This is a genomic window from Clostridium sp. AF15-41 (assembly GCF_003604095.1).
GTDB lineage: Bacteria > Bacillota > Clostridia > Lachnospirales > Lachnospiraceae > Coprococcus.
In genome coordinates, this window is the sequence record NZ_QTMQ01000004.1 from 1 (window position 1) to 57,671 (window position 57,671).

Sequence of the window (57,671 nt, forward strand, 5' to 3'; positions counted from 1 at the left end):
TTTATATTCAGTTGTAACACATGTATTGTAATCCTACATTTGTCTTATAAACCAATTAATCTTTCTCTTATTTATTTTCATCTTAATACATATAATTATAATAATACATACAAGCGAAAGCACTCCTTGAATCATTAATATTTTCCTATTTTGATTCAAAAAATACCAGCCCATATTTCCTTTAAATAACCCCCCACTAATAGCACAAGAGATTGTATCAAGATAATTAATACAAATAAGTGATTCTGTATATATCAAAATTTTATTCTTTATCCGACCTTCATAAATCCATAAAACATATACTAATATTCCAACAATAAGAATTAATTGCGCATCTCTATGCTTTAATATACTAGTAGCAAAACAAATAAGAATTATTTCTATTGTTCCTATACAAAATCTTTTTCTACTAATCACTTTTCCATTCAAGAAACATTGGAATATAAGAAAATATTTTAAGTATTCAATTATATTTATAACTATATTTTCTACCATTTTTATTCCCATTTCATTTTTCTATTACAATAATTATAGTAACTGTCTCGGCATTTCTTTTGATTTACTTTTGGAATCTTTAACTCTTTTCCATTTTTCAGCACTATATCCTGATTTATACGTTGCACATAATCTAAATTAATTATATAACGCTTACTAATTCTGATAAAATTATTACCCAACTCATCTTCCCATTCTTTTAATGACTTACGAATCAATTTCCTTTCTGTAACAAAAGATCCATTTATCTTTTCATCTATCACATATTCTAAATTTGAATATACATGTTCAGCTTCAATCAAAATAATTTTTCTTTTCTGTATAAACAGAACTTTCTGATCATATTTTACACGGATTGTTTCATCTGCTTTTGTTTCTTGTTCAAAAAGCTTCAATTTATCAACTAGCTTATTTTTATCATTCAAGAAACTAACTTTATCAACAAATCCTATCACATATCTTCCAAATGCTTCCTGCACAAGCTCATCATGGCTTGTCAGATAAATAATGCTGCTTCCATACCTGTATCGTTCTAACTCTTTTCTAAGCCACAAGCCGTCCCTACCCGGCATTTCTATGTCTAATATAAAGAGATCAATATCCCCATCTATCTTATCAAGATTTTTCAACAAACTCTCCGCCGACCGGAATCCATATAATTTGACATCCGGAGATAAGTACTCTCTGCATATCGATCCTACATCTTCAATTACTTTCCTTTCATCATCACAAATGACGATATTCATCTTTTGCCCCTTTCCCTTCATACTTAAGTTATATAAAATAATAAATTGTTTTCTGGCTTTTTACAATAATAACTTTGTTATTCGACATTCTTAGACAAAAATAGTCAAAAAAATAGCTCAGGAGTTCCTGAACTATTTTTCCAGTTGATGCATCCATCAACTGCCGCAGTCTATATTGTTTTTTATACTTAGCTATATCTCTTAGATATATCTTTTTATTATAGAATATCCCTTTCCGGCAAATATCTTGCGCACCCCTTTATTCTATAAAAACATATATCTATATGTACTTATCTAATCCACAACGATACAGCAGCTTTTTCCGAACAAATACTTACACAATATACTTTATTTTCCCCAGCCTAAAAATCTCTTGATCCAATCAATAAAATCAAGTCCATACAACATGAATTTCCCCTTTCCCTTTAGGCGCCATCAGTTGTTTGTTTCGTACGATGGTTTCAGTTTAAAGGGATAAAGTGGTATTTTCTATTTATTTGTTCTGAACTGTCGTTTTTTGTTCTGTAGCAAAAAAATCATGTATAAACAATGACTATATTTTGTTATTTTATCTTCTTTAGTAAAAATGTGTCTTGGATCATTTCTTACTGCAGCCTTGTACTGTGTATCTCCCGTATTTATCGGAAGTTCTGTTGCTCCTGCGTAAAGATTCGATATTCCTGTTTTTATCTCACTTGAGAATTTTGTCAATTTGGTTCGCTATGTCTACTACTCTCATAGCACGGCTGTTCTACTTGATTATGTTAAGAAAGTAAACGATAAAGAATCATCATTATAAAAAGGAAAATAACATTTGCAACTGTAAATTCCAGAAAATATCTGCCACGGAACGAGCGGTCTTCTCTCGCAACATATTTGAAACTGATCAGACTTGCCATTGATGCTATCAAAGTACCAAGTCCTCCGAGATTTGTTCCGATCACCAGCTCCCGGATATGGTCTGTAAATCCGGATAACAGAATCGCAGCCGGAACATTACTCATTACCTGACTTGCAATTACCGAAGTGACCACCTCCCGTCCGGTCAATATATCCGAAAGCAGTTGACTGAATGCCGGGATACGTCCAAGATTACCGATGAATATAAATAACGCAATAAAAATACATAACAGAGAATAATCAACCTGTGTCAGGATTTTCCGGTCACGCAGAAGCAAATATAAAAATACTAACGCGAAAGGCACACCATACGGAAGAATATGTGAAACCGCAAGCAGACTTATGACAAACAGAATAATATATGCTGTAAATTTTTCAATCCATTCCGCATCCTTTTTCTCCCATTTTGAACCGGAAGCACCCAACGGACCTTTCTGTCTTTTCGTTGAAGCTTTATCTTCAGCAGAGTCTAAGCCTTTATTCTGTTTTATTTCTGTCTTCTCATCATGACTTAACTTTCTTTTTCGAACCATGGATGCCAGACCGATCCATGCCATTAACAAAGCAAATGCACAGACTGTATATGGTAGCATGATCTTTAAAAACTCCGCAATACCTATACCTGCTTTTCCATACAGATACAGATTCTGAGGATTACCAAGAGGTGTCAACATACTGCCAAGATTCGCCGCGATCGTCTGCATGACAATTACTTTTAGCATCCATTTGCCATCGACATCCGGATTCCGTTTCTTCATTAATATAATTGTAAACGGCACAAATGTAATAAGTGATACATCATTTGTTATAAACATCGACATAAAGAAACACAGGCATATAAGGATCACCGTTACTCCCCCGATCCCATGCACCTTTGCTAACAGCCGTTCCGCTAATTTATCAAACACACCAATATTCCTCAAACCGGTAACGATACTCATAAGGCAAAACAGGATTGCCAGTGTTCGGAAATCAATATATGAAATATATTCTCTGTCAGGGGTCACAAAAAATACTGATATCACTGCCAGTACGACCGCGATCGATAAAACGGTTTCCTTCTTTATAAAATATAAAATCTTTTTCATTCTTCTAATCCTCTTAACACATATTTTCTGCTTGCATTATTGTACTGCATTCACTTCCGCCCCACAACCTGTAATTCTGCAATTTATGATCAAGTCTTCCTTATATTTTAGATGCTTTTTTACCGGAAATATTTTATACTCTACATATAAATATTTACAAAAGCGTTCCTGTATTGGTAGTATCAACAGGTTGAAGCTCATAATCTACACAAGCTGTACAAATATTAATAAGGGAGGGCATGCATATGAATCTCAAAGACAAAACACTCTGGCAGAGAAATGCTGCTGCGATCGGCGGCATGGTTTTATTTGCCGCCGGAATCAACTTCTTTATCGTCCCCGCCAGTCTGTATAACGGCGGTGTCCTTGGTATCAGCCAGATCATACGAACCTTACTGATCCAAGTATTTCCATCGCTTGCATCAGGAACCGATATCGCAGGTATTATCAACTTTATCTTAAATATACCTTTATTTATCATGGCATATATCTCAATCGGCAAAAGTTTCTTCAGCCGGACACTGGTCTGCCTGATCAGTCAGACGATATTCTTAAGTATATTTCCAATTCCGGCTACACCTCTGGTCAATGACAGCCTGACTGCCAGCATTATGGGTGGACTTCTCGCCGGTACAGGCATCGGTATCTCCTTACGCTCCGGCGGCTCCAGTGGCGGTATGGATATCGTCGGTATGTTCTTTACCAAGAAATACAAAAATTTCAGCGTGGGAAAGGTATCTTTGACAGTCAATGCTGTTGTCTACGGCATCTGTGCAATCCTTTTTGGTATCCCGACAGCCGTATACAGCATTATCTATTCCGCTGTCAGTACTCTGATGACTGACAAAGCACATACGCAGAACATCAATACCGAAGTTGTGATCTATACAAAAGAAGAACCGGAAGCCATCCTTGATTACATCGTAAACGAATTTCACCGGGATGCAACCTGGTGGGAGGCGCGTGGTGGTTATACCGAAGAAACAACTTATATGATCGTTACGATCCTTTCCAAATATGAATGTGTTCATCTCCGCCGCGGACTGAAAAACATCGATGAACACGCCTTTGTTGTCGTAAAAGAAGGTATGCATATTGGCGGAAAATACGAAAAGCATTTATAAAACCTGCATAAAACCTGTAATTTTCAGCATTTTTTTGCATATATAAATTGCATTTTTCAAAACACAATGGTATATTTATTCAGAAAAGAATGAAAGGAAGTAATGAAAATGAAACTTAAAAAATTTTTAGCAATTACTATGTCTGCAGCCCTGGCTATGACTGCATTAACAGCATGCGGAAGCAAAACTGACGACAGCAAATCTTCTGATAAGAAGACTGCTAAGGTTATCGAGATTGACCTCACAGATGAGGAATACGCTTTCGGCGTTGACAAAACACAGCCTGACTTATTAAAAGAGGTTAATACATTTATCGCAGATATGAATTCAGATGGCACATTTGAAGAGATCTGCAACCACTACTTCGGTGATGGCGAGCCTGTTGCTGTTGAATCAGCTACATTAGACTCAAGCAAGGATCAGTTAGTTGTAGCAACAAACGCTGCATTCGAACCATTTGAGTATACAAAGGGTGAGAACTACTACGGAATCGATATGGAGATCGCTAAGGCACTTGCTGACAAACTCGGTAAGGAGCTGGTTATCCAGAACATGGATTTCGATGCTGTATGTCTCTCCGTTGGTCAGCAGAAATGTGATATCGCTATGGCCGGTCTTACAATCAAGCCGGATCGTGAAGAATATGTAGCTTTCTCAGATTCTTACTACAAGGCTTCCCAGAAGTTGATCGTTCCATCAGACAACACAGAATTTGACGAATGTAAGACTGCCGATGATGTAAATGCAATCCTTAACGCTAAGGATTCAAGCAGCAAGATTGGTTTCCAGACAGGTACAACCGGACAGTTCTACTGCGAAGGTGATGATGACTGGGGATTCGCTGGTCTTAAGATGACATCTACCGGTTATAAGAACGGTTCACTTGCAGTTCAGGATTTATTAAACGGAAATTTAAATTATGTTATCATCGATTCAGCTCCTGCTGCTGCCATTACAAAATCATTAAATGCTATGCAGTAAAAATATGCTATAAGAATCACGCGTTTCTCGCGTGAAGAAAATATATGGTAACAGGTAATTGTAAATTGCTAAAACAGTTCTGCTGATTCAGTGTATCTATATTTTACAATTACCTGTTATCTGATAGATATTGAAAGGATATTTCATGGGAGACATTTCAAGTAAAATACAAAAGTTCATAGAAATATTCATTGATAACAGAGGATATGTAAAGGTTGTTGAAGGTCTGAAGAATACCGTTATCATCGCCATAACCGGTCTGATCATCGGTATTTTGATCGGAACCATCATTGCAACTGTCCGCGTCATTCCAAAATATAAACGGCTGCCACGAGTTTTAGATGCAATCTGCAGCGTCTATGTCGGATTCTTCCGTGGAACTCCTATGGTCGTGCAGTTACTGCTGTTTTACTATGTTCTGCTCCCTATCGTAGGAGGTCATATGAGCGGTGTACAGGTATCAATGCTTGTATTTGGTCTAAACAGTGGTGCTTATATTTCCGAAATCATGCGAAGCGGTATCCTTTCTGTGGATCCCGGACAGATGGAAGGCGGACGTGCCATGGGCCTTAGCTTTGCGACGACCATGCGTAAGATTGTGATTCCTCAGGCAGTTAAAAACATCCTTCCTACTCTGGGAAATGAATTTATATCTTTGATCAAGGAAACATCTGTTGTAAGCTTTGTTGGTGCTACTGACTTATATGTAGCATTTAACTATATTGGTAGTAACAGCTACGAATTCATGATCCCATATCTGGTTATGGCACTGATCTACATTGTGATGGTGCTTCTGATCAGCCTTGGTATCAAACTTATGGAAAGGAGCCTGAGAAAGAGTGATAGACGTCATTAATCTTGAAAAACACTTTGGTGACAATGAAGTTTTACGAGGCATCAATGTCACAATCGATAAAGGCGATATAATGGTTGTAATCGGTCCTTCAGGTTCTGGTAAGAGTACATTTCTTCGCTGTTTAAATTGTATGGAAGACCCAACAGGCGGTCAGATCATCTTCAATGGTGTCGATATTGCAGACCCAAAGGTTGATATCAACATCCACCGTCGTCATATGGGAATGGTATTCCAACATTTTAATCTGTATAACAACAAAACCGTTATTCAGAATATCATGCTTGCTCCTGTACTGGTGCGTTGTCAGGATCTGAAAAAAGCGAAGCGTCATAATCGTATGCTTCCGCTTACGAACCTGTTCCGCAAAGAGAAGCAGGAGAAAATAGAGATTACAACAAGTAAATCTCAGATCGTTGCCGAGGCAAGAGCAAAGGCAGAAGAACTTCTGAAACGGATCGGTCTGGAAGATAAAGCAGATGTATATCCTTCTACCTTATCCGGTGGTCAGAAACAGCGAGTTGCCATCATCCGTGCTCTTGCTATGAATCCGGATGTGATCCTATTCGATGAACCGACTTCTGCTCTTGATCCTGAAATGGTTGGAGAAGTTCTCGACCTGATGAAGGATCTTGCAAAAGAGGGAATGACCATGATCGTGGTTACTCATGAAATGGGATTTGCAAAGGAGGTTGCCAATAAAGTCCTCTTCATCGATGAGGGACAGATTCTTGAAACCGGCACGCCGGAAGAATTCTTTGGCAATCCGAAGAATCCTCGACTGAAGGATTTCCTTTCGAAAGTATTATAGACCGGCTTGGCATTATAAATAAAAGATGATAGATACTCTTTGTTACGCAAAACGCTCTCGCTCTATTTTCACGTAACGGTACTAAGCTCCCGCTTATGCGGATCGCTAAGAACCGACGTTCAAATAGGTTTGCTTCACAAAAATATCTATCATCTTTTATTTATATCCACTTTAATGGCTTTAACTTCATATATTAATATGTACAAACCTACACCAGCGCGAATAACTGAGAACTTAGCGAGGCTTCCGCCGAGGTTAGTTCGAAGTTACACAGCGTGGGCAGGCTTACTTCATAATAGTAATACCCTCTTCCATTTTTGTTTCCACTTCTCAATAGTAAATACATTTCATTATCGCTAAAGACCGACGTGAATAACTGAATGTTAACAAAAAATAATACAGGGAGCGTATATACATTGTGAAGCAAACCTTTCTACACGTCGGTACTTAACGATTCACCGTCAGGTGAAGAGTTTAGAACCGCTACGTGTAGAATAGAACGCGAGTGTTTTGCGGAACAATGTTATATATGACCCCTGTATTATTTTTTGTTAACACTATTTCTTTAATGCTTCCTCCAGGGTATGCCAGCCAAGGACTGCGCATTTTACACGGGCAGGCATATGGGAGATATCTTTTAAGGCGGAGGCCTCTTCCAGTTCATCGATCTCTTCATCGGTCGCTTCGCCCTGTATCATCTTTAAGAAAAGTTTTCCAAGCTTCAACGCTTCTTCCTCGGTCTTTCCGACGATCATGCCAAGCATGATATCAGCGGACGCCTGTGAGATCGCACAACCGTCTCCGACAAATGCTCCGTCTTCGATGATTCCGTTTTCTACTTTTAATTTCAACCAGATATCATCCCCACAGTTCGGGTTTACACCTTCCAGTACGATGTTCGCATCCGGAAGATCATGTTTGAATTCCGGACGGATATTGTGTTCCGTCAGAATCTCATTATAAAAACTTCTATTCTCCATATCCCATTCTCCTTCTGACATTTGCAACACTCTCTACAAATGCATCGACTTCTTCTATCGTATTGTAGAACATAAAGCTGGCTCTTGTTGTATTATACACCTTCAGATAAGTAAGTAATGGCTGTGCGCAATGGTGCCCTGCACGAACATCGATACCATCTGCTGCCATGATCTCACTGACATCATGTGGATGTACATTGTCGATCGTAAATGCCACAATACCGGTATGGTTTGCAGGATCTTCTGAGCCGATCACATGAACATGCGGAATCTTTGCAAGTCCTTCCATCGCATGTCGGGTCAGTTCCAGTTCTCTCTGCTCGATCGTCTCAAATCCAATCTTATTAATATATGAAATTGCGGCTGCAAGTCCGGCTGCACCGGCTGCATTTACAGTTCCTGCCTCGAACTTATGCGGAAGCTCAGCCCATACCGCTCCTTCTGTCGTTACAGACTGGATCATCTCGCCACCTGTCATAAATGGCGGCATCTCTTCCAGTAATGCTTCTTTTCCATATAACACGCCGATACCCATCGGTCCCATCAGCTTATGACCGGAAAATGCAAGAAAATCCGCATCCAGATCTTTGACATCAATCGGCATATGCGGTGCGCTCTGTGCCGCATCTACTACAAGGACCGCGCCGACTGCATGTGCAAGCTTTGCGATCTTCTTGATCGGATTCACACAACCGAGAACATTGGATACCTGTCCGATCGCTACAAGCTTTGTCTTCTCATTGATTCCTGCTGCAAGTGTCTCATCTGTCAAAATACCGTCCTTCTCACAGTTCAGATACCGGACCGTTGCACCTGTCATTCTCGCTGCCATCTGCCATGGGAGAATGTTGCTGTGATGTTCCATGATGCTGACTGCGATCTCATCTCCTTCTTTCAGATGACTGCATGCATAGCTGTATGCAACAAGGTTCAGACTCTCTGTTGTATTTCTTGTAAAGATGATTTCTTTTTCCGAATCTGCATGAATAAAATCACGCACAACTTTTCTGGCATCTTCATATGCTTCTGTTGCTGCAAGGCTCAGCGGATAGAAGCCACGAAGCGGATTTGCATTGCTTTCTTCATAAAAACGCTTCTCTGCTTCAATTACAACTGCCGGCTTCTGTGCTGTAGCTGCATTGTCTATATAAATGGTTTTATTTGTCTGTAATAACGGAAAATCCTCTTTATAATTCTTTTCTATCATCTGCCATTACCTCCGCAAGCTGTGCTTCTACCAGCTTCTGTGTCTGCTCATCTCCTATGTGGCGATATAACATCTCGAATTTGCCGTGGGTCATGATATCCTCCGCAGTCTCCTTGTCGATGCCCCTTGATTCAAAATAAAATAATGTCTCCTCATCCAGTTCACCTATCGTTGCACCGTGAGAACCTTCTACATCCTCCTCTGCACAGAGAATGATCGGGATTGTCTTATTGATCACATCATCACCAAGCAGGAGTACATTTTCTGTCTCTGCACCTGTGGATTCGGATGCACCGTTCTTGAAATCGATCGTTCCACGAAATACTTTCTCTGCTGCATCCTTTAAGGTTCCATCTACCTGGATCTCACAATTCGTCTTCTTACCGAAGTGATTTATGATCAGGTTCACATCAATCTTCTGTGTCTTCTGTCCAAGGTAGCCGATCTCGACCTGTGTATCTGCTCCTGTACCCTTAAGATCTGTACGGATTCCGTTATAGAGATCACCTTTTCCGATAAAGATCTGAAGGATATCGAACTTTGCATTTTCATCGCAGACACAACCGATATCATTTAACAGAGTCTGTTCTTCATCCTGCATAAATACCTGTACCAGACGAACACGGCTGTCTTTCTTTGCCTGTATCATCGTACGGTATGCCAGTGAACCTGCCTGCGCACTTTTCTTTGTAAATGTCTCAATTATGGTTGTATCCGTACCTTCTTCTGCCGTCAGATAACATGCACCTGCCGCAGACGCTGCTGTCGTTCCATCAACAGCCAGACGGATCGTTGCCTTTGCGTCTTTGTCCGAAGCAGTCAGAACTGTTTTTTCTGTCTGCGCATCTGCAAAGATCGAATCTGCCTCTCTGCCTGCTCCACTCTCAACTGTGGCAAATTCTGCTGCATCCCCGGATATCAGGCTGTTTGTCTCTTTATCCTCAAATGCTTCCTCTACCGTCACCTTACATGGTGCTATATCAGGATTCCATGAAACCTTTGTATCATTCATATGAAGCCAGTACCATGTCTTGGATGGAAGTTTATTAATATTGATCGTATTCTTGTCCATTGCTCATTTCCTCCTAACCTATACTGCCCTTCATTTCCAGACGGATCAGATTGTTCATTTCCAAAGCGTATTCCAGTGGAAGCTCCTTTGATACGTTGTCCGCAAATCCACTGACGATACAAGCTCTGGCATCTTCCTCGCTCATACCACGGGACATCAGATAGAATACTGCATCATCACTGATACTGCCGATCTGTGCCTCATGTCCGACATTTGCCTTTCTGGTACGGATATCCATCGCCGGGATCGTATCAGATCTTGAGATGGAATCCAGCATCAGCGACTGACAGGATACTGCTGCCTTGGCATTCTCTGCTTCCTTTGCTACTACAACGGAAGAACGGAAAGTACTGATACCTCCATCCTTTGAAATAGATCTTGTATTAATGTAAGAACTGGTATCCGGTGCGCTGTGAACGACCTTTGCTCCGGTATCCAGATTCTGTCCTTTTCCGGCAAATGTGATACCGGTAAATTCCATCTTCGCCCCCTTTCCCTTCAGTATACTCATCGGATACAGGTAGGATACATGAGATCCGAAGGAACCGGAAACCCATTCGATCGTTCCGCCCTCTTCTACAACTGCACGTTTTGTATTCAGGTTATACATATTCTTTGACCAGTTCTCGATCGTAGAATAACGAAGCTTTGCATTCTTACCGACAAATAATTCCACGCATCCGGCATGGAGATTTGCCACGTTATATTTTGGTGCAGAACAACCTTCGATGAAATGAAGATCCGCGCCCTCATCCACTATGATAAGGGTATGTTCAAACTGTCCGGCTCCCGGTGCATTCAGACGAAAATAAGACTGCAACGGAATCTCTACGGATACTCCCTTTGGCACATATACAAAGGAACCGCCTGACCATACAGCACCATGAAGAGCTGCGAACTTATGGTCATTGGGACGAACCAGCTTCATAAAATGCTTTCTTACCATATCTGCATATTCGCCATTTAATGCACTCTCCATATCGGTATATACAACACCCTTTTCAGCTACCTCCTGACGGACATTGTGGTATACCAGCTCGGAATCATACTGTGCTCCGACACCTGCAAGAGATTTTCTCTCTGCCTGTGGGATACCCAGTCGTTCAAATGTATTCTTGATATCTTCCGGCACATCAGACCATTTTGCTTTCATATTTGTATTTGGTCTGACATAGGTTACGATGTTGTCCATATTCAGACCTTCAATCGATGGTCCCCAATCCGGTACTTCCATATTATTATAGATCTGCAGGGATTCCAGACGGAAGGTCTGCATCCATGCCGGATCATGTTTCTCTTTCGAAAGCTGCTCAACGATCTCTGGCGTCAGTCCTGCCTTGATCTTATAAGCATCTTTTTCATCATCTTTGAAGTCATATATATTTCTGTCTATGTCTTCTACATATGTTTTTTCTTTCATATCTATCGGATGCTCCTTTCAAAGACTACTGATTCTGCTCTGTCTTCTCATATTTTGCAAATCCATTCCGGTTGATCTCCTCTACCAGAGATGCATCACCGGTCTGTATAATCTTACCTTCTACCATAACGTGTGTATGATCAACAGATAAGGACTCCAGAATCTTCGTGCTATGGGTAATGATCAGAAGACTGCCCTTGCAATTCTTCTGGTATTCTTCGATACCGGCAGATACTGTTCTTACAGCATCAACGTCCAGACCGGAATCTGTCTCATCAAGGATTGCAAGTGAAGGCTTCAGCATCAGGAGCTGTAAGATCTCTGCCTTCTTTTTCTCACCACCGGAAAATCCGACATTCAGATCACGCTCTGCATAGGATGGATCCATCTGAAGGATCTCCATTGTACGCTCCAGCTCTTTCTTGAAATCATATAAACGCTGTCTTTTTCCTGTCTTCTGCTCCAATGCATTTCTGATAAATGAACTTAAAGTCACACCCGGAACCTCTAATGGATTCTGGAAGGACAGGAAGATTCCTGCTTTCGCCCGCTCATTAACAGGAGCCTCTGTAATATTTTTACCCTGAAACCAGATTTCTCCGCTCTTTATGGTGTATCTTGGATTTCCCATGAGTGCATAGCCAAGTGTTGATTTACCTGTTCCGTTTGGTCCCATGAGAACGTGCGTCTCACCTTTTCCGATTGACAGATCTATACCATGAAGGATCTGCTTCTCCTCTACATCTACATACAAATTCTTTACATTTAATAACTGTTTCTCTGACATATTCGTGCCTCCTGTATATTCATCTATTCTTTCACTGTTTGTCCGGCTTTTCCTGCCACATCGGCAAGTGTCATATTATCAAAATAATTATTGATCAGATCGGCAAGTCCTTGCCAGATCGGTAATGTATAACATAATTCCGACCGGTCACACGGTACTGAATCATCCTTCAGGCAGGATACCGGTGCAAGGGTCCCTTCGGTCAGCTTGAGGATCTCTCCCACACTGTATTCCTCCGGTTCTCTGGTCAGACGATAGCCACCTCCATGTCCGCTTGCCGCTTCGATCAGATGTGCTTTTGACAGCATCCGGGTGATACTTTCCAGATATTTCTGTGACAGCTCTTCGTGTTGTGATATTTCTTTTAATGGTATAAAACTGCCATCATGATTTACCGCCAGATAAACCATAACGCGTAATGCATACCGTCCTTTTGACGAGATGACCATAGTATTTCTCCCTCTTTCCAAATTATGCTACAAAGATAATATTCCTATTCACCTACCATGTCAATAGGTGAATAATATTTTTGTTGCTTTTTCGACTGTAAACCTTTAAACTGGAACAGTATGGCACGTATAGATAATTGCGTAAGCATTAGTTACTAATATGCATAAATCTGAATTATGCAATCATCTATATAATAAAGAAATAGATAGGGTTAGTTTATGAGTAATAAAAATACGAAAAGTTTTGGAAGCAGATGGGGGTTCATTCTGGCTTCTGTTGGTTCTGCCGTTGGTATGGCAAATGTCTGGGGATTTCCAAATAAATTAGGAAGTAATGGTGGCGGCGCATTTCTGCTGATCTACCTGCTTTTTATCTTTATATTCAGCTATGTGGCACTTCCGACCGAATTTGCAATCGGACGAAGAGCCGGAACAGGAACACTTGGTGCTTATAAATATGCATGGGAAACAAGAGGTAAAAAAGCCGGTACTGCAGGTGGACTGCTTGGCTGGCTTCCACTTGCAGGCTCCTTATGTATCGCGATCGGTTATGCGATCATCGTTTCGTATATTTTAAAAGCCTTCCTTGATTCTCTGATTGGAACTTTAATGCATGAAGATACAGCAGCCTGGTTTAATTCATTTTCATCCAAACCGTTCTCCGTGATCCCGCTTCACATTATCGTGGTAGCCGGAACGCTTCTGACTCTGTTCTTCGGTGCACATAGTATAGAAAAGACAAATAAGATCATGATGCCGTTATTCTTCATCATTTTTCTGATCCTTGCAGTCCGTGTTGCTATGCTTCCGGGCGCAGCAGAAGGATATAAATTCATGTTCACACCGGACTGGTCAAAGCTTGCTGATCCTATGATCTGGATCTGGGCAATGGGACAGGCATTCTTCTCCCTGTCAGTTACGGGAAGCGGCATGATCGTCTATGGCGCTTATCTGTCAAAGGATGAAGATGTTGTCGGAGTTGCCAGACATACTGCGATCTTTGATACGATTGCTGCCGTTGTCGCAGCACTGGTCATTATCCCGGCATGTTTCTCTTATGGCGTTGATGTCGGAGCAGGTCCAAGCCTTCTCTTTGTTACCCTGCCGACCATCTTACAGAACATTCCGCTCGGACGGTTATTTGCAATTATCCTGTATATAGCAATGATCTTCGCCGGTGTAAGCTCCCTTCAGAATATGTTTGAGGCGGTTGCCGAATCACTCTTACACCAGTTTCCGAAGCTCAGCCGTACCGCAGTCCTGATCATCATCGGTGTGTTATGCCTTGGCTGTGGCATCGGTATGGAGACGATCTCCAAATGGGGACCTTGGATGGATATTGTTTCTATCTACATCATCCCGATTGGCGCAACCATCGGTGCTGTCTCATGGTTCTATATCATGAAAAAGGATGACCTGCTCGAAGCTGTCAACTGCGGCAGCAAAAAGAATCGTGGCACACTCTGGTATTCCATCGGACGTTACCTCTATGTACCACTTGCCATTGTATTATGTGCAGTTGCGTTGTTTAAACATATATCGTTTTAAAACAAAATCCGCAATATATCAAAACATTGCGGATTTTATTTTATACCTTTATTTCTAAATATGTGATATAAAAACGGCGGGAAGTTCCCCCGCCTGTTCTTTTGGTTGGACCTGGGTTTTTCGACCAGCCCATAACTGTGACCTGTCACATTCTTTATTATAGCTCTACCACACTTCTTCTGCAATCTCTTTTACAAGACGAAGCTTATCCCACTGTTCTTTCTCGGTCAGCTTATTACCGATCTCACAGGATGCAAATCCACACTGTGGGCTGAGATACAATCTGTCAAGTGGAATATAATTTGCAGCCTCCTTTATACGGGCAATTACTTCTTCCTTATTTTCAAGCTTTGGTGATTTCGTTGTAATAAGACCAAGCACAACCTTCTTATCACCGGAAACCTTTGCAAGCGGAGCAAATCCGCCGGAACGTTCATCATCGAATTCCAGATAATACGCATTTACATTTTCCTCTCCAAACAGGATATCTGCCACAGGATCATAAGCACCACTGTTTGCATAAGTAGAATGGAAATTACCACGACATACATGTGTATTGATCGTCAGATCCTTTGGTGCATTTGCGATTACCTGATTATTGATATCCTTATGGATCTTCTGAATTTCCTTTAATCCCTCCGCAGTTGTACCATATGCAAGATGTCCGCTTCTGTCTGCCATCATGCCCCAGGTACAGTCATCAAGCTGGATATTTCTGCATCCTGCATTGTACAGATCCTGGATCACTTTTCCATATGCATCTACAATATCCTTTACCAGATCTGCATCGGATGTGTAGTATTTCTCTGTCTCCACACGGTTGAATGGCATCGTAAACTGCGCAAGAAACTGAGCCGGAGATGGCATTGTCTGTTTTGCTACTGTATTCTCATCTTCAAACTGTTTTACGAACTTAAAATGCTCTACAAATGGATGCTCTTTGGATATACCGACTTTTCCGACCAGATAAGTATCATCAACCATAGCTGCTTCACCATGGAATGGAAGGCCTGTCTTTGTAGGTGTATGTCCGATTCCATCAAATCCCCACATAAAATCAAGATGCCAGGTTGCACGACGGAATTCACCATCTGTAATAACATGATAGCCTGATTCTTTTATCTTTGTTATAAGCTCTGTGATCGCTTCATCTTCTACTTTCTTTAATTCATCGTATGAGATATTTTCCTTATCAAACTGTCTTCTCGCCTTCTTTAATTTTGCAGGGCGAAGAAAGCTTCCTACATAATCATAACGAAATGGTGTCTGTAACTGACTCATTGCTTTATCCTCCATATAATTCAAATCATTTCCATAATAACCACTCTGCTTATTTTCCAGCCGTGATTTCCCGCTTATTATATGGCAATGAACAAGATCTGTATAATACAAAAAGGATTCTGTTTTCCATAGTTTTAAACTATATCAAAACAAAATCCTTTTTGGTTTTATTTCAGCTTCTTTATATGTTCATCTATCTTATCTGTAACATCCGTCAGCATTTCCCCATCTCTGCCAAGTTCATTAAAGCGTCCCCGATGTTCCAGTTTTCGTCTGGGCGGTTCCGGACCCAGATATTTTTTCAGAACCTCCAAATATGTATTTCCCAGCCGGCTGATCATTCCTTTCTTATGTGTGATATATCCGATCCGCATATCACTCTCATCTGCAAGAGGAACTGCTATGATGTCTCTGCCATTCAGTTTCTTATCGATCACACCGCTGCACACGGTATAGCCATTTAACCCGATCAGCAGGTTAAATAACGTAGCTCTGTCCCGGACACGGATATTCCGTTTCCGCTCAAAAGATGAGAAAATCTCTTCTGAAAAATAAAAGGAATTATGCTCTCCCTGTTCAAATGAGAGATATGGATAGTCCTCAAGTTCTTCATTTGTTATGACCGTCTTGTCGGCAAGTGGATGTTTTCTGCTGATAAATACATGCGGTCTGGCTACAAACAGCAAATGAAATTCCAGATCATGCGAACGCAGGAGCTTACGCAATACTGCTTCATTAAAATCATTCAGGAATAAGATTCCGATCTCACTTCTCATCCTTGCTACATCTTCGATGATCTCATAAGTCTGTGTCTCCCGTATACTGAAATCATATTCATCCTGTCCATACTGCTTGACCAGATCTACAAACGCATTAACGGCAAATGAATAATGCTGGGTTGATACACAGAACTGTTTCTTGCCACCATCATTTCCCTTATATTTGTCTTCTAAAATAGCCGCCTGCTCTAAAACCTGTCTTGCATATCCTAAGAATATCTCTCCTTCCTTTGAAAGACTGATACCCTTATTCGTCCGGTTGAAAATGACGATATTCATTTCCTTTTCCAGTTCATGGATCGCATTTGTCAGACTTGGCTGCGAAATATACAGCTTATTTGCTGCTTCCGTGATCGTTCCAGTATCCGCTACTGTTATCACATATTTTAACTGTTGTAATGTCATTGCCGGCACTCCTTATTATTAACTTATCTGAAGTCCACCTTCACTTCCACACCATCACCTGTATTTTTCATCTCACAGGTAAATCCATGGCGATCCATGATGGTTTTGACGATGGATAAGCCAAGCCCGGTTCCTTTGTGTCCATGTCTGCTGTTATCCCCTTTGACAAATGGATTCCAGATACTCTTTAAAACATCTTCCGGAATCGGCTCACTTGTATTCTGAATGGAAAGGCTCTCATTGCTCATCTGAACTGTGATCTTTCCATCCTTTGTAACATACTTAATCGCATTATCCATCATATTCATAACTGCCTGATACATCAGAGTCTCGTCTGCTTCGATCTGGCAGCTTCCCTGAATGTCAAGCCTGATATTTTTAGTTTTAATTGTTTCCGCATATACCTCTGCTGCTGTATTTATGATGTTCCTGATATCAACTTTAGTCTTATGAAGCTCTGTGTTTACATCCTCTGCCTTTGCCATATCAAGGATGGATGCAACCTGTTCATTCATTGCCTTTACTTCATTTAATATCCCATCCATATAATACTGGTTCTTCTCCGGATTCTTTCCTGATTTCAGATTCTCGGCATACAGAGAAATAACGGCAAGCGGACTTTTGAGATCATGCGCCATCGCATTTGAAGTTGTTCGTCTGTACTGCTCCATATCATACGCTGATTTATAGGATCTGTACATTACATATGCGATCAGAAGTGAGATCAATGCACTTCCAAGCACTACCCCAAGCCATGTATAAATGATCATATGTCCCATCAGTGACTTTACAATATTATAATGATAATCTATGACCGCAAAAGCAGTATTATCATTGTTGACAGGAAATGCATAGACTGCATGTGTGCCGTATGCACATTTTTCTGTATCTTCCACATATTCCCAATTGGAATTATTCTGATAATCATTCACGATCTCATCCGTACCTGTATACCGGTCAACCTTCAACGATGTTGGCATACAACCTATAACTCCATGTGGAATGGTAAATCCTAAATTCTGATCCAGCTTCACATAACCATCCGGTATCTCTGATACCGTTCTTTCCTGCTCCTCCTCATCTACAAAACAGGTATAGGAAGCCGGATAAAACTGCATTCCTGATACATAGATCTCATTCATTTTATCAAGTGAAAAATCCGCAGACATATCCTTTATTTCAGGAACAGCCGCTTCAAATATATCATTATCACAATACAGCATATATTTGTTCTCAGATGTATCATTGATCTGAAGAAATACCTTATTCTTCTGATCCGTGATCTCTGTCAGATTACCGGCATCGTCCTTCTGATACAGATGAATAAATCCCTGCATATTGACCACCTCGCTGTCATTTAACGCAGCCATTGACAGATTATTCAAATATATCATATTTCCAATATAATGATTATACGGTGTCTGGAACTCGTAATCTGCGTCTTTCTGTTCTTCAAGCTCCGTCTGATAAATATTCCAGTATTTTATGCCTGCCTGACGAATCGTCTTTTCTGCAGCCTGCACATTGCTCGATATATTATTCTGAAATGTCAGGTTTAAAAATGCTGTAATGATACCCCCAAGTATCGATGTTACAATAACAAACGGAATAAAAATCTTTAAAAAGAAGGAATAAAACTTCTTCTTTTTTCCATAATATTTCTTTTCTTTTTTCTTCATATGATAGTCCACCTCTCTGATCTGATTACTCCATCCGATATCCTTTTGCAAATACAGTCTTTACCAGTTTACCGCTGTCACCAAGTGCTTTGCGAAGCTTCTTTACATGGTTGTCAACCACACGGTCGCCACCATCGTAATCATACCCCCATAACCGGACAAGCATATCATCCCTTGTCACGATCATACCTTTATGCTCCATCAAATATTTGAGCATCGCATATTCTTTTGGTACAAGCCGGACCTCTTCTCCTGCTGCCTCAACAAGCAGTCTGTCCGGATACATCTTGATGTCTCCCACCTGGATCACCTGATTCTTCGTCCACAAGCCTTTCGACCTACGTAAAAATGACTGGATCTTCGCCTGAAGCTCTGCCATGGAAAATGGTTTCACAACGTAATCATCACAACCGAGATCGTACCCGTAAAGCCGGTCCTCTTCTCTACCTCTGGCGGTCAGAAAAATGATCGGAACGTAGCTCTTTGCCCGGATGGCTCTGCATATCTCAAATCCATCTGCCCCCGGCAGCATCACATCTAAAAGTGCCAGATCATACTCATGTTCGTACACCAGAGCAAGTGCCTCGTCTCCGTCCGCCGCCCAGGTAAATGTAATCTCACTCTCTTTCATGTAATCCATGATGCCCTCTGCAATTCCTGCTTCATCTTCTACCAGTAAAATGTTGTAACTCATAACGCTCCCCATTTCCAGAACTCATTTTTTAATCTCTCGATATCTTAGATTCTGAACCTATCATACATGGCAATTATATCCTATTTGTATCCTGTTGTACACAAATGTAAGTTTTCAAAACGAAAAGAACGTCCTTCTGCCTGGTATCAATGCCCATTATATAACGCGTTACGATTTCTGCTCAATGCACATGTCTGATTCGTAAATACTCTCGTGCTAACTCGCCTGCGGCTGAGCGGAGCACTTAGTGAAGACGAGCGTTAACGCGAAGTCTGAGGTTAGTGCGTGCCATGTAAGTACACTTAGTGAAAACAAGCATTAGCGTAGTTTGAGCTTAGTGTAGCTTACGCTGATCTGGTTATGTGCACCGCACAACGAAATCTCACTGATGTTATATTAATGAACATTGATACCAGGCAGAAGGACGTTCTTTTTATTTTTTCTTCTTATTATTTTGCTACTACAAATTCTGTTTCATCCAGATCTTCGGAAGCTAAGATATCAAGCAAACGAAACGCTGGTCCGGTTGGGTGTGTTCTGCCACACTCCCATGCCTCTACTGTTTTCTTCGAAACACCCATATAAGATGCAAAAACTCCCTGTGTCATTCCTGCCCGCATCCTGATCTCACGAATTTCTGTATTTGAATATTCTTTCACTGGCATTATCATATATGTTTTTACGCGAGCTTTTCCCTGTCCTTTTTCATACTCTATTGCTTCTTCCAATCCCTGTTTTAAATCATCAAATAATGAACCCATAGAAATCATCTCCTATTCTTTGCCGTTTCCTCTTTCAAAGATTTTACCAACTTCTTAAGTACATTTTTTTCTTCATTTGTCAAATTTTCCTGACTTTTCTTTTCAAATGCAGTTATTAGATAGGTAACTTCATATTCTGCAAAATCCGTATAACATACACGAACACTACCACTCTTTCCTCTATTTTCTAATGGGAACCGTACCTTACGTATTCCACCAGTTCCTTCCATTACCGGTCCTGATTCTGGATTTTTTAATAGCATAATTTGCAATGCTCGTAACTCATCTTCCCCAAGCCCTATTTCTTTCCACCGTTTTGTAAATAATGGTATTTCAATAAATGTTCTTATCATTCGTTAATTCATCCCTCCTTTTTTCTAAATAGTATACCCTATTTTGTAGGGTGTCAATCTTTTTATTTAATCTGTTTTGTCTAATATCCTATTTTACACGATCACAAATTATTCAAAATAAAAGGAGCATCCCTTTACCGAATATATATCCAGTAAAGAGATGCTCTATTATTTTATAAAATCTCATCCAGATAGTCTAATAGCTCCGGTAATGTCTTTCTTCCAAATGCTATATGTTCATCGTTCACAACAAGGCACGGTACGCTCATAACCTTATAGCGTTTCTGATAAGATGGATATAGCATCACATCGTAAATCTCTGCTGTAACCTGTGGATTTTCTGCGGCTATTTTCTGTGCCGCGGTGACAAGATCCGGACACATGGAACAGGCAAGTGTTACAAGAATCTTGATATGAAGCGGCTTTTTGATCGCATGAATACGCTCCATTATCTGTGCATCCACTTCTTGTCCCGGTCCGGCAGCATTATATAAGCCAATCACAAAAGAAGTGAATTCATGTCCACCCGGTACACCATGGAAGCCAAGCCCGGTATCACTTCCGTTTTCTCCTAAAATCCTGACAAATGGTCGTTCGTTTGCCGGAACAGAATCCCCGTCTGCCCCTTCCTCCGCAACGATTACACTGAGTTTTTCGGTTCGTCTGCTCATAGCTTCCATATATTGTTTTAGCTGCACTGACTCCTGCTTCTGATTCAGATATAATTTCAGGATCAGCAGATGCGCCATGCGGTCAAAGACCTCATCTAACTGCTTTTCCGTCTCTTCATCAAAGAACTCGTCCGACAATGAATCTTCTGCTTCCGGCTGTTTCTGTTGTCCAGTTTTATGCATTTCATATCCGGTATTTTCAGCGACCACAGGCTGCATTCCTTCACGCTTTTTCTCCTGTGTAACATTCTTCTCCTTTGATTGTTTATTTTCCCGCAAATTCCGTGATGGCTTTGCTCCATTCTTTTTCTGCATGGCTGCCACATACCGTTCAAGCTCTGTCGCTGCAACTGCACCATCACCGACTGCCGTCACTACCTGACGAAGATTTTTCTGGCAGACATCGCCAGCCGCATAAACACCCGATATATTGGTCTGTCCGGAAGCATCCGTAATTACATATCCCTTTTCATCAATCTCTGCTTTTCCCTGCAGCAACGAAGTCTCCGGCTCATATCCGGCAAATACGAAAATACCAAACGTATCTCCTTTTGGCGCATGATATACACTTTCTTCTCCTGTTTTCACATTTTTATACACCAGTGTTGTCAGGACATCTTCACCCTCCGCGCGGACGATCTCAGTACTGGTAAGCACCGTAATTTTTTCATTTGCTCTGGCTTTATCCGCCGATGATTTAGGGCAGGAAAAATCTTCGCCCCGGATCAATATCGTCACATGGCTGGCATACTTGGTAAGGAATACACTTTCCTCCGCAGCGGCATAACCGCCACCCACAACAAATATTTCCTTGCCGGTAAAGAACTCTCCATCACAAGTTGCGCAATAAGCTACGCCCCGTCCTTTAAACCGTTTCTCTCCCTCAAATCCGATCATTCTCGGATGTGCTCCGGTTGCGAGCAGAATTCCATAACAGGAAAAGTTGCCCTTATTTGTATGCACGATTTTATATTCTCCATCTACATCCAGCTTTTCAACCTCTGCCATCAGGAATTCTGCACCAAAATTCTCTGCCTGTCTGTGCATAGCAGCGGTCAGGGATTTTCCATCTGTTTTCTCTATTCCCGGATAGTTCACCACCTCTTCTGTGATCGTGATCTGTCCGCCAATCTTCTCTTTCTCGACAACAAGCACCCGGTAACAGGCTCTCGCCAGATAAATAGCTGCTGTAAGCCCCGCCGGTCCCGCGCCTGCAATCACCACATCATACATATTTTCATTCTTCATTCTTACAATCTCCCTACAAGATCCAGACTTGGACGCAGCGTAGCTCCTCCCGGCTGCCATTTGGCAGGGCAGACCTCGTCTCCATGCTCCGCAACAAACTGGCATGCCTGCAATTTACGAAACAGTTCATCTGCATTTCGTCCGACATTTCCTGCACTGACTTCATAGGAGACAATTCGCCCTTCCGGATTGATGATGAAGCTGCCACGTTCTGCCATCCCATCTGATTCGATCATCACTTCAAAATCTTCACATAATTCATGATTTGGATCTGCCAACATCGGAAAAGTGATCTTTCCAATCTTTTCCGATGTATCATGCCATGCCTTATGCACAAAATGCGTATCTGTTGATATGGAATAAACCTCACAGCCGGCAGCCTTAAAATCCTCATATTTATCCTGCAGATCTGACAGCTCCGTCGGGCAGACAAATGTAAAATCTGCGGGATAGAAGAAAAATACACTCCATCCGCCTAATATGTCGTCCCTGGTTACCGTTTTAAATTCACCATTTTGATATGCATGCACAAAAAAATCGCTTACTTCTCTGTTAATCATCGACATTGTTTAATCTCCTTTATCAAACATTATTTCTGATTAATATTACCTGTAAGCGATTTTTTATACTGTTGCTACATAAAAAAACAGATAGCCTTTACCTCTGTCAGCCAACAATCTCCATTGAATAACTCATTGTAATTTCTATTCGTTGCACATGCCCTATTCGTAAATACTCCTGTGCTAACTCGCCTCCGGCTCGAACAAGCACCCGTATTTACTGGCAATGTGCATCTCATAACGAAATTGCACTGATATTATATCAATAGAGACTGTTGACTGATAGAAACAAGACTATCTTTTTTATAATAATACTCTACATAGTATGAACATTTTACTATTTAAACATCTATAAAATACGTTTCACATCTTCTGCAATCTGTTCTGCTGTCAGATGATTTTCTTTTAATACCTCATTTACATCGTAGCGGTCATAGAAGAATTTCCTTAAACCGTAATTCAGAACCTTCATATCAGAATCACCATAGAAGCCGGCGATTCTCTGACCGAAGCCACCTTCCAGATAACCGTCCTCTAATGTAATTACGATATCATGATCTTTCTTCAGACCATTCAAGAGTTCTTCATCCATACCGGAAACATACAGTGGGTTAATGATGGTTGGCGCAACTCCTGTCTGCTCCTCGATCAATGCTGCCGCATCTGCTCCAAGCTGATAGAAAGTACCTGCACCGATAACAGCAATCTTACTTCCCTTTTTAGTTACTTCGTATTTATTTAACTGACTGAAATCCTTTGTTACAGCCTTTCCATCCGATACCATCGCAGCTCCCGGAAGCTTGATCGCAACCGGATGCTCTGTCTGCTCCACGCTCCAGTCAAGCATTGCCAGATATTCCTCTTTGGTTGTCGGTGCCAGATACACAAGCCCCGGAATACTTGTAAGCATCGGAATATCCTGTAATCCAAGATGTGTCACATCATTCATTCCATATACAGATCCCGCAAATACAACGATCGTTGCAGGGTTGTTATTGATACACAGATCCTGTGTCAACTGATCATATGTCCGCTGGATAAATGAACTGTATACACCATATACAGGCTTGCCACCATTTGCCGCAATACCGGATGCCAGTGCAACCGCTGTCTCCTCTGCGATACCTACATCAATAAACTGGCTGCCCGCTTCTTTTCTCTTATCCTCTGTAAATCCCATAACGGTAGGTGTTGCCGATGTGATCGTAACTACAGATGGATCTTCCTTCATTTTCTTTAAGAGATAATCTCTGGTTACGTCGGAATAATCTTCTCCGTCAAATTCCATCAAAGACTTTCCTGTTTCAAGGTCAAATGGCATACACCAATGCCACTGTTCCTTATTCTGTTCTGCCGGTGCATAGCCTTTTCCTTTTAAAGTTTTAATATGCACGACAACCGGTTTCTTACTGTCTTTTACAGATTCAAATGCTGCGATCAATGCAGCAATATCATTTCCTTTATCTACATATACATAATCAAGTCCCATTGCACGGAACAGATTACATTCTGCCTGCCCATTTGTCTCACGAAGCAGTTTCAGATTCTGATATAAACCGCCATGATTCTCAGCGATCGACATATCATTATCATTTACAACAATGATCAGATTGCCACCAAGCTCAGCCGCATAGTCAAGACCTTCCAATGCCTCGCCACCGCTTAATGAACCATCACCGATCACAGCGATCACGTTGCTGTCTTCCTTTTTCAGATCTCTGGCTTTCGCAAGGCCACAGGCAAGACTGACAGATGTAGATGTATGTCCGATCTCAAAGAAATCATGCTCACTTTCTTTTGGATTTGTATATCCGGATACATCATCGTAATGTTCTTCGTAGAGATAAGCATCCTTTCTGCCTGTCAGCATCTTATGCGGATAGCTCTGGTGGGATACATCATATACGATCTTGTCCTTTGGCGACTCAAATACATAATGCATCGCGATCGTTGCTTCTACCATACCAAAATTCGGTCCAAAATGTCCGCCATGCTTACTTGCACGAACCAGCAATGCCTGTCGCATCTCTGCTGCCATCGCCGTCATTTCTTCTATATTCAATTTTTTTACATCTTCAGGTCCGTTAATCTGTTCAATATACATAATTTCTAACAATCCTCCTTATCCCATGACAATACGCCGGTCTGTACCGCTTTCTCATAGCGCGATACCTTATAGGCAAGCCGCTTCATGGTCGCCTCGATCTGTTCTTTCTGCTCCCGCAATGCATCATACTGCTCCTGCAATAGCTGCCGTCTTGCTTCAAACGTCGTATCTCCCATCTGATACAGTTTCACATATTCAATCAATGCCTCGATCGGAACGCCGGCATTCCGCATACAAACTGCATTTTCTACCCAGCCAAGATCCGATTCCTGATAATCTCTGTTTCCACTCGGAGTTCTTGTAACCGGTGGAATCAGCCCTACACGCTCATAATACCGAAGGGTATCCTGTGAGATACCAAATTTCTCACTTACTTCCTTGATCGTCATCTGCGCCACCATCCTTCATTTGATTTTTCCTTACTATAACACTTGGAGTTCGCTCAAAGTCAAGATATTTTTTGCCAGTCTATAGATGAAATGTTTATTGTGATATATGCCACTGCCGCCTGTATAGCCTGCAGAATACGCTACGCTTTCTACTCGTCACACGCGCCTATCCGCTCATGCTCCTGTGCAATTCGCCCTTCGGGCTCAGACAGGCACCCGCATTCGCTGCCAGCGTGTTCCTCATTACGAAATGCTCGCTATGATTCTGCAGGCTATACAGGCGGCAGTGGCATATATCACAATAAACAATACATATTATTTAATAAATTCCGCCGTCTGCATCATGATTTTTTCCAGATTATTCAGATTCTTCCATACATCGGCTGTCTCTAAGGAATGATTTGCTTTCTCTATCACATGAACCGGAATCCCTGCTTTTTGACACCGATCTGTAATTGCAGCGGTGCTCTCCACCCACGGATCTGCCGTTCCTGTAAATGCTATCGCTCTCCCCGACAGATCAGATGCACAATTGTCAAATGTCGCCTCAAGCGGAGTATACAGCACATGCCTGCATGGTATCTTATGTCGTTCTGCATAAGTAGTCGCAATGATCGTTCCTACACTTTTTGATAAGAATAAAATGCTGTCATACCCGGAAAAATCTATATCTTTTAATATTTCCTCTGTCTGTCCGTACAGGTCTTCAAATGCTGCCTGCATTTTTACCGGATCACCTTTGACATTTCCGATCCGATTCACATATTCTACGTTCTTATATTCTTTATATCCTACGGATTCTGCTACACGCCTGCCATAATATAACAGTGGCTTGTCGCAGTGATAGCCGATTCCCGGAAAACATACTACCAGCTTCATCTTCATACCTCCTGTTTTTTTCGCTAAATCGTCTATTTAACCACTACTCTTGTGATAAAACATGGCACGGGAATTTAGCGGTTACCAGTGTATTTAGCAAATACGCTCCGCTTTCTATTCGTCACACCCGCTTATCCGCTCATGCTTTTTGTGCAACTCGCCCTTCGGGCTCAAACAGCACACCGCATTCGCTGCCAGTGTGTTCCTCATTTACGAAATGCTCGCTATAATTCAGCTAAACACACTGGTAACCGCTAATTCCCGTGCCATGTTTTATTATAAACTCTATCTGCTTAAATAGACGATTTATTTGCTTTTATCTTGAACTGATTTTATCCAGTTATAAACTGACATTTAATTAAACATACGCGTTTTGATAAAGATTGTCAATTCCATGGTATTTTAAAGACAACTCTTATGTATAAAAAATGTTTATCCAGTATTATATAGAAAATTTCCTGATTATATTGTTTGTATTATATACCTCTCTATAACGCAAAAACTGTGGTGGGAGGATATCTGTATATCTTCCACGCCACAGTTTTTCAATGAATATTATTTTTTACGATTTAAAATTATTATTTATTTTACGTTTATTGTTTTTTATTTGAATATTATTTTACGCTTCCTTTTCAGCAGCTTTCTCATTCTTCATAAGAACAAGTTTTCTGATACATGTAATTGCTACAATGATACCAAGTACGATAAGGAATACTGCAACAATGAGCTGAAGTCCTTCAACAAGGAATGTACCGGTTCCGGCCTGGAACTTCTGGATATTTCCGATTACGTTGAGAACGATAGCTGTAAATGTTACAGCAAGCATTATAAGCATTGGTGGATAAAGCATTGCATGCTTTCTGCTTGTTGCCTTGAGGAATACTGCTACACCGATCAGTACAAGTGCTGCAAGCATCTGGTTTGCTGATCCGAAGAGTGGCCATACATTTGAATATCCACCCTTGCAGAGAAGGTAACCAAAGAACAATGTTATAACTGTAGCTAAATACTTATTTGTAAGAATCTTCTGCCATACAGGCATCTGGGATGGATCTGTAGTATCTCCCATGAACAGCTCCTGGAATGACATACGTCCGATACGTGCGACTGAATCAAGTGATGTAAGAGCAAGTGCTGATACACACATGGTCATGAATACATTCGCTACTGAATTTGGAAGTCCGAACTTCTCAAGGAAACCTGCGATACCCTGTGAGAAGATCTGGAATGGTGTAAGTCCTTCCGGTGCTTTTCCTCCAACTGCTACTGCACCAACTACGATCAATGAGATAACACCGAGGAGTGTCTCAAGGATCATTGCGCCATAACCTACAAATAACATATCTTTTTCATTTCTGATCGTCTTCGATGATGTTCCTGATGAAACAAGGCTGTGGAAACCGGAAACCGCACCACAGGCGATCGTTACAAACAGTGTTGGGAACAGATAACTCTTAGCACCTGTTGACGATACAATTGTGAAACCATTGAAAGCGTTCAGTCCCATATTCGGATGTCCAACCAGAACACCGACAAATGCTCCAACCAACATACCAACAAGCATGAATGTTGTCATGTAATCTCTTGGCTGCATAAGTAACCACATAGGAAGTACGGATGCAAGGAACAGATATGCCATGATAACGTAGTTCCACTGGTCACCGTTTAAGTACCAAGGAAGCTTCATACCTACTGCAAACATTGCAACGATGAGGGCGATAGCTACGATTGCTTTCACCCACTCCTTCATATTCTTGCAGGTCTTCATAACAACACCGAGCACCATAGCGACAACAATGAATAACATAGATACTGTAGCGGCTGCTGCGCCGTTAAAGTTCTTTGTTACTGCTCCGTCAGCACCTGTTGTAAATCCGTTAAATGTTGATGAAACCATAGATGTAAAGGCTGCAATAACAAGAAGTGTAAAGAGCCAACAGAACAGCGAGAAGAATCTTCTTCCTGCCTTGCCTATGTACTTCTCAATAACAAGTCCGATGGACTTACCCTCATTTTTAACGGATGCATACAGAGAACCGAAATCCTGTACTGCACCGAAGAATACGCCTCCGACAAGCAGCCAGAGTAAAACCGGTACCCATCCAAACATTGCCGCAATGATTGGTCCCTGTACAGGTCCCGCACCTGCGATGGATGAAAACTGATGTGCAAATACTGTAAGCTTTGATGATGGTACATAATCCTTTCCATCTTCATTTGCAACGGCCGGGGTCTTTGCATTTGCATCTATGCCCCATTTCTTAGCAAGCCATCTTCCGTAACCCAGATAGCCAGCTCCTAAAACTACTACTGCGATAAGAATAATTACCAAACTATTCATATCATTCTCCTTCCTTCCGCCATATGGCAGATACTTGATTATAGTATGTTCACAAAGAGTTTATACAAAAACATATCTTTTATAGGACGACCTTTCCTATAAATTAAAAAAAGCTTTCGTCTTCATGTAATTTCATAAAGACGAAAGCCATTAAACTTCCGCGTTACCACTTTATTTGCCATTCAAAAAAATGACCACTCAACCTCATCTCATAAGCTCACACTGTAGAAATAAGTTTCTTTGTAACGGTAGAAAACCGGTGACACCTAATGTCCATATCTGGAATTCAGTGCACTGCTCGCAGAGGATAATCACTAAAAACATACACCGTCTCACACCACCCGACGGCTCTCTGAAATACTCCTTTTTTAATGATCGTATTCTGTTCGTTGCATTTGCTCTTTGTTAACTGCTAATTTAGCACTCTGTTTTTTTGTTGTCAAGAGCGATTTTAAATTTTTTTGACTTTTTCTGAATGATTTTTCCCTATTCTTTACCATCCCAACAATAAGTACACAGCTTGCACTTATCGATTCCAACGGATTCCAGCATATCGTCCAAGCGATTGAAACGCAATGATGTAAAGTTCAGTTCCTTACGGATCTCCTCAACCATTGTTTCGTATTTCTCAGATTCCGGATCTGCATACTCCTGTAATACCTCATCGGTTACATTTCCATTCTCCAGACGATCGATCACACGACGGGTGATCAGATCCATTTCTGATGATGAACGGGAGAAATTCAGATATTTACATCCGTATAATAACGGAGGGCAGGCCGGACGGATATGTACTTCCTTCGCACCACTCTCATATAAGAATTCAGTTGTTTCACGAAGCTGGGTTCCACGTACGATCGAATCATCGATCAGCAGAAGGCTCTTATCACGGATCAGCTCATCCACTGCTAACAGCTTCATCTTTGCGATCAGATTTCTCTTACTCTGGATCGTTGGCATGAAAGAACGTGGCCAGGTCGGTGTATATTTGATAAATGGTCTGGAAAATGGGATTCCTGATTCATTTGCGTAGCCGATTGCATGAGCAATACCGGAATCCGGTACCCCGGCTACGATATCCGGCTTTACATTATCACGCTTCGCCATCGCCTTACCACAATTATACCGCATCTGCTCTACACTTGTGCCCTCATAGGAACTGGATGGATAACCATAATATACCCAGAGGAAGGTACAGATCTTCATTTCTTTATTCGGATTGACCAACGTGATACAGTTCTTGTCTGTCACGACAGCGATCTCTCCCGGTCCAAGTTCCTTATAGTCCTTATATCCAAGATTTTTATATGCAAAATTTTCAAAGGTTATACAATAGGCATCTTCTTTCTTACCGATGACAACCGGAGTTCTGCCGTATTTGTCACGGGCTGCATAGATTCCCGCCTGATTCATCAACAGAATGGATACAGAACCATCGATAGAATCAAGCGCAAACTGAATTCCTTCGATCAGATTTTCCTTCTGATTGATCAGTGCTGCGATCAACTCCGTTGCATTGATATCGCCGCCGCTCATTTCTAAGAAGTGGGAATGTCCATTCTCGAACAGCTTCTTTGTAAGTTCACCTGTGTTATTGATCTTACTGACTGTTGTAAGTGCATAAGTGCCATGATGAGAACGTACGATCAATGGCTGCGGTTCGTAATCGGAGATACATCCGATTCCCATATGACCACTCATTTCCTGAACATCTTTGTCAAATTTTGTACGAAATGGTGCATTCTCAATATTGTGGATCGCACGATTAAATCCGTCTTCTCCGTATACTGCCATTCCGCCTCGTCTTGTTCCCAGATGTGAATGGTAGTCGATACCAAAGAACAAATCAAATACACAATCCTGCTTTGATGCTACGCCAAAAAATCCGCCCATTGCCTTTTCCTCGCTTTTCTAAAACTCTCATGACATTCCTCAACAAATGCTTCCATAACGAGATGTATCCATATATATTCTTTATTTCACAGAACACTTGCGTTCTATTTTTACGCAACGGTACTAAGCTCTCTGCTAATCGCAGATCGCTAAGGACCGGCGTAAAAAGAGGTCTGTTACATAAAAATATATATGTCTACATCTCTGTTTTCTAGTACAATCTCATATCTCTTTGTCAATTCATATCAATATTTTCTTCAGTGATAATTCTTTGTTTTTTACAAAACCTTTTTTATTTTATAGGATGTACTTACATAAATCAATAATTTCTATCAAAAAACGTAATAAAAAAAAGACAACATCATACATTTATCGGGCTGCAAACAGCTTATAAAAATGTGTATGATATTGTTCTTTTTTTATCGAGCGCAATGTTATTTTATAGCTATATATAGCATGCTGTATTATGATCAGCCACGGGCAGTTTTTGTAAAGGCAAGGCGAAGGGCTCTGGTGGTTTCTTCGGCGGCACACAACTTATCCGCCCATGTTACGATCCAGCTCTCCCGGAACTTTGGAGGTGTTATGTTGAGTGGGAACATATGCTTTCGGATGATATCCCGCTCAATGAAGTTCAAATTGAAATCCCGTCTGGCATTATGCAAGGCTCGTTCTGCATGAAAAAAACCATGCAGCCGATGTCCGCCATCCTTCTCATGCCAGTCATACAAGAAATAATCATGAAGCAGTGCTCCACGCACCAGCGACCGTTCATCAATATATGCGGAACATTTCTCTGCAAGCTCCAGACTTTTCTCCGCCACCCGCAAGGAATGATCGTAACAGGTTATTGAACCATGTTGCACAAATGTTTTTTCTTTCTGCATACCCTCTGATGCCAGGATATCCACACCATATTTATATATTTTTTCTTCGATACGATTCGCTTCCATTTTGGATTCTCCTGAATTCCCTAATCTCTGTCTCTTACATCATTCAACTACTGCCAACTATTTTCCAATTCCTTGCTTTTTTCTCAAACCGGCTATTTATTCTTACCCATGATAGCACAATTTATATGTGATAAACTATTACTTTTTCTTAATGTTCTTTTCATTTTTTTTGATTCATTTTTACCGATAATTCGGGAATAACAACTTTGATCACATTTACTGATTTTGTCATTGACTCTGTAATGATAAAATCTCTTCCTGTCTGGTTCTTCATAAGAAGCTCCAGTCCCATAACCTTCTCATCAACATCGGTCAGAATGCTGGCAGTTCCTTCACCCATCACGCAAGCATAATATGCCCCATATTCACATGGAACTTCACCACCACTGGTCAGTACCATATCTGTATCAATCTCGATAAATACATTTGGATTAGCTGCGATCACGTCATATTTGCGTCCTTCCGTTGCGCCATGCATATATAACGTAAGTCCTCCATCCTTATAAATATATCCATAATGCAATGGAACGATGTATGCCTTTCCCTCATCCACCATCCCAAGATGAACCACGCCTGCTTTCTTTATGATCTGCTCGATCTTCACCGGATCTGTAACTTCACGTTTTTGTCTTCTCATTGGTCTGTTCATTATGTTCTCCTTTTAGCCACATTGGGCTTAAATTATTATTAAAGACTTATTTCCCATCCCTCAATCATCAACAATAGACTTATGAATAGGGCGTACTTTCCTATAAAGTAAAAAAACAGAGAATTCGCACATCGTCGAACCTCTCTGCTCTTTTTTCATTATATACCAGCTTTATGTTATCTGACAAGTGAGCATTTATAATTATTTAAAGTTGCATACAGAATTAACATTCCCCCTCTTTTATGTCAACACACAACCCGGCAAACATAGTAACTGCGGTTTCAAGTATGGAATCGGGAAATTCGAAATGCTCCGTGTGAAGCTGGGCATAATCCTCTCCATCACCAATGCCGAAAAATGCGCCCTTTGTCTCCTGCAAGTACCAGCCAAAGTCCTCCGACCAGCGCATCGGCTCAGGCAGCTCTATATATGGGATCTGGTGAGAAGCCGCACACGCCCGGATCTTCTGCACCTGTTCCGCATGATTATCCGTAGATGGAAACCGTTCAATCTCCTTTATCGAAAGTTCCAGAGCTTCCTTCTGTGCCATAACCTCTGCCAGCTTACGGATCTCTGCCAGATACTCACGAAATACCTGTTCACCTCCGCTTCGAACGGTAAGTCTCAGATACCCGTCCGATGCCGCTACACCGTAGTTCTCACTTCCAAGTTTCATCCCAATCAAAGTCATGCGGACAAATCCCTTCGTCTCATTAAACTGCTTTGTCAGTTCTTCAATCTGAAGCAGAAGTCCGGCAAGTGCATATCCGGGATTTCTGCCAGCTTCCGGATATGCTGCGTGGCTCGGCGTTCCTGTCATGTGGATCTCTAAGCCCGTTGAAGCACATGCAAATGTTCCATCCTTCACAAGTACCGTTCCAAGCGGCTTCCCCGGTATATTATGAAAGCCATAGATTTCTCCGATATGCTTTTCTTTGATCAGGCTTCTGCAAAGCTCTGCCCCCTTTCCAATCTCCTCTGCCGGCTGGAAGATCAGATATACATCCTGTGCCAACGGCTCTTTTCTGCTGTCCAGATACAAGCCAAGTCCACATAGCACACTGCTGTGCCCATCATGTCCACAGAAATGCCCCGGCTTTCCATCTTTACCACATACCGCATCCATATCTGCCCGAAACGCAATCGGTTGCCTATATTCCGCCATTTGATCCGGTATCTCCATAGTCGTTTCGCTCACATCAAACGCTTTATTACTTTCTGTAGTTACCGGATTGACTGCTCTTTTCACCGCATAAAACCATGCCCCACAGTCTACAATCTCTAATGCTGTATGCGATTTTAAGAAATCCATCAGCAACTGTTTTGTCTTTACTTCCTGCATGGAATGCTCCGGGATCCGGTGGAGTTGCTTTCGCAGTTCCATTATTTGCTCTATAATCTGTTTATCTATATATTGCTCTCTCTTATCCATATCGTCAGCCCTCTATTCCCATAAATCTTCATCGTTTCATCGTTACTTCATAAGTATTTGTGCAGCAAATACCGCAGCAACACTTAATATCACACTTAATCCTATATAAAGTATCGTAAATCCGTAATTCCCGCTCTGTATTAATTGATCTGTTTCCAGTGCAAATGTAGAAAACGTCGTAAATCCACCGCACACTCCCGTCTTTAATGTCAAAACCAGAAGTGGTGATACCTGATACTTTTCTGCCGACACAGAAATTAAGCCAATAACAAATGCTCCTATTACATTAATCAATAATGTCTTTATCGGAAAGCTGTTTTGTGCCCCGATCGGTATTAAACCTATCAAATATCGAAGCATTGCACCTATGCCGCCTCCAACGCCAACTAACAAACATTTTACCATTTTATCTTTTCTCTCTTTCTGTCATTTCATACCTACACTATCAAATGATAAAACAATACAAATTTTATGCAAGCATAATTTTGTATTTTTGTAACCTTTAAACCGGATGAATTGTGTTATTATTGAAAGGCCTTTTAACACAAGAAAAGAGGATGTGACTATGCGATTACCAACACAAACTGTTATACAAATGTATCAGGACAATCTGTTCCGCATTGCATTTTCCATTTGTCAGAACCGGGAGGATGCCGAAGATGTTGTTCAGGAAACATTTCTACGCTATCATTCAGGTGCCGTGGATTTTAACGATGAAATGCATATCCGGGCATGGCTGATCCGGGTTACGATCAATCAGTCAAAAAATATGCTTCGCACCTTCTGGCACAGGAACCGGACATCATTGGAAGATTATATGGAACAACTGAATTTTTCTGATACTGAAAGCCAGGAATTATTTGAAACAGTCATGAAGTTGCCGGAAAAATACCGGACAGTGATCCATCTGTTTTATTATGAAGACTATTCCATTAAGGAAATTGCAGACATTCTAAAGATCAGCGAAAGCAACGTAAAGGTCCGGTTAAACCGCGGACGTACCGTGCTTCGCGACACCCTAAAGGAGGCTTGGGACTATGAACAATCAGAATAAAGAACGCTATAAGAAAACATTTGACATGATCCACTCAGATGCAGTCATCAACATCACCCCGGAACGCTCAAAGAAGCTGCGGATCCACACGATCACACGCAGACTTTCCTACGCAGTTGCCGGACTGGCAGCCATCTTCTGTCTGTCAAATGGCATCTGTCTGGCAGCAACCGGAAGCACCTGGGTGCATAAGGTATTCTCTACTGCAAATGGTACGAAGGTCGAATACGATGCAGAAGACGCTACCATGTCTTTCCGTATCGAATCAACCGATCAAACCTATGTCACCGCGAGAGCCGGAAGACTGTATTTCACCCTGAACGGACAGCAGACCGATATCACAGACAAATGCAGTACAGATACCTACTTCCGATATGATTACACGGATGCCGATCATATCACACATGTGATCGTCATAGGCGGAACTGCCGATGATTATGGCTATGCCGAATATCTGTATGATGCAGACGGTACTTATATCTTCAACAACATGAATGTATCTTCCGATACTCCGGCATGGTTTGTAAATGCGGAAAAAGATCTCGGTGTAAATGCGGAATCCTTATCGGATGAAGCTGCCACCTATTCCGTGACCGAAGAATAAAAATTTTTAAAATAATTCCATAAATCCTCCATTTTCTTTCGTATGTAAATTAAAGAAGCAAATAAACCGGACATTGATATGACTATATATTTTTTTGAATATTCTTATTCACTGATATATGTTAGTATTATTCATATCTGACCACGAAAGAAATGGAGGATTATTTATGAATAAAAAGATAATCAGCTTATTACTTGGTGCATGTCTGTGCACAAGTCTTGCAGGATGCGGAAACGCAGATAATAATGGCGGCAGCGTCACCAAACAAAAACTTTTAGCATCAAAGGAACTCGGAAGTGACATCGCAGTCGGAGCAAAACCGGCGCCCGTCGATTCCTATGAGGAACTTAAAAACGGTGTCAACAATTTTGCATTTGACCTGTATGATGCACTTCCAAAAGACAGCAACTGTTTTTATTCCCCTTACAGTATTTCCAGCGCACTGTCCATGCTCGATCAGGGTGCCGGGGGCGAAACGAAAACGGAACTGGAATCAACACTTGGCATCAAAGATCTTTCAACCTGGAATACAGAAATGCAAAGCTATCTGAACAAAGACTGGTCCAAGCAGACATATGTAAATACTGCAAATTCCATCTGGATGACCACCGGAAAAGACTGGGCGTCTAATATCTCAGATGATTTTCTGCTTCCGGCCAAGACCTATTACCATGGTGAGATATATGAAGCCGATTTTACGGATCATGCCGATCAGGTTGTGAAGGATGTAAACAACTGGGTAAATGAACATACAAATCAGATGATCCCATCCATCATGAATGAACTTCCGACAAATACTGTTATGATGCTCATTAATGCAGTTTACTTTGAAGGAAAATGGCAGACACCATTTACAGAGGATAACACATACGATGATACTTTCCACGGAACAAACGGAGATTCTACCGTACCAATGATGCATCTGTACGATGAACGATTCTCTTATGCGGATAACGGATCGATAAAAGGAATCGTACTTCCTTACGATGGTGATTCTGTTGTAATGAAAGTATTCCTTCCATCTAAAGAAGGCGATACAATCACCAACCTGTTCGATGCTTTAAGCAGTGATGAGAAACAGGCACTTATCGACTCTCTGGATAATGCTGATTCTCCTGAGATAGAGACCATTCAGCTTCCAAGATTCACAGATGAACAGAGTATCAACGGTCTGGATGATATCCTGAACAGACTTGGAATCCGGTCTGCATATGCTTCTGCTGATTTCTCAAAGATCGCAGATGGCATCGCGGTATCTTCCGTTTCTCACAAAGCAAAAGTGATCGTTGATGAAAACGGAACAAAGGCTGCCGCGGAGACGGATATCATAATAAAGGAAACTGCTATGATGCCACCGGAAGAAACCTATAACTTCATCGTTGACCAGCCATTTGTCTATGTCATTGAAGATCAGGATACCGGAATGATCCTGTTCATGGGACGGGTAAATGATCTGTAAGATCCAATTCCATATTGATTTTCAATAATCTCTGTGCTATCGTAATAAGAAATAAATACAGACACATGCAACGGAGCAATTCAGAAAATGAGTTGCTCCGTTTTTTGTTTTATCAAATATAAGACTGAAAAATCTCCTGCCTGCAAGAGATGATTTTTCAAACACGATATGGATATTTTATTTACGATACAAGGAGGATACAGGAATGGCGAAACTTATTACAAACTCGACCCCAAAGGCTGACGGTTTCCGTATGCCAGGAGAATTTGAAGAACAAAAGCAGATCTTTATGATCTGGCCGGAACGAACCGACAACTGGAGAGCCGGTGCGAAACCGGCACAAAAAACATTTGCAAATGTAGCTGCTGCGATCTCAGAATTCGAACCTGTTACAATGTGCGTATCTGCCGCACAATATGAACATGCAAAAACCATGCTGCCTGCCGGCGTACGGATCATTGAAATGAGCAGCAACGATGCATGGTGCAGAGATATGGGACCAACTTTTCTGATAAATGATAAAGGCGAAACCCGTGCCTGTGACTGGACCTTTAATGCCTGGGGTGGTCTGGTCGATGGTCTGTATTTCCCATGGGATAAGGATGATCAGATCGCATCCAAGATCTGCGAACTGGAACAGATTGATTCTTACCGAACCGATGATTTCATATTAGAGGGCGGCTCTTTTCATGTCGATGGGGAAGGTACACTGATCACCACCGAGATGTGCCTGCTGTCAAAGGGAAGAAATCCTCATCTCACAAAAGCTCAGATCGAGCAGAAATTAAAAGATTATCTGAATGTCGATACGATCATCTGGATCAAGGACGGCATCGATCCCGACGAGACAAATGGACATATCGATGATGTTGCCTGCTTCGTCCGTCCCGGTGAAGTTGCCTGCATCTATACGGATGATCCGACTGACCCATTCTATAAAGAAGCACAGGCCGCTTACCACACCCTGTCAAATGCTGTAGATGCCAAAGGCAGGAAACTGATCGTCCATAAGCTCTGTACAACCAAAGCTCCGGTTTATCTGAAGGGCATGGACACAGTCGATGCAGTTCCCGGAAGCACTCCAAGAAAAAACGGTGACCTTGCGATCGCCTCTTATCTGAATTTTCTGATCGTAAATGGCGGCATCATCCTGCCACAGTACGGTGACGAAAATGACGCTCTTGCAATCCGTCAGGTGCAGTCCATGTTCCCGGAACGTAAGGTTATCGGTGTCCGTACCGAAGAAATCGCTTATGGAGGCGGCAATATCCACTGTATCACCCAGCAGCAGCCGAAAGCCTGACATGATGTCTGCCATCTTTATCATAGCAAATCTGCTATTGCATCACCGAAATTCACTACAAAAATGGAGCATACAGAGTTCTCTCTGTACGCTCCATTTTCTACTTTCGCATCATTACAAACCGCTCCTTGCGAAGCTCCTGCATAAGAAGCTTCACTGTCCAGTTCTGATTGCTTGGTGTCAGAATGGCTTTATACATAACCTTCACCTCAGCATGACGAAGCTCAAACAACATCTTATCCAGCCGTTTTTCTTTCAGATTGCATACCAGAATTAAGCTGTCTGCACGGCTCTTTGCCTGTGCGTTCACCGCCCCTGTCTCTGAAGAATGTCCTGTCACATTTTCCTGTTCCCGACCAGTTCCATCTATCGTATCTGCAGCGTTTTTATAGGTTCCATTTACAAGCTCACCCAGCTTATAATTCGTTGTCACTATCTCATCCGGTATCCGATCTACAGCGATCTTCAACCGGCTTGCAATATTCTGTATCTTGTGATATTCGATGTCATCTACATGTATTAATACTAACTTTTCCATGCCGTCTCCTGTCTACATTTTATTATGGTACACCGATGTTCATTATACCACAACTGCCACATTTCTCCTACTTATCTTCTTCTGCCCAGACTTCTTTTGCCATACGAAATACTGCCCATGCCTTTGGCCATCCACAGTAAAAAGCTGCATGTGTAACGATCTCTGCAATTTCCTCCTGTGTGATTCCGTTTGCCTTTGCACTCATCAGATGATAACGGAAGGATTCATCGGTAAGCCCCTGTGCCATTAATGCAACTACAGTTACCAGTGACCGGTCTCTGAGGGACAGCTTATCCTCTCTGCTCCATACCTCACCAAATAATACATCATCATTTAATTCTGCAAACTTTGGAGCAAATTCTCCAAGCTGTGTTCTTCCTGCTGTCTGCTTTACTGCCATGATAGATCCACCTTTCCTATGCTAACTTATTATATTCTTCATCTGTAATCGGTTCGCACCATTCATTACTGCAATTCTCCCCCGGTACTTCTACTGCGATATGGGAAAACCAGCTATCCTTCTTTGCACCATGCCAGTGCTTTACCTCTGCCGGAATCGTAATTACAGTTCCCGGTACAAGACTGACTGCCTCTTTTCCTTCTTCCTGATACCAGCCCTCTCCGGCTGTGCAGATCAGAAGCTGTCCACCGCCCTTTGTTGCGTGATGGATATGCCAATTGTTACGGCATCCCGGTTCAAATGTTACATTTGCAAGAAATACTGCTGTCTTATTGGGATCGGTCAGTGGATTCAAAAAGGAATCTCCGATAAAATACTGTGCATATGCTGTATTTGCTGTTCCTGTTCCAAATACGTTCTGCTTCTCAAATTCTTCTCTGCTTGTAGTCTTCATACTATCACTCTCCATCTTACTTAAACCTGCTTCAGAGCTTATGCTCTTATGTTCTGATGTTTCCCGTATTTATATACGAAAAAGGAGCATACCTTTTTCGTACACTCCTATCATACTCTTTGAACCTTACTCCAAGTCAAGAACTTTTTTGTATGAAGTTTTTATGAAGTAAGTATTCTCAGTAGTGAACTACCCATTGTCTAAAGCCAATGGGATTGCGGTAGCCTTATTTCAACGAACTTAAACGTGATCTGACCGGCATCAGCCAGAAGGTTCTGACCAACAGTCTTCGCTCAATGGAAGAAGATGGGCTGATCCCCCGACCGGGTGCTCTTGCTTTATCTTTTCTTTGCTGCCTTGGCTGCTTTCTCCAGCTTTCGCTTCTTTGCCTGCTCAGCCATGAATAATTTTCTGAGATTTTCCAGCTTTGCAGCCTCCTCTTTTGCGGTATTCAGATCATCTGTGACCCTATCCTGTGCGTCCTGACTGTCAAATCTTACAAACTTCTCAAATACGGTCGGATAAGTGAAAGTCTTTTCTATATTCTCACACTGAAATAAAATACGGATGTGTGTACCATCACATTCAACTACATTCCCCTCACCAAATTTTACATGTTTCACTTTTTCGTTTTCAAACATAACCTATCTTCCTCTCTACCTATTGAAAACATCTCCAACTGCCAATATGTGCCCTGTTTCGTCTTGCCGCTACGGCTAAAAAATAACTTTTTTATTTCAGACTTCTATATTATTAATATTACCAAATATTTTCCATAAAATTCCAGTGCAAATTAATTTTCGTAAGAAATTCGGAAAAAACCACACTCAAGCTTTCAAATTTTGTAAAAAATTTATTCTTGACATTTACCCGGCTATTCAAATATGCAGAAAACCGCCTCAAAAAATAATGCACTTTTAAAGTTCATCCTGCGTTAATTGCAGAAACTTTCATATCTGTTTTGTTTGGAACTATCCGATATATTACAAAAGCAACAGTTACTATATATTACACTATTATGTAGCAAGCCTTTTTCAACGCCGGTCCTTAGCGAGTTGCCATAGGCAAGGAGCTTAGTACCGCTGCGTTGAAATAGAGTGCAAACGACTTGCGGAATAATAGGTGTAATTATAGTACTAGTTGCTTTTAATATCTTTCATTCTGTTCCAAACAAAACAGATATGGGTTTTTCGCTTATCTTGCGGAGGCTTTTAACAGTTCAGCCACTTCAGCTTCTGTGGATAAGGACAATGCTTTTGCTGCAAGAGCATCTGCATCTGCCTTTGACCATTTGGCAATCGTGCCTCTGGTTCTTAAAACAGAAGTTGCCGATACACTGAACTCTCCCAGTCCAAAGGAGATCAGAAGTGGGATCAGTAACGGATCAGCAGCTGCTTCACCACACATACCTACCATGATGCCTGCTGCATTTCCTGCTTCAATAACATTCTTCATAGAACGAAGAACAGCAGGATTGTATGCGGAATACAGATATGCAACCTTGGCATTTCCTCTGTCAACTGCCATTGTGTACTGGGTCAGATCATTTGTACCGATACTGAAGAAATCAGCTTCCTTTGCCAGAAGATCTGCGATCAGGCTGGCTGCAGGAGTCTCGATCATAACGCCGACCTGAATATCCTTGTTATATGCGATTTTCTCTGAATCTAACTCCTTCTTAAGTTCCGCTACCAGTTCTTTTACCCGTCGAATCTCATCCACACAGGTAACAAGCGGAACCATGATCTTAATATCGCCAAATGCACTCGCACGAAGCAATGCACGAAGCTGTACCTTGTAGCTGTCCTCATTTTTCAGACAATATCTGACTGCACGGAAACCAAGGAACGGATTGTCTTCTTTTTCCAATCCGAGATACGGGATATCTTTGTCACCGCCGACATCCAGTGTACGGATAATAACTTCTTTACCCTGCATCGTCTCGGCTGCTGCCTTATATGCTTCAAACTGCTCGTCCTCTGTTGGCAAGCTGTCTGTTCCCATGAACAGGAACTCAGTACGGAATAAGCCTACGCCTTCACCATCAGCAGCTACAACACCCTTGGCATCCTCCGGATTGCCGATATTGCCATATAAAGCTACCTTTGTTCCATCAGCAGTTACTGTATCTTTTCCTCTGTAGATCTCAAGCAGTTCCTTCTCTTTCAGGTAATCTGCACGCTTTGTCTCATATTCTGCGATCTCATCCATCGCAGGTTCTAAGATGCAAACGCCTTCGCATCCGTCTACAACTGCCATCATACCATCGGACACCTGATCTACGATACCATCTACACTAAGTACAGCAGGGATCTCAAGTGCTCTTGCAAGAATAGCTGAATGAGAAGTCTTACCGCCAATCTCGGTGATAATACCTGCTACATTTTCCTTTACGATTCCTGCTGTCATGGATGGTGTCAGATCCTTTGCGACGATCACTGTACCTGCCGGAACATCTCCGATATTAATATCCGGCGTACCGGTAAGGATCTTAAGCATACGGACACGGATATCTCCTACGTCAGTTGCTCTCTGTCTGGTCAGTTCATCATCTACCTGGGAGAACATGGATACGAACATATCACATACGCTGTCAACGGCTGCTTCTGCACATTCGCCATTACCGATCAACTCCTTGACCTGATCCTGCATAAATGGATCACTCATCAAAACGATATGTCCTTCCAGGATCTCTGCATTATGTCCTCCAACCTTTTCTTTCATTGCATCTGCCATTTTCTGAGTCTTTTCAACAAAAACTTCCATAGCATTCTCAAATCTCTGAAGTTCAGCATCTGTATCTGTTACTGTATGCTGCTTATATTCCGGTTTGCCATCACTGATGATGACAACCTTTCCGATGCCATAACCGGCTGAGCCGCCTATTCCTTTTAACATATCTTCTACCCCGCTTTCCAGATGAAAGAATGCTGTCTGACTATTCGCCAAGGCCGGATTCAACCAACTCTACTGCCTTTGCGAGAGCTGCCTGCTCGTCTTCACCGTCACACTCAATTGTCATCTCTGTTCCACACTTAATACATGCTGCAATGATCAGCATAACGCTCTTTGCGTTGATTCTCTTACCGGCAATATCGATTGTTACGTTACATTTGAACTTTGTCATTTCCTTTGCAAATACTCCTGCCGGTCTCATGTGTAATCCCTGCTCATTAATAACTTTAACTGTCTGTGATACCATAATTATCTTCTCCTTTTTATATCTCTTTTTATTTCTTTTATCATTTGTCCGATTCGGACAAACGCATGATCAACATTGATACTTTTGATTTAATATTTGAAATATTCCTGTTTTATTTATATCCGGCAGGAACAGATTCTTTCTGTTCCCACCGTTATTAAAAAGGATAGGGTTTTTGTTTTTATTCTTCTGCTACATTTTTCTTGATCAGACCGAGCAGTAAACAGGTTACTACAGAACCGATCACCCATGAAAGAATGTAGAATAATGGATGTCCTACTGTTGCAAATACGAAGATTCCTCCGTGTGGCGCCATCAGTGTACATTTGAATGCTGCTGATAATGCTCCTGCTACACCTGCACCAACCAGGGTACATGGGATAACATGAAGCGGATCTGCTGCTGCAAATGGAATCGCACCCTCTGTGATGAAGGAACAACCCATTACAAAGTTAGAAACGGCTGAGCCTCTTTCTGCCTTTGTGAATTTCTTAGGAAACAGCTTACATGCAAGTGCAATTCCCATTGGTGGAACCATACCGCCGATCATTACGGCTGCCATGGAAATGTAACATGCCTGAACGGCTGCATCACTCTGGGATGCACCGGCTGATACAAGGTCTGCTGCTGTAGAAAGCATTCCCGAGCCGAATACATAAGCTGCCTTGTTGATAGGACCGCCCATGTCGATCGCCATCATTGCTCCGAGGATCAGACCAAGGAGAGCTAACAGATTCTTATCTGCAAGTGATGTAAGCATATTGGAAAGTCCTGTATTTATAAGGCCGATCAATGGATTAAAGATAAATACCATCAATACGCCTACAAGAAAAATACCAACTAACGGATAGATCAATGTTGGCTTGATACCCTCTAATGACTGAGGGAACTTTGAACACATCTTCTTTAATAAAAGTACGATATAACCTGCAAGGAAACCTGCAAGAATACCACCTAAGAAACCGGATACTGTATTACCGGAGCCTTCGCCTACAAAACCGAATTTTGCAATAAAATTCTGGAATGGGGAAAGACTTGCACCTGCCCATATATATTTTGCGATCGCTGCATTACCGGATGAAGCAAGAAGTCCGCCGGTAAATCCAACTGCAAGACCCGGACGATCTGCGATCGAATATGCGATATAACCTGCAAGTACCGGAACCATCAGTCCCATGGACAGATCTCCGACATATTTAAAGAATGCGGAAAGTGGTGTACAGGTACCGAAGTTTGAACCACCGGTTGAACCATATCCACAGATTGTATCGATCAGAAATGCCAGTGCGATCATGATACCGCCACCGATAACGAATGGAAGCATATGGGATACACCGCTCATCAGATGCTTGTAGATCTGACTTCCAACTCCGCCTGCGCTTTCTTCCTCTGCTTTCTTTCCACTCTCATGATGCACCGAAACCTTGCCATCGATCACTTTATTGATAAGCTCTTCCGGTTTGTGGATACCATCTGCTACCTTTGTAAAAAGAACTGGCTTGCCGTCAAATCTTGCGGTCTCTACATTCTTATCGGCTGCTACGATAATACCATCACATTCTTCAATCTCCTTTGCTGTCAGACGATTCTTAACACCGCCGGAACCATTTGTTTCAACCTTGATCGTAATGCCCATTTCATTTCCTTTTTTCTCAAGGGCTTCCGCTGCCATAAATGTATGTGCGATACCGGTCGGACATGCTGTAACTGCAAGGACTCTGTATCCTGTCTTTTCCGGTGCGTTTTCTTTCTTATCTTCTGTTGCTTCTCCAAGTTCATCCGCGAACTTTTCCATCTCATATTTGCTGCAGATATCTAAGAACTGATCTGCATTCTTTGCTGCAAGAAGTTCTGCTCTGAAGTTCTCATCCATCAGCAACATACTGAGTCTTGATAATACTTCCAGATGTACATCTGCGCCCTTTTCCGGTGCTGCGATCATGAAGAACAGGTTTGCAGGCTGTCCGTCTAATGAATCATAATCTACACCGTCCGGTACTGTCATAGCTGCAAGTCCCGGCTGCTTAACTGCTGCATTCTTGGAATGAGGAATTGCGATTCCCTCTCCAACTCCGGTCGAACCGGATTCCTCTCTTGCAAGAATTCCTTTCTTGAATTCTGCCTTATCTGTTATATTGCCCGATTTTGCATGAAGATCGATCAGATAATCGATCGCTGCGTCTTTAGAATCTACTTTTACACCAAGGGCAATTCCTTCTTTTTTTAATAACTCCCTTATTCTCATACTCATTCTCCTTTACTCAAATACCGGTTTATCAGGATCTGGTCAGGTCAGTCGGTTCTTCTCCCTTTTCCCCAACTGTTAAAATTGTCCTAAAAGCTTCTCAACCTGGTCTTTAGTTGCAAGTCCTTCTGAAAATGCGGTTGCGCTGCCTGTTGCTGCGCCGTATTTTAATGCTTTCTTGTAATCATGCTCTGCAAAATAGCTTGCGATAAATCCTGCCACCATGGAATCTCCGGCTCCTACAGAATTAACAACTTTTCCTTTTGGAACGCCCATTCTGTATGTCTCTCCGGTCTCTGTGATCAGCATAGATCCGTCTCCTGCCATAGAGACCGCTACGTTTCTTGCTCCAAGTGCCTGTAATTTCTTTGCATATTCTTCAATCTCCTCATCGGAATGAAGTGTTACGCCAAACATTTCTCCAAGCTCGAAGTTATTCGGCTTGATAAGAAACGGATGATACTTGAGAACATTTAACAAGAGATCCTTCGTAGCATCGACTACGATATCAACCTTCTTGCCTGCAAGTCTTGCCATGATTTTCTCGTACACATCAGATGGTAAAGATGGTGGGATCGCTCCTGCCAGAACCAGACAGTCACCGTCTGTTAAACCATCTAATTTCTTATAAAGTTCTTCCAGTTCTGCATCGCTGATATTGGGGCCTTTTCCATTGATCTCTGTTTCTTCTCCGGCTTTCAGCTTAACATTGATTCTGCTAACGCCATCTGAAACCGTGATGAAATCAGCTTTTACACCAAGGGCAGCGACTCCTTCTTCAATCGCTTTTCCGGTAAAGCCTGCAACAAATCCAAGTGCTACAGAATCTACGCCCAAATTCTTAAGGACTGTCGAAACATTGATTCCCTTTCCACCGTAGAACAGGGCTTCTTCTCTGCTTCTGTTTACCGAACCGATTTCCAGTTTTTCTATTCTGACAACATAATCGATTGCCGGATTGAAAGTTACTGTGTAGATCATTCCTTCATTACCTCCTTTATGACTGTTGCATCTGCATACTTATCATTTACAAGTCGGTCGGTGATAATACACGCCTTCTTGATTCCTGCAAATGTAACCGCTGTAACCTTGTCAAACTTCGTGTGATCGGCAAGGACAACACTTGCATAAGATCGGTTGACCGCTTCCATCTTTACAAGTGCTTCTTCTACATCGACTGTCGTGAAACCGTAATCTGTATGTACACCGTTGGTTCCAAGGAAGCATTTTGAGAAATTGAACATCTTCATATTATTTACAGCATCTGCACCTACCGTAGATTCTGTGACCGGCTTTCCGAGTCCTCCGATCATGTATGCCCGAAGTCCTTTGTTCATCAGCCGTTTGATATGTGCAATTCCGTTTGTGACAAATGTCGCTCTGGTTGATTCCAGATACTCGATCATCCATCCGGTACTTGTTCCTGCATCTATGAAAATAAAATCGTCATCATTGATCATATTCACCGCATACCGCGCAATTGCTTTCTTTTCTTCCACACAGAGCTGCTCTTTTACACTGACCGCAATCTCATCTGCAATAAACTGGTGTGCAACTGCTGTAGCTCCTCCGTGTACCTTATTCAGTTTTCCCATTTCATCGAGAGCGATAAGATCCCGCCTTATGGTTGATTCTGATGCTCCTGTGCACTCTGTCATTTCTGCAACTGTGATCGTTCCTTTGTTCTTCAGAGCTTCCAGTATCTTGTTATATCTTTCTTCCGTAAGCATATATATAGGTCTCCTTATTATCAAATCATTTTATTATTTGCAATTCAATTCATATATATGCATTATAACCGATTTTTCATCCAAAATCAATCATATTCGTTCAACTTAGATTTATATTAACACACATTTCGTTCAGAATCAATCATTAATTTGCATTTTTTTTGAAGTTTTTTGAACAAATATGAAAGAAACAGAATTAAAGAAAGCAGGCAGTCTCGTTATAAGACCACCTGCCGGTCGATAACCAATCTGCTATATCGAATATTGCTGATTGATATATGACATCAGCCAAAGGGTCATAGCTGCGCCTCTTCCAAAAAGGATTTCATTATAGAGTTCTTTTTTGCGTACGAAATTCTAAAATATAAAATGGGACATCACCATATATTTCCGGTTGTTCCTGTCTAAAATTACATATATAATATAAATATCTGCATTAGCTGATATGGGGGGACTTATTAAGTTAACAGATCAAATATTTTAATTACATAATTCGGAGGTAATTTCTATGAAACATTCCAATTCTTTCTGGAAACGTACAATCATCGGATGCAGCCTGCTCGGTATGGTTATCGTAACTGCATTGCCAGCACAGGCAGCAGTTCAGGCAGCAACTTTAAATGAGCGCACAGTTTCCGCTGTCAGTACATACACAGGCACCAATGCTGCCCTTGCCACAAGTAAGACCGCAGCTATAAACACTGCCACTTCTACTACAAATACAACCACAAATGATGCCACCCTTACCGTAAGCAAGACTACGGCCAAGAAAGCTGCGCTGAATAAAACATCTTTAAAGCTGAAGAAGGGCAAAACTTACCAGTTAAAAACAAAAAATGTAAAGGGAACGGTAACATGGAAGTCTTCTAATAAGAAGATTGCCACAGTTTCAAAGAAAGGTAAGGTTACTGCAAAAAAGGCAGGCTCCACCGTTATTAAAGCTACCTATAAAAAGAACGGAAAGATAAAGACATTAAAGTGCAAGGTCACTGTTACAGCAGCGAAAAAAGAATCCCGTGAAGAGACTGTAAAAAAGAAAATCCTTGCATTACAGAATACATATAAAGAAGGTACAACATGGACAAATGACGACTTCTATTTCTGGAAGGCAAAGAACATGTACTGCTATGGCTGTATCGCCCTTGCCGGAAAGATCAGTGATACTGTATTCGGCAAAGATGCACCTGTAAAAACGCATAAAGATTTCTCCGCAATCAAGAACGGCGACCATATCCGGATCGGTAATTATCATTCCGTTATCGTCATCTCACATACGAGCGATTCCGTAACAGTAGTAGAGGGAAACTACAACTCCTCCATTCACTGGTTCCGAACCATAACGAAATCTTCCCTGCAGCAAACAGGCTTTTCAGTAGATACACGGTATTAAGCAAAAAGGTGACAGGTCAATATCTGACCTGCCACCTTTTATTTATGAACGATAATCCCCGTTGATCTTAACGTAATCATAAGTCAGGTCACAGCCCCACGCCTTGGCGGATGCTTCGCCCTGATTCAGATTGACGTTAATATAGATATCATCCTCAGATAATACCTCAGAGGCTTTTTCCTCAGAAAATGGAATACCGGAACCATTTCTGCACACCTCTACGATTCCCTTCTCAGATTCAAGATCTACATCTACTTTATCGATATCGAAATCTGCTTCTGCATATCCGATCGCACAGAGAATACGTCCCCAGTTTGCATCTTCACCAAACATCGCACATTTGGTCAGTGGGGAACGGATAATGCTCTTTGCAACGATGATCGCTGTGTCCTGATCCGGTGCTCCTGATACTGTACATTCCAGCATCTTGCTTGCGCCCTCTCCATCACTTGCGAGCATCATCGTCATACACTCCATAACGATGTACAGTGCTTTCTTGAAAATTGCATAGTCGTCATTTTCTGTTACGATCTCTTCATTTCCTGCAAGTCCGTTTGCCATGACACTTAAAGTATCATTTGTCGATGTATCACCATCTATAGACAGACAATTATAGGTTACCTTTACGATCTCACTCAGAGCCTTCTGGATCATATCGGCTGAGATTGCAACATCCGTTGTGATAAAGTTCAGCGTGGTTGCCATATTCGGATGGATCATACCGCTTCCCTTTGCCATTCCACCAAGACGACAGGTCTTGCCACCAAGTGTGAATTCTACTGCAACCTGCTTATCAACTGTATCTGTCGTCATGATCGCATTTGCAGCCTTATCATTGCCATCGGCACTTAAACCGCCAGCAAGCTCTTTCATGTGCTCTTCAAATGGTTCGATCGGAATGATCTGACCAATCACACCGGTCGATGCATTGATGATCATATCTGCATCGATTCCCAGTGCATCTGCTGCCAGCTCACAGATCCGCTCTGCCTTTTCCACGCCATCAGCATTACAGGTATTTGCATTCTTTGAATTAACGACAACTGCCATGGCTTTGCCGCCTGTTGCCTTCAGATGCTCCTTAGTTACAAGGATTGGCGCACCCTTTACCTTGTTCTGTGTATATACGGCTGCTGCATTACAGACTGTACTGCTGTAAACCATACCCAGATCATTCTTATTCTTATCGGAATTCAGTCCGCAGTTTATACCATTTGCCACAAATCCCTTTGCTGCACAGACACCACCGTCTACATATGTGTATCCTTCGTATGTTTTCTTCTTCATAATCATCCGTAGCCAAATCCTGTCGACTTCCACGTTTCATTCCACTACTGCCGATCAGTGATTCGCCACTGCCTCCTTTTTAAGATATATAAAACTCTGCCTGTATTTCTATTATCTTACTTGCCGATCGCTGCCAGGAACTTATCCAGTCTTCCGATCGTACGATCCTTGCCGATCACGTTCATGATCGTAGCAAGATCCGGTGAATTCTTCTTACCGGTTACTGCCACACGAACGATCGTGCAGACATCTGTGATCGATCCCTTATAAGCATCCGGATTCTTCTTATACTCCTTGACATTCGGACAATAGCCCAGCTTGTCGCCCATCACCTTCATCTCGGCAAACCAGTTCTCAGCATCTAAGAACAGATCCTTCTTATATTCATTGATGATCTCTGCCATCTGATCTGCATTATACTTCTCGTCGATCTCGTAGGAAAGCTTCAGCTCATCCTCCGGCACATAGAGATAGCCGAACATCTCTGCCAGATCTGACCACTTGCCAACATCCTTACGGACTTTATTTCCGGACATCTTCCAGAGACTGATCGTCTTTAAGAAGCTCTCTTTATCATTTGTGCCAAATTCATACAGCTTCTCATCAAATTCTTTTGCCCATGCCATGATCTTCTCATAGCACTTTTCTTCTGAAAATGTGGAGATCATCTCTTTGCTGACATCATTTAACTTCACCATGTCGAATAACGCACCGGATGCCGGCATCTTCGCAAGTGACAATGTAAAATCATCGATCGTCTTATCCGGATTTGCTGCATGCCATTCCTCATAATTGGAATTGGCGATCGTCATCAGATATTCCAGTACACTCTCGGATGGATAGCCCTGCTCCTGATAGAAGCCAACGGCTGCCTCCGGGTCTTTTCTCTTACTAAGCTTTCTCTTATGCTGATGTTCATTTCCATCCTCATCGACGGATATTTCCATCTTCATAATTGGTGAAATATGTGCATACTCAGGAAGTTCAAATCCGCACAGTTCAAATAACTGCTTATGAAGCGGATAGGATGCAAGCCATTCATCACCACGGATGACCATATTTGTTCTCATAAAATGATCGTCTACTGCATGTGCAAAATGATAGGTTGGGATTCCGTCAGATTTTAACAGTACAACATCCATCATGTTCTCAGGCATCTCGATCTTACCACGGATCGGGTCACTGTAAACAACTGTCTTGCCTGCCTCGCCCGGGCTCTTAAGTCTGACAACATAAGGCTCTCCGGCTGCCAATTTCTCCTCGATCTGCTCGTATGTCAGATTTCTTCCAACTGCATACTCTCCATAATATCCGATATCTACCTTTGCAGCCTCCTGCTTTGCTCTTATCGCATCCAGTTCTTCCGCAGTTGTAAAATCAGGATATGCATATCCCTCCTGCATCAGCTTCTTAACGCAAATCTGATAGATCTCTTTTCTCTCGCTCTGCTTATATGGTGCATATGTGACAGGGCTTCCTTCAAATGGTCCCTCATCAAATCCAAGATCAAACTTGTTTAAGGAATTGATGATCTCCTCCACGCCATTTTCAAGCTCTCTCTTTCTGTCTGTATCTTCTATTCTAAGATAAAACACACCACCGCTCTGCTTTGCAAGTTTTCTTGATATCATAGCAGCATATAAACCACCGATATGCATATATCCGGTTGGGCTTGGCGCAAATCTCGTTACCTTCGCACCCTCCGGCAAGTCTCTCTTTGGAAATCTTGCTTCGAGATCGTCTACCGTTCCTGTTATATCCGGGAATATTAATTCTGCTAATTTGTTATAATCCATCTTATCTGCCACCTCTTATATCAAATCTATTTTTCATTTCTTACCGCCTGACAGCACCTAATCGACTGTCAAAACACATATAGTAAAAAATACCACAAACCCCACATTTTGTACAGTTGTTTATTTCCTGTACACCACCGTACACCGTACGCCGTACAGTATGGGTTGACGGATATCTCCGATACGCTTCGTTTTCTATTCGGTTCACGCGCCCATTTGCCTGCAGTCGCCCAAACTCGCCTTTCAGGCTCAAACAATGGGCTTAATGCAGGCAGCTAGCGCAAACCTCATTACGAAAGCCTCGCTATGATCGTTGATATCCGTCAACCCATACTGTCGGCTGGTACCGGCATTGGCTGGTAATGCTTTTTCTGAACGGGGTACGTCTTGAAGATACTGCTCGAAGTTCGTAGAACTTATATTATATCTACAGTCTCCAAAGCGTAAATAAAATGGAAGACAGTTTTCCATATGATTCGCAAGTCTTGACATCCAACTTGTTACATATAGTAAATACTGTCTTCCATTTTTATTTCATATATTATTATCTGCCAAGCTGAACAATATCTGTAATACAGCACAAGCTACTACTCACAGTTGCTTATTCGCGATAAAGTAAGTAGCTGTACATGTCAGCGTATTCGTGTTTGCCCTGTTTGATGAAATCAATGGCCTCTCTTGGATGCTGGTTCAGCATACCGGTCAGCATGTACGGTACATCATAGCCCCATACAGCATCACCCTTTTCCTTTAACGGAACCATGTAACGCTCAATGAACTTCAGGATATGGTACAGATTGTACTTTGGATTACGAAGGAAGCCAAGCAGCAATTCCATCGCGCAATTTCCTGCACCTCGTCCCATAGAGCTTACCGTTCCATCTAACATGCTTGCTCCATGTCTCATTGCTTCAACAGTATTTGCATATGCCATCTTCATGTTGTCATGTGCATGAATACCAATCTTCTTACCGTATTTCTCTCCAACTGCCACATATTTCTGTGTCAGTCTCTGGATCTGCTCCGGGTATAAAGATCCGTAGCTGTCTACAATGTAGATTCCGTCTACATTTGATTTGCCTAACATCTCAAGAGCGATATCGATCTCTGACTCCTGATCCTTTGAGATTGCCATAATGTTACAGGTCGTCTCATATCCCTTTGCATGTGCATCCTCTATCATCTCGATCGCAGCAGGCATGGTGTTGATGTATGTAGCCACACGTATCATGTCAATAACACTGTCTGCTCTGTCAATAATATCTGTCTTGTAATCGCATCTTCCAACATCCGCCATAACAGATATCTTCATCTCTGTATTATTCTCTCCGACTATACTGCGAATGGCTTCTTCGTCACAGAACTTCCACTTTCCGAACTTTTCTACATCGAACATCTCCTTGGAAGCCTTGTAGCCGAATTCCATATAATCAACACCAGCCTTCAAATTTGCTTCATAAAGTGCTTTTACAAATTCATCTGTAAAATAAAAATCGTTGACAAGTCCTCCATCTCGAATTGTAGCATCAAGCACCTGAATATCAGGTCTGTACGTGATCATATCTCCGCCTATCATCGCTGTTTCCTCCTAAATCTTTTTTATCACCTGATGAGCCGATCAAACTCCCAGGGTTATCCAACGCTCTTTCTATTTATTTTCTCACTTTAACGCGTTGGCGTGAGTATAGTATAACAGCTTTTTAAAATAATGCAAGCACTTTTTTACTTCAACGCAATAAACTAATTCTTCCTTTCAATAACCTTTGACTATTTTATGTCAATTGGGGTTCCGTTTTCTGCATCAATTATCAATAATTCATTTGGATACACATCCGAATGATAAGTAATCAGCATATCGTCTAATGACAAAAATACCCATACTGGTTTGAGTGCATATGAACCATCCTTCAGTTTCTCCATATAATACGACAATTCCACATAATTAAAGGTAATATTTCCCGATATTTTTTTATTTGAATAATAATTTTTAATATTGTCATTTGCCACAGTAAGCATATCATCCCATGCTAACAGCTTTGTATCTTCCACCTTCCCAGTTCTTCGATAGTTATCATGGCATACCACACCTATAATTCCATTATCATTTATATTTACTTCATATGTCTGTGTCGTTAATCCTTCTTTTCGTTCCCCGGATTCATTCAAGCTTTCTACAAAATCAAAATATCCTATATATGGAGAATAACCATCAACCGTATCTGCAAAGGTGATATAATAGCCATCATAAACGGTCTTCGGTTCATTCTGCCCCAGAACCAAATCATAACACAACCATTCGGAAGCTGCTGTTTCCACAACCTCTGCATCCGTAATTCCAATACGCTTCAGAAAATCTTCTGCCTGTGCAACCATCTCCTCTTTTCCTAGTGTTGCTACATTCAAATCATTCGTCTGTACTAAATCCTGCTCCACACCCTCCCCATATTGCGTATGAGCAATAGCATATGTCACATTTTCTACCGAAAGCATTTCGGCGTTTAATTCTTCCGCATAACGTTTCAGCTCAAACCCACCATTTTGCAAAGTAAAATCAAGCAGAAACAGTCTGCCATTGATATATCCAATATAAACATCTACATCATAATTTCCTGCTGCTTCCAGTTCTTTGGCAGATGCCTTTTTCTCTATAATCTCCGCAAACATATCGTTATACATGGAAAGTGCATTTGTATCATTTTGCTGCATTGCTATGTCTATACATTTCTGATAATATGCTTCCATCTCCGCAAGCATATCCTCTGACATACTGCTTCCATCATATACATATATCCCTTTATCCTTCTCAAATATATGTTCTGCAATCTGCTGTTTGTATGCATTATCTACTGTTACTTCTTCATAATATACAGTTTTCATGGAATCTGTTTCCGGCACTATAATATTCTCTGTATTTAATGATATCGTATTGTCTCCGTTTCCGTCAAACGTATAAGACACCACGTTCGGAACAGACAAACTGCCTTTTAATCCACTTTCTTTCTCTCCCAAAGCTGCATCATATATAGCTTTTTTTTCTCCACAGCCACACAGCATAGTACATACCAGTATCACAAGAATGACGCCTGTTCTATATCTCGCTGTCTTATATCTTACTTTTCTCATATTAACCTTCCATCCTCAATATTTAATATCCTGTCACCCATATCTGCAATTTTTTCATCATGTGTAATGACTATCAAAGTCTTCCCGATATCATTCACACTTCGCAGAGTTTCCATAATTTCCACACCAGTCTTTTTGTCTAAAGCCCCGGTCGGCTCATCTGCCAGTATCATATCCCTGTCCGATGCCAGTGCTCTGGCAATTGCACATCTTTGCTGCTGTCCACCTGATATATTGGCAGGAAGTTTTTTTGCCAGATCTGCAATTCCCATCGCTTTCAGTTTTTCCATAACAATTTCTTTTCTCTGTTTTTTGGATAACCCATTTGCAATTAGCGGTATTTCAACATTTTCAAAAACTGTATAATGCTTCATAAGTGCAAATTGCTGAAAGATAAAGCTTACATTTTCTTTTCGGAAATTATGGAGTGCATTCCCTTTTAACTTATGTACCGCTATGTCATTATAATAATATTCCCCAGTCGTTAACGTATCCATCCCACCCAAAATATTTAACAACGTACTTTTACCGGAACCGGAAGTCCCCATAATCGATATGTACTCTCCATCTTTTATATCGAGCGAAATTCCATTTAACGCAGGTGTCTTTACTCCACCTGTCTCATATACCTTTGTAACATTCTTTAATTGAATCATGTCTTATCTCCTATCAGTTCGGACGCCGAATTCTTTTTTATTAACACAATTGGAAACACGGAAGAAACTGCTGTAATAACCGCCCCTGCCAAAATAAGAACAGGCAGCACATTTTTATACATAATCTGATTTAAAATTCTTTGGGATTCATAAATTGCTTCAAAAAAATATTTTGCAATTATTGACAGGACCGGGAGTACCAAAATCAACGAAACAAGCATTTTAAAACATTCCTCGAAAACAATAATCAAAATCATATCTGTTTCGTTAAAGCCATTTGCGTATAAAATTCCATATTCATATTTCCGTGTAAGAATATTCATACTTTGAAAACAGGTAAGTGATACGCAAATAGATATTGCAACAATTACAAACAAGTCAAATAAATACTGCCTTATGGATTTCGTAGACGCATCTGCCGCATCCATTACTGCAGCTATATTTGAAACTACAATTTCCACCCCTTGCTGTCCTGCAAGCAGCGTCAACCTGTATTTCACATCTTGAAACTTATAGCCATCTGCGATTTCAAAATACATATTTTCTCCACATGCATCCGGTTCCCAATCCACAACAGCAATTAGTGCATAATCTAATGATGTAGTCGTATAAAAAGAAAATTTATCCACTGTAACCATTGAATTCACTGGCATGCTTTGATTTTTATCTATATATCCAGCCACCATATATTCAAAATCATCTGAATCCGGCAAAACATCCCCAATCTTCAGGTCTTTTTGATATTTATATCCCACATATAGCGGAACATATCCTTTCTTCATCACCGTATTCACATCTTCAGATCCTTTTTTCAGTCTGATATCGAACAACGAAAACACATCTTTCTGAACAAACAATACTTCCGTATATGAATCTGCATCTCTAAGTTCGTCAAATATTCGTTTGTTCACGGATTGTCTGGTGCTGACAGCATCCCAGTTTTCTTGTGAAATTTCATATTCAGAAATAGAACCTGCCATTGCAATATAAGCCTGTGTGCGCATTCTGTTTATAAAGTCCATTGCCTTTTTTTCATCATCCGAACTGATTTCGATACATCCAACACCAGAGATATCCTCTGCAAAAGCCTTTTGCGTATCCTTTCGAAACTGACCAGTCGTTTTAAAAATAAAGACTGTTACGCCTAGGACAAGAAATGCAAAAAAGCTCATAAAAATTCCAGCTCGCACCTGTTTCCCATGCAGGGAAATATTATCAATTGTAAATTTTATTCTATGACGAAATTTCATTTTCTCCCCCTTATATTTTTGTCACCTGTATGGACTTCATCTTATTTATAAATAAGCAGACAGACAAGATACAAACTGCCAATGTCAGAACAAATCCGCATACCAGAATCAAAATCAGCCATGCTACCATATGCTCCGATGCCCGCCATCCATCTATTATGCTGATATAGGAAGTGGAAATTACTGCTGCCAGAAGCAATCCAATACCAGCTACCATAGATAATTCCTGAAAAACAAGCCAAATAATTTTACAATTACTGATGCCATACAGACGCATCACTAAAAAATCTTTTTGGCGACGCATCGTCCATACGCGTGCCAACATAACGCAATTAATAATTCCAAACAGTCCCATTATGCATACAACCATTGATTTTATGTTATATAAATAATCCCAGAAATTTCTAGACAAACCACCCTCTTGTCTTGCTAACTGACGTTTCAATAAATATCCCGGTTCACCCAGATACAAATTATCATTCTGTTTTAACATATCCTCGAATGTCTCACTGGATACCGGCTTCACATTGGAACCTATTGCTATCTGAACCTCGTCATCATTCATGATATTTCCTAATTCTTTCTGGAAAAATTTTGAATTCTGGTAGACTGTCCGTCCCCCGAATAACACGATAGAATCATCTTCTTCTGAAGCATTATAATTTTCAAAAACGCCGACAACCGGAATGTACATATCTCCAATCCAAATATATGACGTTCCATTCATTGTAACTGTTTCTGATTTCAAGCTTTCACCAAGCACAGCACATAATGTACTGTTGTCACCTGTCAAAGGATACTGTCCCTCTGCCAGATCACGATACCATGTTTCCTGATATGAAAAAATCACATCTAAGAAAACAATTTTTCTGCTCTCTCCAACCTTTAACCCCAAATCAGAAAGATACGTTGTAACCACTTGATTCGAAAGAATATCGACCATGCTGTCATTATCTTTTTTACATAACTTCAGACACTCAGCCTGCTGTTCAACATCCATTTCCACATATCCCTGTTCGTCCAACAGTTCCGTATCCATATATGCTGCGTTATAAGAATTTTTAGAATGTATGTACAAATTTTTTGTATACTCATAGGACACAGTCTGCTTTTTGTACTGCCATAACCAATTCGATACAGTGACATAACCTGTACATACCAATATAAATAGAAAAGTAAAGCCAATAATAAACAAGATAGATATCTCTTTATCCCTGATACGCATAATATCCCCTCTTATCCTAAGTACAATACAGCCTGCCCGCGGTTACAGACTGTGTTACATTGCAAAAACGATATTACTAGTTACCCAATAGTGTAAAAGATGCCTGCTTGGAACCTTCAATATAATAGCTCACTGTTGCACTTGTATTACTTGTACTAATGCTTTTGGAATTGCTTGCTGATCGTTTTCCATCATATACTTTTGAATCGCATGAAGTACCAGTAAAGTCAGATTTCATCTTCACGCCATTAAATGGACCACTCTTTGTGGTATGTCCATAATTTTCTCCTCCAATTGCGGCATAAGAACTTATCTTATCCTTGGAAACGCGATATAAATAACTTGCATTTCCTGTTACCTTTATACCACTCTTAGTATATGACAATGACGGAACATTACCCACATAAGACTTCGCAAATG

52 protein-coding genes, 1 pseudogene and 1 other annotated feature (1 of these 54 running past the window's edge) are annotated in these 57,671 nt (G+C 41.3%); of the genes and pseudogenes, 11 read left to right on the forward strand and 42 right to left on the reverse strand.

What is annotated here, in order from left to right; translation table 11 throughout:
• Positions 1 to 497 precede the first annotated feature (497 nt).
• Positions 498 to 1,241 carry a LytTR family DNA-binding domain-containing protein gene (locus tag DWW43_RS03830; protein WP_165853013.1) on the reverse strand — a complete coding sequence of 248 codons (744 nt, stop codon included), beginning with the start codon at positions 1,239 to 1,241 and terminating at the stop codon, positions 498 to 500.
• Between the two features lie 764 nt (positions 1,242 to 2,005).
• A complete protein-coding gene (locus DWW43_RS03835) occupies positions 2,006 to 3,229 on the reverse strand; it encodes an SLC13 family permease (RefSeq protein WP_119962778.1) in 1,224 nt (407 codons plus the stop codon).
• A gap of 245 nt (positions 3,230 to 3,474) precedes the next feature.
• On the opposite strand from DWW43_RS03835, the gene DWW43_RS03840 reads away from it, so the two are divergent.
• The 4 genes from DWW43_RS03840 (at position 3,475) to DWW43_RS03855 (ending at position 6,998) form a co-directional block, all read left to right on the forward strand.
• Positions 3,475 to 4,353: a YitT family protein gene (locus DWW43_RS03840; protein WP_044944542.1), complete on the forward strand. Its 879-nt coding sequence runs from the start codon at positions 3,475 to 3,477 to the stop codon at positions 4,351 to 4,353.
• A 108-nt stretch (positions 4,354 to 4,461) separates the two neighbouring features.
• The gene (locus DWW43_RS03845; RefSeq protein ID WP_044944546.1) at positions 4,462 to 5,334 is read left to right on the forward strand and encodes a transporter substrate-binding domain-containing protein; all 873 of its coding nucleotides are present in this window, start codon (positions 4,462 to 4,464) and stop codon (positions 5,332 to 5,334) included.
• A gap of 145 nt (positions 5,335 to 5,479) precedes the next feature.
• Positions 5,480 to 6,190 carry an amino acid ABC transporter permease gene (locus tag DWW43_RS03850; protein ID WP_117785562.1) on the forward strand — a complete coding sequence of 237 codons (711 nt, stop codon included), beginning with the start codon at positions 5,480 to 5,482 and terminating at the stop codon, positions 6,188 to 6,190.
• Positions 6,174 to 6,998 (forward strand): amino acid ABC transporter ATP-binding protein, encoded by an 825-nt coding sequence (locus tag DWW43_RS03855; protein WP_008399945.1) that lies wholly within the window; start codon positions 6,174 to 6,176, stop codon positions 6,996 to 6,998. The genes DWW43_RS03850 and DWW43_RS03855 overlap by 17 nt, the downstream gene beginning before the upstream one ends.
• A gap of 557 nt (positions 6,999 to 7,555) precedes the next feature.
• Here DWW43_RS03855 and sufU read toward each other — a convergent pair.
• The 6 genes from sufU to DWW43_RS03885 are packed head-to-tail and all read right to left on the reverse strand — an operon-like array spanning position 7,556 to position 12,913.
• Positions 7,556 to 7,978: a Fe-S cluster assembly sulfur transfer protein SufU gene (gene sufU, locus DWW43_RS03860; protein ID WP_008399947.1), complete on the reverse strand. Its 423-nt coding sequence runs from the start codon at positions 7,976 to 7,978 to the stop codon at positions 7,556 to 7,558.
• Entirely contained in the window at positions 7,968 to 9,185 is a 1,218-nt protein-coding gene (locus DWW43_RS03865; protein WP_119962779.1) for a SufS family cysteine desulfurase, read from the reverse strand. The genes sufU and DWW43_RS03865 overlap by 11 nt, the downstream gene beginning before the upstream one ends.
• A complete protein-coding gene (locus tag DWW43_RS03870) occupies positions 9,166 to 10,257 on the reverse strand; it encodes a SufD family Fe-S cluster assembly protein (RefSeq protein WP_119962780.1) in 1,092 nt (363 codons plus the stop codon). Before DWW43_RS03870 ends, DWW43_RS03865 begins: the two co-directional genes overlap by 20 nt.
• Positions 10,258 to 10,270: 13 nt before the next feature.
• A complete protein-coding gene (gene sufB, locus DWW43_RS03875; protein WP_021943693.1) occupies positions 10,271 to 11,677 on the reverse strand; it encodes a Fe-S cluster assembly protein SufB in 1,407 nt (468 codons plus the stop codon).
• Between the two features lie 25 nt (positions 11,678 to 11,702).
• Positions 11,703 to 12,464 (reverse strand): Fe-S cluster assembly ATPase SufC, encoded by a 762-nt coding sequence (sufC, locus tag DWW43_RS03880; protein WP_119962781.1) that lies wholly within the window; start codon positions 12,462 to 12,464, stop codon positions 11,703 to 11,705.
• Between the two features lie 23 nt (positions 12,465 to 12,487).
• Positions 12,488 to 12,913, reverse strand: coding sequence for an Rrf2 family transcriptional regulator (locus DWW43_RS03885; protein ID WP_021943695.1), 426 nt, complete (start codon positions 12,911 to 12,913; stop codon positions 12,488 to 12,490).
• 219 nt (positions 12,914 to 13,132) lie between these two features.
• On the opposite strand from DWW43_RS03885, the gene DWW43_RS03890 reads away from it, so the two are divergent.
• On the forward strand, positions 13,133 to 14,461 hold the full coding sequence (locus tag DWW43_RS03890; protein WP_008399956.1) for a sodium-dependent transporter: 1,329 nt from the start codon (positions 13,133 to 13,135) through the stop codon (positions 14,459 to 14,461).
• Positions 14,462 to 14,626: 165 nt separating this feature from the next.
• Here DWW43_RS03890 and DWW43_RS03895 read toward each other — a convergent pair whose 3' ends face one another.
• The 17 genes from DWW43_RS03895 to crcB all read right to left on the reverse strand — a co-directional run bounded on the left by DWW43_RS03895 (position 14,627) and on the right by crcB (position 33,940).
• Positions 14,627 to 15,742 (reverse strand): 5-methyltetrahydropteroyltriglutamate--homocysteine S-methyltransferase, encoded by a 1,116-nt coding sequence (locus DWW43_RS03895; RefSeq protein WP_044944719.1) that lies wholly within the window; start codon positions 15,740 to 15,742, stop codon positions 14,627 to 14,629.
• A gap of 167 nt (positions 15,743 to 15,909) precedes the next feature.
• The gene (locus DWW43_RS03900; protein ID WP_008399958.1) at positions 15,910 to 16,926 is read right to left on the reverse strand and encodes a LysR family transcriptional regulator; all 1,017 of its coding nucleotides are present in this window, start codon (positions 16,924 to 16,926) and stop codon (positions 15,910 to 15,912) included.
• A 23-nt stretch (positions 16,927 to 16,949) separates the two neighbouring features.
• Positions 16,950 to 18,605 carry a HAMP domain-containing sensor histidine kinase gene (locus DWW43_RS03905; RefSeq protein ID WP_119962782.1) on the reverse strand — a complete coding sequence of 552 codons (1,656 nt, stop codon included), beginning with the start codon at positions 18,603 to 18,605 and terminating at the stop codon, positions 16,950 to 16,952.
• A 25-nt stretch (positions 18,606 to 18,630) separates the two neighbouring features.
• Positions 18,631 to 19,299, reverse strand: coding sequence for a response regulator transcription factor (locus tag DWW43_RS03910; RefSeq protein ID WP_119962783.1), 669 nt, complete (start codon positions 19,297 to 19,299; stop codon positions 18,631 to 18,633).
• A 449-nt stretch (positions 19,300 to 19,748) separates the two neighbouring features.
• Positions 19,749 to 20,060, reverse strand: a complete 312-nt coding sequence (locus DWW43_RS03915) for a helix-turn-helix domain-containing protein (RefSeq protein ID WP_021944812.1) — start codon at positions 20,058 to 20,060, stop codon at positions 19,749 to 19,751.
• Between the two features lie 5 nt (positions 20,061 to 20,065).
• Complete coding sequence (locus DWW43_RS03920) at positions 20,066 to 20,413, reverse strand: type II toxin-antitoxin system RelE/ParE family toxin (RefSeq protein ID WP_008399964.1); 348 nt, start codon at positions 20,411 to 20,413, stop codon at positions 20,066 to 20,068.
• A 173-nt stretch (positions 20,414 to 20,586) separates the two neighbouring features.
• The gene (locus DWW43_RS03925; protein ID WP_119962784.1) at positions 20,587 to 22,332 is read right to left on the reverse strand and encodes an FAD-dependent oxidoreductase; all 1,746 of its coding nucleotides are present in this window, start codon (positions 22,330 to 22,332) and stop codon (positions 20,587 to 20,589) included.
• 2 nt (positions 22,333 to 22,334) lie between these two features.
• Positions 22,335 to 22,898, reverse strand: a complete 564-nt coding sequence (ahpC, locus tag DWW43_RS03930; RefSeq protein ID WP_119962785.1) for an alkyl hydroperoxide reductase subunit C — start codon at positions 22,896 to 22,898, stop codon at positions 22,335 to 22,337.
• Between the two features lie 343 nt (positions 22,899 to 23,241).
• Positions 23,242 to 24,996 carry a 1-deoxy-D-xylulose-5-phosphate synthase gene (locus DWW43_RS03935; RefSeq protein WP_119962786.1) on the reverse strand — a complete coding sequence of 585 codons (1,755 nt, stop codon included), beginning with the start codon at positions 24,994 to 24,996 and terminating at the stop codon, positions 23,242 to 23,244.
• Between the two features lie 5 nt (positions 24,997 to 25,001).
• Positions 25,002 to 25,388 (reverse strand): MerR family transcriptional regulator, encoded by a 387-nt coding sequence (locus DWW43_RS03940; protein WP_044944722.1) that lies wholly within the window; start codon positions 25,386 to 25,388, stop codon positions 25,002 to 25,004.
• A 315-nt stretch (positions 25,389 to 25,703) separates the two neighbouring features.
• Positions 25,704 to 26,267 (reverse strand): alpha/beta hydrolase, encoded by a 564-nt coding sequence (locus tag DWW43_RS03945; RefSeq protein WP_119962787.1) that lies wholly within the window; start codon positions 26,265 to 26,267, stop codon positions 25,704 to 25,706.
• Positions 26,268 to 26,886: 619 nt separating this feature from the next.
• Positions 26,887 to 28,608, reverse strand: a complete 1,722-nt coding sequence (locus tag DWW43_RS03950) for a carbon starvation CstA family protein (RefSeq protein ID WP_119962788.1) — start codon at positions 28,606 to 28,608, stop codon at positions 26,887 to 26,889.
• Between the two features lie 133 nt (positions 28,609 to 28,741).
• Positions 28,742 to 29,007: a binding site (T-box leader), on the reverse strand.
• An 87-nt stretch (positions 29,008 to 29,094) separates the two neighbouring features.
• On the reverse strand, positions 29,095 to 30,501 hold the full coding sequence (locus DWW43_RS03955; protein ID WP_008399976.1) for an amidophosphoribosyltransferase: 1,407 nt from the start codon (positions 30,499 to 30,501) through the stop codon (positions 29,095 to 29,097).
• Positions 30,502 to 30,971: 470 nt separating this feature from the next.
• Positions 30,972 to 31,454, reverse strand: a complete 483-nt coding sequence (locus DWW43_RS03960) for an HD domain-containing protein (protein WP_119962789.1) — start codon at positions 31,452 to 31,454, stop codon at positions 30,972 to 30,974.
• A gap of 160 nt (positions 31,455 to 31,614) precedes the next feature.
• Complete coding sequence (locus DWW43_RS03965) at positions 31,615 to 32,103, reverse strand: pyridoxamine 5'-phosphate oxidase family protein (RefSeq protein ID WP_243104388.1); 489 nt, start codon at positions 32,101 to 32,103, stop codon at positions 31,615 to 31,617.
• 223 nt (positions 32,104 to 32,326) lie between these two features.
• On the reverse strand, positions 32,327 to 33,535 hold the full coding sequence (locus DWW43_RS03970) for an amidohydrolase (RefSeq protein WP_119962790.1): 1,209 nt from the start codon (positions 33,533 to 33,535) through the stop codon (positions 32,327 to 32,329).
• A 42-nt stretch (positions 33,536 to 33,577) separates the two neighbouring features.
• On the reverse strand, positions 33,578 to 33,940 hold the full coding sequence (gene crcB, locus DWW43_RS03975) for a fluoride efflux transporter CrcB (protein ID WP_119962791.1): 363 nt from the start codon (positions 33,938 to 33,940) through the stop codon (positions 33,578 to 33,580).
• Between the two features lie 160 nt (positions 33,941 to 34,100).
• Here crcB and DWW43_RS03980 point away from each other — a divergent pair, with 160 nt between their 5' ends.
• The 4 genes from DWW43_RS03980 to aguA all read left to right on the forward strand — a co-directional run bounded on the left by DWW43_RS03980 (position 34,101) and on the right by aguA (position 37,955).
• Positions 34,101 to 34,589: a sigma-70 family RNA polymerase sigma factor gene (locus tag DWW43_RS03980; RefSeq protein WP_021944800.1), complete on the forward strand. Its 489-nt coding sequence runs from the start codon at positions 34,101 to 34,103 to the stop codon at positions 34,587 to 34,589.
• The gene (locus tag DWW43_RS03985) at positions 34,573 to 35,193 is read left to right on the forward strand and encodes a hypothetical protein (protein WP_119962792.1); all 621 of its coding nucleotides are present in this window, start codon (positions 34,573 to 34,575) and stop codon (positions 35,191 to 35,193) included. Before DWW43_RS03980 ends, DWW43_RS03985 begins: the two co-directional genes overlap by 17 nt.
• A 166-nt stretch (positions 35,194 to 35,359) precedes the next feature.
• A complete protein-coding gene (locus tag DWW43_RS03990) occupies positions 35,360 to 36,652 on the forward strand; it encodes a serpin family protein (protein WP_119962793.1) in 1,293 nt (430 codons plus the stop codon).
• Positions 36,653 to 36,857: 205 nt separating this feature from the next.
• Positions 36,858 to 37,955: an agmatine deiminase gene (gene aguA / locus DWW43_RS03995; protein ID WP_119962794.1), complete on the forward strand. Its 1,098-nt coding sequence runs from the start codon at positions 36,858 to 36,860 to the stop codon at positions 37,953 to 37,955.
• Positions 37,956 to 38,055: 100 nt separating this feature from the next.
• Here aguA and DWW43_RS04000 read toward each other — a convergent pair whose 3' ends face one another.
• The 3 genes from DWW43_RS04000 to DWW43_RS04010 all read right to left on the reverse strand — a co-directional run bounded on the left by DWW43_RS04000 (position 38,056) and on the right by DWW43_RS04010 (position 39,347).
• Positions 38,056 to 38,493: a DUF3783 domain-containing protein gene (locus DWW43_RS04000; RefSeq protein ID WP_119962795.1), complete on the reverse strand. Its 438-nt coding sequence runs from the start codon at positions 38,491 to 38,493 to the stop codon at positions 38,056 to 38,058.
• 67 nt (positions 38,494 to 38,560) lie between these two features.
• Positions 38,561 to 38,893 carry a carboxymuconolactone decarboxylase family protein gene (locus DWW43_RS04005; protein WP_021944795.1) on the reverse strand — a complete coding sequence of 111 codons (333 nt, stop codon included), beginning with the start codon at positions 38,891 to 38,893 and terminating at the stop codon, positions 38,561 to 38,563.
• Positions 38,894 to 38,909: 16 nt separating this feature from the next.
• The gene (locus tag DWW43_RS04010) at positions 38,910 to 39,347 is read right to left on the reverse strand and encodes a cupin domain-containing protein (protein WP_119962796.1); all 438 of its coding nucleotides are present in this window, start codon (positions 39,345 to 39,347) and stop codon (positions 38,910 to 38,912) included.
• Between the two features lie 230 nt (positions 39,348 to 39,577).
• On the opposite strand from DWW43_RS04010, the pseudogene DWW43_RS12275 reads away from it, so the two are divergent.
• A pseudogene (locus DWW43_RS12275) lies at positions 39,578 to 39,670 on the forward strand (winged helix-turn-helix transcriptional regulator); the annotation flags it as partial.
• A 15-nt stretch (positions 39,671 to 39,685) separates the two neighbouring features.
• Here the strand turns inward: DWW43_RS12275 and DWW43_RS04020 are convergent.
• The 6 genes from DWW43_RS04020 to DWW43_RS04045 form a co-directional block, all read right to left on the reverse strand.
• The gene (locus DWW43_RS04020) at positions 39,686 to 39,988 is read right to left on the reverse strand and encodes a hypothetical protein (RefSeq protein ID WP_008400078.1); all 303 of its coding nucleotides are present in this window, start codon (positions 39,986 to 39,988) and stop codon (positions 39,686 to 39,688) included.
• A gap of 553 nt (positions 39,989 to 40,541) precedes the next feature.
• Positions 40,542 to 42,245 carry a phosphoenolpyruvate--protein phosphotransferase gene (gene ptsP / locus DWW43_RS04025; RefSeq protein ID WP_119962887.1) on the reverse strand — a complete coding sequence of 568 codons (1,704 nt, stop codon included), beginning with the start codon at positions 42,243 to 42,245 and terminating at the stop codon, positions 40,542 to 40,544.
• Positions 42,246 to 42,285: 40 nt separating this feature from the next.
• Entirely contained in the window at positions 42,286 to 42,549 is a 264-nt protein-coding gene (locus DWW43_RS04030) for an HPr family phosphocarrier protein (protein WP_008400082.1), read from the reverse strand.
• Between the two features lie 181 nt (positions 42,550 to 42,730).
• Entirely contained in the window at positions 42,731 to 44,794 is a 2,064-nt protein-coding gene (locus DWW43_RS04035) for a fructose-specific PTS transporter subunit EIIC (protein ID WP_044944569.1), read from the reverse strand.
• A 78-nt stretch (positions 44,795 to 44,872) separates the two neighbouring features.
• Positions 44,873 to 45,775, reverse strand: coding sequence for a 1-phosphofructokinase (gene pfkB, locus DWW43_RS04040; protein ID WP_119962797.1), 903 nt, complete (start codon positions 45,773 to 45,775; stop codon positions 44,873 to 44,875).
• Positions 45,772 to 46,524, reverse strand: a complete 753-nt coding sequence (locus DWW43_RS04045) for a DeoR/GlpR family DNA-binding transcription regulator (RefSeq protein WP_008400090.1) — start codon at positions 46,522 to 46,524, stop codon at positions 45,772 to 45,774. Before DWW43_RS04045 ends, pfkB begins: the two co-directional genes overlap by 4 nt.
• A 508-nt stretch (positions 46,525 to 47,032) precedes the next feature.
• On the opposite strand from DWW43_RS04045, the gene DWW43_RS04050 reads away from it, so the two are divergent.
• Complete coding sequence (locus tag DWW43_RS04050; protein WP_119962798.1) at positions 47,033 to 47,914, forward strand: Ig-like domain-containing protein; 882 nt, start codon at positions 47,033 to 47,035, stop codon at positions 47,912 to 47,914.
• 42 nt (positions 47,915 to 47,956) lie between these two features.
• Here DWW43_RS04050 and argJ read toward each other — a convergent pair whose 3' ends face one another.
• The 8 genes from argJ to DWW43_RS04090 form a co-directional block, all read right to left on the reverse strand.
• A complete protein-coding gene (gene argJ, locus DWW43_RS04055; protein ID WP_044944736.1) occupies positions 47,957 to 49,201 on the reverse strand; it encodes a bifunctional glutamate N-acetyltransferase/amino-acid acetyltransferase ArgJ in 1,245 nt (414 codons plus the stop codon).
• 116 nt (positions 49,202 to 49,317) lie between these two features.
• Positions 49,318 to 50,997, reverse strand: a complete 1,680-nt coding sequence (gltX, locus tag DWW43_RS04060; RefSeq protein ID WP_119962799.1) for a glutamate--tRNA ligase — start codon at positions 50,995 to 50,997, stop codon at positions 49,318 to 49,320.
• Positions 50,998 to 51,598: 601 nt separating this feature from the next.
• Entirely contained in the window at positions 51,599 to 52,573 is a 975-nt protein-coding gene (locus tag DWW43_RS04065; RefSeq protein ID WP_008400103.1) for an aldolase catalytic domain-containing protein, read from the reverse strand.
• A gap of 191 nt (positions 52,574 to 52,764) precedes the next feature.
• A complete protein-coding gene (locus DWW43_RS04070) occupies positions 52,765 to 54,120 on the reverse strand; it encodes a hypothetical protein (RefSeq protein WP_119962800.1) in 1,356 nt (451 codons plus the stop codon).
• On the reverse strand, positions 54,117 to 54,776 hold the full coding sequence (locus DWW43_RS04075) for an ABC transporter ATP-binding protein (RefSeq protein ID WP_119962801.1): 660 nt from the start codon (positions 54,774 to 54,776) through the stop codon (positions 54,117 to 54,119). The genes DWW43_RS04070 and DWW43_RS04075 overlap by 4 nt, the downstream gene beginning before the upstream one ends.
• Positions 54,773 to 56,026, reverse strand: a complete 1,254-nt coding sequence (locus DWW43_RS04080; RefSeq protein WP_119962802.1) for an FtsX-like permease family protein — start codon at positions 56,024 to 56,026, stop codon at positions 54,773 to 54,775. Before DWW43_RS04080 ends, DWW43_RS04075 begins: the two co-directional genes overlap by 4 nt.
• Positions 56,027 to 56,036: 10 nt before the next feature.
• A complete protein-coding gene (locus tag DWW43_RS04085) occupies positions 56,037 to 57,065 on the reverse strand; it encodes an ABC transporter permease (RefSeq protein WP_161117440.1) in 1,029 nt (342 codons plus the stop codon).
• A gap of 262 nt (positions 57,066 to 57,327) precedes the next feature.
• Positions 57,328 to 57,671 carry the 3' portion of a hypothetical protein gene (locus DWW43_RS04090; protein WP_119962804.1) on the reverse strand. It continues 85 nt past the right edge of the window, so the window shows 344 of its 429 coding nt (coding positions 86-429); the start codon falls outside the window, past its right edge; its stop codon occupies positions 57,328 to 57,330.

Bases quoted from the DNA above. Each gene is read 5' to 3' on its own strand.
- sufU (WP_008399947.1), bottom strand. From the start codon at position 7,978: ATGGAGAATAGAAGTTTTTATAATGAGATTCTGACGGAACACAATATC.
- DWW43_RS03910 (WP_119962783.1), bottom strand. From the start codon at position 19,299: ATGAGTTACAACATTTTACTGGTAGAAGATGAAGCAGGAATTGCAGAG.
- DWW43_RS03865 (WP_119962779.1), bottom strand. From the start codon at position 9,185: ATGATAGAAAAGAATTATAAAGAGGATTTTCCGTTATTACAGACAAAT.
- DWW43_RS04005 (WP_021944795.1), bottom strand. From the start codon at position 38,893: ATGGCAGTAAAGCAGACAGCAGGAAGAACACAGCTTGGAGAATTTGCT.
- DWW43_RS03985 (WP_119962792.1), top strand. From the start codon at position 34,573: ATGAACAATCAGAATAAAGAACGCTATAAGAAAACATTTGACATGATC.
- DWW43_RS03940 (WP_044944722.1), bottom strand. From the start codon at position 25,388: ATGACGATCAAGGAAGTAAGTGAGAAATTTGGTATCTCACAGGATACC.
- DWW43_RS03970 (WP_119962790.1), bottom strand. From the start codon at position 33,535: ATGGATAAGAGAGAGCAATATATAGATAAACAGATTATAGAGCAAATA.
- DWW43_RS04020 (WP_008400078.1), bottom strand. From the start codon at position 39,988: ATGTTTGAAAACGAAAAAGTGAAACATGTAAAATTTGGTGAGGGGAAT.
- DWW43_RS04030 (WP_008400082.1), bottom strand. From the start codon at position 42,549: ATGGTATCACAGACAGTTAAAGTTATTAATGAGCAGGGATTACACATG.
- DWW43_RS04085 (WP_161117440.1), bottom strand. From the start codon at position 57,065: ATGGATACGGAACTGTTGGACGAACAGGGATATGTGGAAATGGATGTT.
- DWW43_RS03950 (WP_119962788.1), bottom strand. From the start codon at position 28,608: ATGAATAGTTTGGTAATTATTCTTATCGCAGTAGTAGTTTTAGGAGCT.
- DWW43_RS03890 (WP_008399956.1), top strand. From the start codon at position 13,133: ATGAGTAATAAAAATACGAAAAGTTTTGGAAGCAGATGGGGGTTCATT.
- sufB (WP_021943693.1), bottom strand. From the start codon at position 11,677: ATGAAAGAAAAAACATATGTAGAAGACATAGACAGAAATATATATGAC.
- DWW43_RS03830 (WP_165853013.1), bottom strand. From the start codon at position 1,241: ATGAATATCGTCATTTGTGATGATGAAAGGAAAGTAATTGAAGATGTA.
- gltX (WP_119962799.1), bottom strand. From the start codon at position 50,997: ATGGATTATAACAAATTAGCAGAATTAATATTCCCGGATATAACAGGA.
- ahpC (WP_119962785.1), bottom strand. From the start codon at position 22,898: ATGTCGATGATTAACAGAGAAGTAAGCGATTTTTTTGTGCATGCATAT.
- DWW43_RS03945 (WP_119962787.1), bottom strand. From the start codon at position 26,267: ATGAAGCTGGTAGTATGTTTTCCGGGAATCGGCTATCACTGCGACAAG.
- argJ (WP_044944736.1), bottom strand. From the start codon at position 49,201: ATGAAGAAGAAAACATACGAAGGATACACATATGTAGACGGTGGTGTC.
- DWW43_RS04045 (WP_008400090.1), bottom strand. From the start codon at position 46,524: ATGCTTACGGAAGAAAGATATAACAAGATACTGGAAGCTCTGAAGAAC.
- DWW43_RS03925 (WP_119962784.1), bottom strand. From the start codon at position 22,332: ATGAAGAATGAAAATATGTATGATGTGGTGATTGCAGGCGCGGGACCG.
- DWW43_RS04010 (WP_119962796.1), bottom strand. From the start codon at position 39,347: ATGAAGACTACAAGCAGAGAAGAATTTGAGAAGCAGAACGTATTTGGA.
- DWW43_RS03895 (WP_044944719.1), bottom strand. From the start codon at position 15,742: ATGAGTCAGTTACAGACACCATTTCGTTATGATTATGTAGGAAGCTTT.
- DWW43_RS03960 (WP_119962789.1), bottom strand. From the start codon at position 31,454: ATGGAAGCGAATCGTATCGAAGAAAAAATATATAAATATGGTGTGGAT.
- DWW43_RS03905 (WP_119962782.1), bottom strand. From the start codon at position 18,605: ATGAAGAAAAAAGAAAAGAAATATTATGGAAAAAAGAAGAAGTTTTAT.
- DWW43_RS03835 (WP_119962778.1), bottom strand. From the start codon at position 3,229: ATGAAAAAGATTTTATATTTTATAAAGAAGGAAACCGTTTTATCGATC.
- DWW43_RS04000 (WP_119962795.1), bottom strand. From the start codon at position 38,493: ATGGAAAAGTTAGTATTAATACATGTAGATGACATCGAATATCACAAG.
- DWW43_RS04065 (WP_008400103.1), bottom strand. From the start codon at position 52,573: ATGATAGGCGGAGATATGATCACGTACAGACCTGATATTCAGGTGCTT.
- ptsP (WP_119962887.1), bottom strand. From the start codon at position 42,245: ATGTTAAAAGGAATAGGCGGCTCAGCCGGTTATGGCATCGGAAAGGTT.
- DWW43_RS03935 (WP_119962786.1), bottom strand. From the start codon at position 24,996: ATGTATATTGAACAGATTAACGGACCTGAAGATGTAAAAAAATTGAAT.
- DWW43_RS03980 (WP_021944800.1), top strand. From the start codon at position 34,101: ATGCGATTACCAACACAAACTGTTATACAAATGTATCAGGACAATCTG.
- DWW43_RS03885 (WP_021943695.1), bottom strand. From the start codon at position 12,913: ATGGTCATCTCGTCAAAAGGACGGTATGCATTACGCGTTATGGTTTAT.
- DWW43_RS03955 (WP_008399976.1), bottom strand. From the start codon at position 30,501: ATGGGCGGATTTTTTGGCGTAGCATCAAAGCAGGATTGTGTATTTGAT.
- DWW43_RS04070 (WP_119962800.1), bottom strand. From the start codon at position 54,120: ATGAGAAAAGTAAGATATAAGACAGCGAGATATAGAACAGGCGTCATT.
- DWW43_RS04050 (WP_119962798.1), top strand. From the start codon at position 47,033: ATGAAACATTCCAATTCTTTCTGGAAACGTACAATCATCGGATGCAGC.
- DWW43_RS04035 (WP_044944569.1), bottom strand. From the start codon at position 44,794: ATGAGAATAAGGGAGTTATTAAAAAAAGAAGGAATTGCCCTTGGTGTA.
- crcB (WP_119962791.1), bottom strand. From the start codon at position 33,940: ATGGTAAAATGTTTGTTAGTTGGCGTTGGAGGCGGCATAGGTGCAATG.
- DWW43_RS03965 (WP_243104388.1), bottom strand. From the start codon at position 32,103: ATGAACAGACCAATGAGAAGACAAAAACGTGAAGTTACAGATCCGGTG.
- pfkB (WP_119962797.1), bottom strand. From the start codon at position 45,775: ATGATCTACACAGTAACTTTCAATCCGGCAATCGATTATGTTGTCAGA.
- aguA (WP_119962794.1), top strand. From the start codon at position 36,858: ATGGCGAAACTTATTACAAACTCGACCCCAAAGGCTGACGGTTTCCGT.
- DWW43_RS03870 (WP_119962780.1), bottom strand. From the start codon at position 10,257: ATGGACAAGAATACGATCAATATTAATAAACTTCCATCCAAGACATGG.
- DWW43_RS04080 (WP_119962802.1), bottom strand. From the start codon at position 56,026: ATGAAATTTCGTCATAGAATAAAATTTACAATTGATAATATTTCCCTG.
- DWW43_RS03915 (WP_021944812.1), bottom strand. From the start codon at position 20,060: ATGGGTTCATTATTTGATGATTTAAAACAGGGATTGGAAGAAGCAATA.
- DWW43_RS03990 (WP_119962793.1), top strand. From the start codon at position 35,360: ATGAATAAAAAGATAATCAGCTTATTACTTGGTGCATGTCTGTGCACA.
- DWW43_RS03850 (WP_117785562.1), top strand. From the start codon at position 5,480: ATGGGAGACATTTCAAGTAAAATACAAAAGTTCATAGAAATATTCATT.
- DWW43_RS03845 (WP_044944546.1), top strand. From the start codon at position 4,462: ATGAAACTTAAAAAATTTTTAGCAATTACTATGTCTGCAGCCCTGGCT.
- DWW43_RS03920 (WP_008399964.1), bottom strand. From the start codon at position 20,413: ATGATAAGAACATTTATTGAAATACCATTATTTACAAAACGGTGGAAA.
- DWW43_RS03900 (WP_008399958.1), bottom strand. From the start codon at position 16,926: ATGACATTACAACAGTTAAAATATGTGATAACAGTAGCGGATACTGGA.
- DWW43_RS04075 (WP_119962801.1), bottom strand. From the start codon at position 54,776: ATGATTCAATTAAAGAATGTTACAAAGGTATATGAGACAGGTGGAGTA.
- DWW43_RS03840 (WP_044944542.1), top strand. From the start codon at position 3,475: ATGAATCTCAAAGACAAAACACTCTGGCAGAGAAATGCTGCTGCGATC.
- sufC (WP_119962781.1), bottom strand. From the start codon at position 12,464: ATGTCAGAGAAACAGTTATTAAATGTAAAGAATTTGTATGTAGATGTA.